Source organism: Dolichospermum sp. UHCC 0260, from assembly GCF_009711985.1.
Classification (GTDB): domain Bacteria; phylum Cyanobacteriota; class Cyanobacteriia; order Cyanobacteriales; family Nostocaceae; genus Dolichospermum; species Dolichospermum lemmermannii.
The window spans coordinates 1-55,261 of record NZ_VIKZ01000027.1 but is presented as its reverse complement, the minus strand read 5'-3'; the positions used below and the strand labels follow the sequence as shown (position 1 = coordinate 55,261).

Genomic DNA, 55,261 nt, shown 5'->3' with positions numbered 1-55,261 from the left:
GGGTTACACCCCAAAAGGGATTGGGACTGGTGCTACGCCAAAAGGGGGATTGTGAGCCTACAAATAGGTCTGTAGAGTCTTTTTGGAGAGTATAGCTGGCTGAACCCAATCTCCAACTGTTGTCATTTTCGGTTTGAGTTTCATTGAGACTGAGAAGCCATGCTCCTCCCAATAAGCTACCGCTACTAGTAACTGTTCGATTTTGAGTGGCACGGGAACGGAAACTTTGGGCAGATTGTTGATTATTTATGGTGGTGACAGTGAATGAAGGGGCAAAAATATAGGGAATATTAGTGAGGTCAATGGGTGGCTCAACGGTGGCCTTGCTGAGGACTGATTGGTTGGTGCGAGGATATTTGATTTGGATAGCATAATTATCGATGTCAAATTCTGGAGTAATGCCAAACCAGTCTTTAACATCACGGATAGATAGAACAGCGCCTATTTCGGGGTCGAGTCTGAGACGACTAAGATCAAGGTCGAATACGACTGTCGGCGATCGCAATTGTACCTGACCATTAGGCAAATTAGTCACCCGAATATTCAATGCCTTAATTATTACCTCATAAGGAACAAGCCAATCATCAAATTGAATTGCCTGAGAACCATCTTCAGTCCCCCGTACCAAGGCACTTTTGACAACCCCACGGCCATCTACTAAAATCCCAATTGGCAAAATGCCCCATTGAGCAGTAACACTTTTAGGGTCAATGGGAGGAATTAATGAGTTGGCAGACGGGGGAGACTGAGTAATATTTAGTGGTTTATTAGAGGTTTTTGGTGGAATCGGCTTTTCTATATCTGTTACCGGTAAAAACTCAATTTTTTGCTCATTAATGGGGAATTGATCATCAAATTTTCTTGAGACTGGTTTTGCTTGTTCTAAATCCACCGCCTGGATAAAGTTTATAGTAGGTTGAGATTGGGTTGATTTTTCTATATCTGTAATCCGTAAAAACTCTACCGTTTCACTGAACTTTTTAACCTCTTCCGTTGTAGGAGACTGACCTGGAGTTTTTCCAAATACGGCAGGAGCAGAAATTAATACTAAGGCGAAAACAGATGTACAAGCCGAGTAAAATCTAAAAACTTTTAACCCAATGTCCATCTAAAACTGGATGAAAACCGCTTTTTACATTCAACATTATTGAGAGATGGACTTTCACGAGGTCATGGAAAATCTAAACTTCGGAAGAATCAAGGGTTTTGCCTGTGTAGACGCAGTTTCTAACCGCCCATTTTGAATTTACACCCCAGGGATTATTTACCAGGTACCGTCAAGGAAAAATTAAAAGGAACAACATTTTGATTGGTCTCGGAATTTAGCGCCCAACCTTTATTTACCCAAACAAGTTTTCCAGACAGATTATAGGTACCAGCCGACAAAGGTTTTTCATTCTTGGCTGGATAATTAATCGGGAATTTACGACTACTTTCCGATACTATTGAAGCAGGTCCATTGACTCGGCTCACAACTTCCTTATCTCCCTGTTTCAGTGTCCATTCAATATGGGGACGAGTCGAGCCGTTACCAGTATTTTCTACATTCAGCAATATTTGTCTTTGTTTAGGATCATAGTTAGCCCCCATAACCTTTAGACTAGGAGCAACCTTACCTTGACGAGCATAAACCGTTGCCCCAATTCTAGTAACAAGTCCCATTTGGGAAACCGCGACATTCTTAGGTACATTGGGATTAGTAGGGGACTCAGTCAAGGATTCAACATACACAACTGCCCGATACTCTTTATCAGTTATCTTTTCGGGAATACGAGTCACAAGTCGCACCTGTCTGGATTGTCCTGGATTAAGTGTTAACTCACGAGGAGAAAACACCAGATAGGGTGTCAGGTCGGCTTTGCTGTTAGGTTCTGGACGTAATCCTAAATCCGTATAGGAAAAGGGTTCGGCATAGAGTCGAGCGCGCACAGGGGAAGTGGTGCTAACATTTCTGATGGTAAATACACCTTTTCCCTGACCACGTTCGGTCTCCAGTTCCACAATACCAGGAATCAAATTTAAGGATTGTGCTTGAGCAGCTTGTCCAGATAGCACTAGAGGAACTCCGATAAAACTTCCCCAAGCCAGGACACGGATACCAACATTTAGGAGACTTTGCAAGTAGGAAGGTTGAATAGTAAACATAGTCTTATTATTTAAATCAGAGGGTGTTTGAAAAGTTATGGTTGATGTATCAAATATTTTTTACCCCACCCTAACCCTCCCCTTGTAAAGGGGAGGGAACTGGATTTTTATTGTTTCCCCCCTTTACAAGGGGGACTAAGGGGGGTAGCAATGTGATGAAAATTACGGAATACCACTTTTCAAACATCCTCTCAGATGGTCTTTTATCATTTCAGCAGTACGAAGACCGTGCCAAGTATAATTGACAAATATATTTAAGCAAGGCGACATCTTTTTAAGATATCGGATCAGGGATTTCTAAAATCTCTTAAATAAGCATTTTTAACCAGATAGAGACGTTCTATGGAGCATCTCTATCTGGCTTTCGGATAACGCCCAGTTAATTTTCAGTAGATATCTGTTACCTATTTCTGATGCTGGAAATCAACTCCAATATCACTATTGAGCAACAGCGCTTACTAGAATTGTATATTTGTAGATACCTACAGGAACACCAGAAGCAGATTGAACATTCATATCAACCGTCATGTCTGTAGATGCAGCGGCGGCAACGGGAAGGAATTGGTCACTTGTTACAGAACCACCAGCAGGCGATGCTGTGTAAGCTTCAATTGTGGCACCACCAGCACCAGCATCAGCTAGAACTGATTTTGTACTAACTGCTTGAAAAGCAGGGTTAGAAGCAGCAGCAACAGGTGTATCTACAAAGAAGGCCGTCTGGGAGTTACACTCAGCAGTAAAACCCGCTTTTTGGGGAGTAACACCAGCAACAGCAGCTAGTGCCGCGTTGCTATTAGAACCAATGGTTCCAATATCTACACCCTTAGCAACAATTAGACCTGATTCGATGTTGGTGAACAAGCAGTTAGCCTGAGCAACACCAGTGAAGTCTAGATTCAAGGTTTGTTCAGCCTTGGCCACAGGTGCGAATAAGAAAGAACCGCTAAGTAAGTCGGCCCAATAAAATCGATATATGTTTAGTTTTGTAAAAACCGTGAAACACCCTATTTATAAGGTATTCGTTAATTTATATTTCGTTACATAGATTGATTCTTTAACGCCGGCCTACTTACTAAAAGAGCAGAGATTAAAGAAATACGTTTCATAGGGATACCTTAATTAAATTCCAAAGGGAACATAGGTGAACATTACCAACAGACCCTCATTTTTTGGGTCTATTTCTTGAGGGGTGCTTAAAATAGTCTTAAAATAGTCTTTAAAAAGTCTTTAAGAAGTCTTTAAAAAGTCTTTAAGAAGTCTTTAAAATCAATCTATATTAAAATAAGGTTGTTAAACAACGTTAGATTTACTGATCTTTTCTGAGTCTCAATATGTTTAGGAATTAGTGAAGCACAAATTTTAGATGATTATCCTCATTTAACTGCTGCTGATTTAGTGAATGCTTGGGCTTATGCAAATGCACATCTAGAAGAAATTGAAACAGCAATTCAAAAAAATGAGGCGGCTTAAATTGTGGTACGTCTTTATGCAGATGAACAATTTCCTCGCATAGTCAGCGAATTATGATTAGTTCACCCTTCTCTATAAGCCCTTATTTTCCTTCTTTGCGTCTTTGATCCTTAGCGTCTTTGCGCGAAACAAAGATAGCACCCTTAGCAATAAAGCCCACCTGAGTGGGCTAGTGAGGCTAATTTGTGTAGACAAATGCTATTAATAAGGATCGGAGTCAAACCTTCCGCGCTTCACACTTCTGAGATAATAACCCCGTGACGGTAATTTATTTAAATCGAAAGTGTCACCTCTAGGAACTCGCCAAATTTTGTAGTCGTGATATGTGAGAGGAGTTCCCTTTTTACAAGTTTCTGGAGGATGATCTCCTAAGACAAAATATGCTGAACCTTTACCCGTAACTTTAGCAATACCATATTTATCAACTAGTAAAGATGTTTGTTCACTAATTGCTATCCCTAACGCTTTTGCAGATACACCATCTTGAATTTGCCTAGCAATAAAAACCATAATTCTCCCCATTCTTTTGCGTTCATCGAAATGGGTATCAATGATAGTTCCTCGCAGATATTTCCACTGGAAAAAGTTATAGGTAAAGGTAATATTCCCGTAGGGATCATCAAGGGCTTCGTGAGTTTCAATACTATCTTCACAAGCACAAGAATCATAAACATATTCACTTTGAATCATCGCTCCGGCACTTGTACCACCAATAGCACCACCTTGATCATAAACCGACTTAATAGCAACTTCTAGCTTAGTGTTTTTCCAGTGGCGAATATATTCACATTGATCACCACCAGCAAAGAAAATTACGCCAGCATTTCTGACTTTATCAAAAATATCGGTTCGGTTTGCTTCTTGACGATTACGAATGATGAGAGTTTCTACATATTTGACACCTCTCATACTATAAATTAGCTGATTATAATCATCGTTACCAGCAGCACGAATTACTAAAACATTAACTTTAGTATTGCTGTTACTACCACCCCTGACTTGATTAATCATCCACTGAATAGCGTCATCAACATCAGGACCGCCACCACCTAAATTATGAACAGGTCCAGCTAATTTAGGGAGTTTATAAGCTGGTTCAGAGGTGGGAATCTGGCTATCGGCAATGATATCCTCAAAGAACCGTTTTAACTTGGCTGTTAAACGATCTAGGATGCGGTTTACCATCTTCAACAAGCTGTTTTTTGCATTCTGCAAACGCCTGGATGTACTTAGGAATGCCTTTATCATATTATAATCTTGTCAAGCAAACAGCAATCATTTCTAACTTTCGCATTTCTCAGGGCTAAATTCCTAGCGTACAGGGTTTGTACTGTTTTTTTACGGACAATAATCAGAGTAATCTTTAATTCTCTTTACCAGACAATTTCTGCTCGTTCTTCTACTACTCTTTCATAAACCATTTCTGTTTGTTTACCTAATTTTGGCCAGCTAAATCTTTTCTCTAAATCTGCATAAGCATTATTTACCAACCATTGACAATAATCTGGGTTTTTCAGCACTTCTAATATTCCCCAAGCCACAGAGTCCGAGTTGTTTACCCAGGTGGTAATTCCCGTTTTTGTATGTTGAACTACTTCAGGAAAACCACCAGTATCGGAAACTATGACTGGTACGCGGGAGGCAAAACTTTCTAAAGCAACTATCCCAAAGGGTTCATAAAGACTGGGAAAAACTGCACAGTCAGCGATGGTTTGAAATTTATCTAAGTATTCATCAGCCAGGAATCCAGTAAAGTAACACTTGTGCCAAATTCCCAAATCCCAAGCTTGACGTTTAAGATGGTCAGTATTACCACCACCAATTATGACAAATTTAACATTATTTCCCATTTCCCACAGCACCTTGGGAGCGGCATTAAGTAATATAGGTACGCCTTTTTCATAGGTCATGCGACCAAGATAATAGACAATTTTTTCATCATCTGCGGCAAATCGTCGCCGAAAATCTTGAGCATGAAAATCTTTGTGATGTATTTTCTTTTCTGCGCGAATACCGTTATGAATTACGTCAATTTTATCACTAGGAATATATAGTGTTCCGATCATTTCCCGACGCATATATTCACTACAAACGATGACCCGCCAAGCATTATCAGCTAGTGTATATTCTTTATCATGAATATAGTTTTGGGTATCATTGTGAATACCGTTATAGCGTCCATGTTCTGTGGCGTGAATTGTGGCAATTAGGGGAATTTTAAAGGTATGCTTGAGAGCGATCGCTGCATCCCCAACTAACCAATCATGGGCATGAATCAGATCAAATGGACCTTTTTCCCTTAATAACCTGCCGCCATGTTCTCCCATACTCTCATTTAAGTTCACCACCCAGTGGAAAAAATCGTTACTAGGAGCTACTGGGACACGGTGGATATGAATGCCTTCCACGACTTCATACAAGGATGCTGGACCAAATTCTGGCGTAATTAGGTGGATGTCATGGCCTAACTTTATTAGTTCCGGGTACAACTCAGCAACGTGACGAGCAATTCCCCCAACTATCCTCGGTGGAAATTCCCAACTCAGCACTAATATCTTCATTGACTTGACTCCCCGATGATTGACAAAAAATTAAAATATATAAAAACTATATTTATAGCAGGGAAAAGGGCATTAGAAATTAAAAATTCTCGAAAACTCTTAGGAATACTGCTCGCGGCTTATTTGCGAGAGAGTACAGTATAGTAGTTAGTGACGGAATGTAGCGATAGCAAAGCGCGACCTAGGAATCGCTCTCTTAAAATCCTGTTAGTAATATTTGTGTAAGATCAATATACAAGTAAAATCTATGAGTATATCATTGCTGTTTAAGCATATCTAGATTAGAATTGGTAAAGATTTGATAGGGGTAAAGCAAGAGCTTTATTGGTGTCAAATTAGGCGAGGGATACTTTGGTAAGCTCAGTACAAGTAGCTTGTTTGTTTGGCTGCAACATTCCCGCCCGGAACTTAAGTTCCGGTCTAAAAGCTCAAGTGCGTTAAAACGCACTCTGGTTAACTCAAAATCAAAAATTATCCTATTTATGCTGAAATAGTCGGTTTTAACCGACTTTAGCTTTTAGACAGGGAATTTATTCCCTGGCTGGCTTGAAGGGACATCAATTTACGTTAAGTTGACACCAATGAGCATTGCTAAACCCTTACTTAATGCAATAGGAAACTACACTTCGTTATCAGGTGCGGAAATAAAAAATATGTTAAAAGAATGCAGAATTTAGAATTTAGAATTTAGAATTACGTTTTGCAACGGGGATTTTACCCCGACGCAAAACCCGCTGCTTGTAGAAGCAGGGGACTTTAACCCCCAAAGGTATGTTAAACAATTCTTTTCTCAGTCAAACTGCGACAACTGTTGTCTTTATTGATTCTTCTGTTTCCGACTACCAAACCCTACAGACAGGAGTTATAGCAGGAGTAAAAACGGTTATTCTTTCCCCAAATCAAAACGGAATTGAGGAAATTACGGAATTTTTACGACAGCATACTCAAATAACCACTATTCACATCCTTTCCCACGGTTCTCCAGGATGTTTGTATTTAGGAAATAGTCAACTGAATTTAGAAAATATCAGTAAATATGCTGAATTGTTGCAGCATTGGCAAAGCGAGAACATTTTACTCTATGGTTGTAACGTCGCTGCGGGGGATGCTGGGGAAGAATTTATTAGAAAGTTACATGAGATTACTAACGCAACCATTAGTGCGTCAGCAACAAAAACGGGAAATGCAGCATTAGGGGGAAATTGGGAGTTAGAGGTTAATATTCCCGTTACAGATTTAAAGACGTTCCATGGAACGTCTCTACATTATTTGTCGGAGATTGTTTTTCATGCAGACACCCTCAACACCTATCAGGGAGTATTTGCACCCACATTAGTGGGCAATTATGATACATCTGGCTATGCTATAGGTGTGCAAGTAGTACTCCTGCTTACTCTATTAACTTAGTTAATTTAAACACCTTTAGCTCCATTGGAGATGTTAGTAGTAACAACACAGTTATTCAATCAGGTACAACAAATACCGTTGATACTGGTGGTGGTGCTGGTAGTTTAGAGCAATTTTTGGGTATCAATGCGACCAATTTTGCAACTGCTATTCCAGACAATCAATATGGTTCAGCCATTAAAAGTACCTTTAATAATATCAATGCTGGAGATGTGTTTAGCTTCAACTGGAATTTCACAAGTGCAGATACAGATCAAGCTTTTGTAACGATTAACAATAATGTTCAAACCTTAACGGATAATAGTCTTTATAGCTATACCTTCACTTCTGCGGGAAATTATAACATCGGTATTGGAGTTGTTGATACTGGGGATTCAACAGGTCCATCAACTCTCACCCTAAGTAATGCCACAATTCAGTCCGTTCCTTGGGAAACTGATGCTTTACCAGTATTAAGTAGTACAGTTCTTTTTGGTATTGGTGTTTGGACAAAACGTAAATTCAATAGACATCTCCAATAATTTTTGAACCCCCCAGTCGGTTTTAACCGACTTTAGCTATATCCCTGGCTTCTCTCCCTGGCTTCCTCCTTCCTCCTTCCTTACATCATCACCCCATAATGTTTCGCTAAAAAACGCAAAAACGCCAACGGGAAAAAAGTGATTTTATTGTATTGACAAACAATTTTAAAAATGTTATCATGAGATTGATAAGGAAGAACTATCTTGCTATTAGTTAATTAGTGACGAGAAGATCCTCTGCTTACCTACAGTAGCGGGCAAGATGCCCGCACTACAAGGGTTTCATAATTCAAGTTTGTACCTCATTAGAGCGAAATCTGCTGTATTACCCATTTTTTGCCTGATTTTCACAATAAACTCGCCTGTAATTTCCCTCACGATTGCATACAGACGAGTTTTTAGCAATAAACCAAAAATCTGGGAATTAGCTCTTATCTAACCGCAACACAGCCATAAAAGCCTCCTGGGGTACATCCACCGTACCTATAGACTTCATCCGTTTTTTACCTTTGGCTTGCTTTTTCAACAGTTTCTTCTTCCGGCTGATGTCGCCACCATAGCATTTAGCCAAGACATCTTTCCGCATCGCTGATATACTTTCACTGGCAATAACTTTTGAGCCAATAGAAGCTTGAATGGGGACTTTGAATTGATGACGGGGAATTAGTTCTTTGAGTTTTTCCGCCATAGCTCTACCGACATTGTAGGCTTTATCTCTGTGGACAATCATCGCTAAGGAATCCACTGGATCACCATTAATCAGAATATCCAATTTCACCAAAGGATTTTCCCGGTAGCCAATCAGATGATATTCCATACTGGCGTAACCGCGAGAACGGGATTTCATTTGATCAAAAAAGTCAGTAACAACTTCCGCTAGGGGTAACTCATAAGTTAGTGTAGTCCGTCCTTGGGTGAGATATTTCATATCTTTGAAAATCCCCCGGCGATTTTGCGACAACTCCATTAAAGAACCGACGTAGGTTTCTGGAGTAATCATTTCGACTTTGACATAGGGTTCTTCGATTCTGTCCCGTTCATTCGGTTCAGGTAAGCGACTAGGATTATCAATGTACAGTTCTTCACCTTTGTTGGTGACAACTTTGTAAACTACCGATGGTGCGGTAATGATTAAATCTAGGTTATACTCGCGTTCTAAACGTTCTTGGACGATTTCCATGTGCAGTAATCCCAAAAACCCGCAACGGAAACCAAAACCCATAGCACTAGAGGTTTCTGGCTCATATTTTAATGCAGCATCATTGAGTTCCAGTTTTTCTAAAGCTTCTCGCAGGTCTTCAAACTGATCTGCGTCTATGGGGAACATCCCACAAAATACCATGGGATTTGCTTCTGCGTAACCAGGCAAGGCTTCAGTGGCTTTGTTTTTGCATAGGGTAATGGTATCTCCTACTCTGGCATCAGCTACGGCTCTAATTGATGCTCCTAAATATCCTACTTCCCCAGCATGAAGTTCTTCCACTTGCTTTTGTGTTGGCACGAGAATGCCTAATTCATCAATGATAAATTCTTTACCAGATGCCATTAAGTAGATGCGATCGCCTCTTTTCACAGTTCCATCCATGACCCGGAAGTAAACAATTACACCCCGGTAACTATCATAGTAACTATCAAAAATTAACGCCCGCAGCTTCTCATTTACAGTATCAGCAGGTGGGGGAACTCGTTCGACAATTGTTTCTAAGATCTCCGCAATGCCAATTCCCTCCTTCGCTGAAGCCAAAATTGCGCCACTGCAATCTAAACCAATAATTTCTTCAATTTCGCCAATTACTCGTTCTGGTTCTGCCCCTGGTAAATCAATTTTATTTAAAACTGGGATAATTTCTAGATTATTCTCTAGGGCTAAATAGACATTTGCGAGAGTTTGCGCCTCTACACCTTGGGACGCATCCACAACTAATAATGCCCCTTCACAAGCCACTAGAGAGCGCGACACTTCATAGGAAAAGTCTACGTGTCCAGGAGTATCAATTAAATTAAGAACATACTGCTGACCATCCTTGGCAGTATAATTCATCCGGGCAGCTTGCAGCTTAATTGTAATGCCGCGCTCCCGTTCCAAATCCATGTTATCAAGAAACTGCTCTTTCATCTGTCGATCTTCTACAGTCCCAGTCGCCTGTAGTAAACGATCCGCGAGAGTAGATTTCCCGTGATCAATGTGAGCAATAATACAGAAATTACGAATGCGAGCAGCGGGAACGTCAGTCATATACCATTTTTGCTTAAAGCAAACCAAAGTGAAAGCTATTTACTTCATGTATTTTAATGCTTTCTGAGAGAATAAGGGAAGAGGTAGGGAGCAACGCGAGGGAAAGAATTTTTTGATTTCTGCTCCTGACTCCTGTACGGCAGTTACACTATAGATTACCACAAATTTCCCAGCCATATTTTCAGGACAAAACCTATAACTAAGTTGAGAAAATTAAAAGTGTGAGAAATCATCTGCCCTTAAAAGAGCAACAGCATCTTTCTTTAGTATTAATGGTCGGTAATTCCCGCCTGCATTGGGCATTGTTCATAGATAAGATATTATACTCAACTGGGGACACATTTCATCTATCTGCATCTGTTATTCAAAAATTAGCTGAATCTCCAACCTTAGATAATTGGTTGACAGCGATTTCTCTACCTACCAATCTTCCCATTATCCCAGATGATCCTATCCCTCTGATTCTCGCTTCTGTCGTTCCCAGTCAAACCGCACTTTGGCAAATTTACCCCCATTTGCGTCTGATTACTTTGGAAGATGTACCATTAGGGGGAATGTATCCCACGCTAGGAATTGATCGGGCTTTAGCGGTATGGGGTGCGGGAATAACTTGGGGATTTCCCGCATTAGTAATTGATGCGGGTACAGCATTGACTTTTACAGGTGCAGACAATCATCAATGTTTGGTTGGTGGGGCAATTTTGCCGGGTTTAGGGTTACAATTTGCCAGTTTAGGACAAAAAACCGGACAATTACCATTATTAAAACCTGGTTTAATTACATCTTTGCCACTACATTTTGCCATGAATACATCCGATGCAATTCAAAGTGGAGTAATTTACACTTTATTAAGTGGGATAAAGGATTTTATTGAGGCTTGGTGGGAATTATTTCCTAATAGTCAGGTTGTGATGACTGGTGGTGATAGTAATTTATTGAAAAACTATCTTTATCAACAGTTTCCAGATATAGCAAACCGATTAATTGTAGATAATAAATTGATATTTGAGGGAGTTGGAAATATAGTAATTGCGGCTTAGAATTGGTGTACCACTTCTCCATAATTCTTATTTTGATGTTTTCTTTATCCTGCATCTTGATCATAATCCCTATTAAACAGTGTATCAGCTAACCATGTTTGAAAATCAGGATCATCTGTAAATTGTCGGTAAACTTCTGTATGATCAAAAATAAACTCCTGAAACTTATCAACTAGCTTTTTCTTAAAAGTAATTCTCGCATTTTGACGATCTGAATATTTCTTAGCATTTTGATATTCTTCATCTTTGCTAACTGCTGCGGGTAAATCTTCAAATATGAATTTACGCACTTGATCTTTTTCTGTCCATGAAATATTCCCAAAGCGGTTATTAAAGTCTTCAATAATATTAATTAAATAATCTAATTTAGGTTGATATGTGCTTCCAGGAGGTTCGGGAGGTGCAGGTTTTATTTCTCCACTACCTTCTAATTGGATAGCTAATGTATTTTGTCTCTCTATGCGGTAACTGTCAATATCCACACTTTCTAAAATACCTTGAGATAAATCTGTATCATTGAGGTTAGGAAGTTTGGTTAATAGGAACTTGAGAAAAGTTTTCAGACTTTCCCAATAGGGGTTACGAAAAGGATGTATCTGTACTAAAAATTGATAGTTTCTCACAAAAGATTTAGCTTTGGTTTTAAATTGTATTTGTGATTCTATATCTAATTCTTTGATAAAAGTTTGTTTACATTCATCCAAAATGGGATCTAATTGATCACGTTCTGCACCATTGATAAAAATTGTCATTAATACATTAACTTGAGTTTCTGAATAAACCTGAAAACCATCAAGACTATCTTGCAAATCATTTAATCTATCTATATCAGTTTCTTCACTGAGAATAGTTGTTTTATAAAAAGGATCAAAAGCTGTTTGAATTGCATCTGCTGAGTTAACAAAATCTAAAATAAAAGTATCTTTTTTATCGGGTTTATAGGCACGATTTAAGCGGGATAGAGTTTGCACAGCTTTAATATCAGCCAAGGGTTTATCTACATACATGGTATGTAATAAAGGTTGATCAAATCCCGTTTGATATTTGTCAGCTACGATTAAAAATCTATATTCACATTTGTTAAATTCATCGGGAATATCTTGACTAGGAAAACCATTTAAGGAAGATTCATCTTCTACTTTTCCATCAACTTCTTTACTCCCAGAAAAAGCGACAATTGTTTGATAAGGGGCGTTAATTTCTTTTAAATAGGCATCAAAAGCCAGTTTATAACGAATCGCGCTGATAATACCATTAGTGACTACCATTGCTTTGGCTTGTCCATTAATTTTATTTGTATTTATGACATCTGCTAAAAAATGATCAATCATGATTTCGGCTTTTTGGCGGATAATTTGCGGATGTCCTTCTACATATTTTTTCAGCTTTTTCTGAGCGCGTTTAGTATCAAATTGGGGATTATCTGCAATAATTTGTTGAATTTTATAATAACTTTGATATGTGGTATAATTTTCTAAGACATCTAAAATAAATTCTTCTTCTATTGCCTGTTTCATGGCATAATTATGAAAAGGATGATATTTACCATCTTCATGATTTTTAATGCCAAAAGTTTCTAAAGTTTTATTTTTGGGTGTGGCTGTAAAAGCGAAGTAACTCGCATTCGGTGAAAGTTTTTGTTCGGCAATAATTCTGAGAATTTTATCTTCTGTGGTTTCTTCTTCTTCTCCTGTTTCTTTATTTAAAGCCGCGCTCATTTTTGCCGCACTACTACCACTTTGGCTAGAGTGGGCTTCGTCAATGATAATGGCAAATTTTTGATTATTTAATGACTGAATTTCTTTAACAATATAGGCAAATTTAAACACGGTGGTAATAATAATCTTTTTACCGTTTTCTAAGGCTTTTTGTAATTGTTTACTACCTTCGGTAATGGCTTCGACTACGCCGTTAACTTGGGCAAATTGTTTAATATTATTGCGGATTTGTCTATCTAATATTTTGCGGTCGGTAACAACAATAATAGAATCAAAAATGGTGTTAGTTTCGCTGGTGTCTGTGAGTTCTACGAGTTGATGACTCAGCCAACTAATGGAGTTACTTTTACCTGAACCTGCGGAATGTTGAATTAAATAATGTTGTCCTACTCCTTGGTTTTTAGCAGCTTCTAAAAGTTTTTGCACTAAATCAAGTTGGTGATAACGAGGAAATATTAATTTACGTTTTTTCTGACCTCTCTCCAAACCTCTCTCCTGCGAGGAGAGAGGCTTTAAATTCTCCCCCTTCCCTCGTAGGGAAGGGGGTTGGGGGGTTAGGTTTTCTTCTACCAATTGGGCGTATTTTTCAATAATATTACTCAAGGTTTTTTTACTAAAAATCTCTTTCCATAAATAATCGGTTTTGATTCCATTAGGGTTAATTGGATTACCTGCACTATCAGGAAATATTAACTGTAGTTCTGATTTTTGACCTTTGTTAAATGGCAGAAATATAGTTTGTTGTCCCTTTAATTCTGTAGTCATGTAGACTAATTCATCATCAACGGCAAAATGGACTAAACAACGGGTAAAGTTAAATAAGGTTTCTTTGGGGTTACGGTTATTTTGATATTGTTTTATCGCATCTTGCACATTTTGGTTAGTGAGGTTGTTTTTTAGTTCTAAGGTAATGAGAGGTAAACCGTTTATAAAAATTACTATATCTAAAGATTGCTGTTTTTTATCATTACTAAAATGGAGTTGACGAGTAACAGAAAAAATATTTTGATTGTAGAGTTGGATAGCTTGGGGGTTAAGTTGGGATGGTGGTAATTTATAATATAAATTCAGGGTGATTTCTTGGGCTTTGATACCGTTGCGGAGAACTTCTATAATACCTTTGTCTTTGATTTGCTTGGATATGCGTTCAAATAGTTTTTGTTCAAATTTTTGACCAAATTTGGTTTTTAGTTTGTCTATTTGGGTGGGTTGGGTTTGATTGAGGAATTGTAATAATAGAGTTTTATCTATGCAGTAGTTAGGTTCATAATTATTTGATTGTCCTTTTATATATCCTGCTTGGTTGAGTAGGCTTGTTTCTATGAGAGTTTCTAAGCCTTTTTCGCTGGTATCCATGGGAATTTAGAATTTAGAATTTAGAATTTGGAATTTGGAAGAATTTAGAATGTAGGAAAATTTGGAATAATTTAGAAGAACTTGGAATAATTGGTGGGTTAATTTTGAGATTTAGTGTTTTTAATTATAGCATGAATAATACAAATTAGTTCATTGGATTCATTTAATAAAGGGAGTAATCTTGATTCTAGGTTATTCTCGGTTGCCATTAATATTTTTAACCAATAATTTGTTTCTCTAGCTTCTTTCAGGGAAATGGACATTTTATGAATGAAGTCAGCTTTACTTTCTGCGTTTTGTGCTTCTTCGACGTTTGCTCCTATGCTTGTACCTGAGCGTATTAATTGTTTACTCAGATCATATCCTGTTCCGCCATTTTCTCGCAGAAATTTACAAAGTTTAACTATTCTGATACTAAAGTTTAGGGTTCTTTCTTGTATATCTTTCTTAATCATCTTAATTTTACTCCTCAATTCTCAATTTTGCATTCTTCTAAATTCTAAATTCTAAATTCTAAATTCTCACATCTATTTTGCCGGTTACTGCGTCGGAAATTAAGGTGGTGCGGTATTCTTTGATTAGTTCGATTTCTTTTTCAATTTTGGTAATTGCAAGATCAATTTTTTCGGATTTTTCATCAATAAAAGATACTATTGCTTTTTGTTCTTCTATAGGAGGAAAAAAGACTATCAATTCTCTAACGATTTCCTGACTTATATTAGGGTCTTTTCTTGAACCTGTGGCATCAAACATCCAATGAGGTCTATAAAATTGAACATATTTATGTAAAAATTCAGGTACAAAATTACTATTAGGTAATATACAACATACAGCTTGATTAGTAGCTGCAAAAACTCTCAAAATGGCATTTTTACCAATTGTTCCATCACCACCATACATGGCAATCATAACTGTACCTGGTGGTACAATTTTACAAGATGTATCTACAATTGCTTTTTCAGTAATTTTTATTTCTGTATTCCATATTTCATCATTGTTTAAATCTAAAGTTCTTACCCAATTTATATTTCCATTCTCGTAATATTTTTTTTGCTGACCTGAATTGGGAGTTGAACCACTTTCTGTTTTAGTAAACCATTTTAATTTTTTGAGTTTCCAATGTTCCGGTATTTCTCCTAACCACTCAATACCAGAAGGTTTCATTGGTGCATGGGGGTTAATTCCCTTGGTAACAGCACGGTTAATAATGGCGGTTTTCTGTTCTTTGAGTAATTCTATCAGCCGTTGTTTGTTGCTGATAAAGTGGTTTATCTGTTCTAGTTTGTGGTCAAGGAAATATACAATTTGTTTTTGTTCGGATATGGTAGGGAGTCTTAAATAAAGATTTTCAATTACCCCCATACCAATATTTGGTTGTGTTCCAAACGACCAAGATAACTGAACTTGCGCTTGAAAACTTTGCTCAAGCATTGAATAAAATAAAAATTTAGGTATTATAATTTTTTGATTAGAACGAATTAAAGCTAAAGGAGACCATATACTAAATTCAATATCTGTATCTACAATTGCAACTTTTCCAGTTGTAGAACCAGATTTACACATTAAAACATCATCTTGCTTAGGCTTGCACTTTTTACAATAAAATGTATGTAATTCTTCCTTAATATTTCCCCTTCGACGGTTAAAATCTATTTTATTATTTTGAATTGCTTCAGCAGAGATAAAAGGATAACCTGTATCTGAAAATATTGGTGTTTCATGAGGACCATCTGCAATTTTGATGGAAACTAACCTTTTGATCTTTGTAATATCCCAATGTTCAGGAATTTCCCCCAACCACTGTACACCTGAATCTTTATACTTTAAATAACCTTTCATTCTCCCACCTCCCCTGTAACAATCTGACGTAAAACCCCTTCTGTTTCCCCTTCCAAAGCCAAAATATCCGCCGCTATTTCCTCCAAACTCCGCAACGGTTTAAACTTATAAAAATACTTGGTAAAAGAAATTTCATAACCCCTCACCGTCTTATCATCATCTATCCAAGCATCAGATACATGAGGTAAAACTTCCCTCTGAAAATACTCCTCAATATCTTCCTTTAACGGCACATTTTCAGTATCACGTAACTCAGAATCAGACTCATAAATGATCACCTCTTTGGTTTTTTTCTTAATTACCGGTGCTGCGGTTTCGTCTTTTTCTGTAAATGTGTCATAAATCAATTTTAAATCCTTAGCAGAAAGTTTCATAGATGCTGCTTTTAGGGCTTTTTCTAAATCCTGTTTAACCACATTAAAATCTTGATGAGGTTCAGAACCAAACAATTTTTTTAATATTCCCAAAATTAAACCATGTTTAGTATCAGCACTAATATTTAACGGTATTTCCTGTTGGTTTCCACTATCTTTTTGAAGAAAAGAATTACCACCATTTGCAACTATAAACTTTTCTACCCGTTCCGGTGTAATTTCAAATTTCAACCTTAAAGGACGGTCAACAGTGATTTTATGATAACCCAAATCCGCATTATCAAAAATCTTAGATTCTTCAGTTTCCGCAAAAGCTAAAAACGTTTCTGTAATTTTCTGAATATTGGCTTGAGTTAATTCACAATTTTTCTTACCCAAATTCTTTCTTAACTTTCCATACCATTCCGTAGCGTCAATTAATTGCACTTTACCTTGACGTTTTTCGGGTTTACGGTTAGAAAGTACCCAAATATAAGTAGCAATACCCGTGTTATAAAACATATTCAAAGGTAAGCCAATAATACATTCTAACCAATCATTTTCAATAATCCAGCGTCTAATATTACTTTCCCCTTGACCAGCATCTCCAGTAAACAAAGCCGAACCATTATGAACAATAGCTATGCGACTACCTAACGCGCTGGAATGCTTCATTTTAGAAAGCATATTTACCAAAAATAACAATTGTCCGTCACTGGTACGAGGTAAAAGATTCAGCTTTTCTCCTGGTTTTAAACCGGGATGTTCGACAGCAAAACGGGGGTCTTTAACTTCCTTTTTTTTACCATCAAATATCGCATCCTGGTCAACAGTCCAAGATTTTCCGTATGGAGGATTAGCTAACATAAAATCAAACTGTATATCGCTAAAATTATCATTAGCAATTGTTGAACCATAATGAATTTTATCCGGGTCACGACCCTTAATTAACATATCAGATTGACAGATAGCGTAGGTTTCCGGGTTGACTTCCTGACCATATAATTCAATCGCAACTTTTTTACCAGATTTTTCTACCAAAGATTGCATAAAGGCTTCTGATTCTGTTAACATTCCCCCAGAACCGCAAGCATCATCATATACTAAATAAGTTCCTCCTTGAATTTGATTTTCAATGGGTAAAAATATCAAATTGACCATTAATTGAATAATGTCACGGGGGGTAAAGTGTTCTCCTGCTTCTTCGTTGTTTTCTTCGTTAAATTTGCGAATTAATTCTTCAAATACCGAACCCATTCCCAGGTTAGTTAATCCTTCATGGACAATTTCACCTTGTTCATTTTTCACAGGTTCGGAACTGAGGTTAATACCTTTATCAACAAACTTTTCAATTAGTGAATAAAGCCGATTACTTTCTGTTAATGTTTCTATCTGATTTCGCAGTTTAAATTTAGCAATTATTTCTTGAACATTGTCGCTAAAACCATTCAGATAGTTTTCAAAATTGGCTTTAATATCGCTGGGGAATTTGAGTAAGGTTTTAAAGGTAAATTCAGAAGTATTATAAAAAACATAACCTGATATTCTTGGAAGTTGTTGCGCTACAGCATTTTGTCCAAAATTACCCGTTTCCAATTTCTGATAAAGCTCAATAACCTGATCTTTACTAGGTTCTAATAAACAATCTAAACGCCGCAGTACCGTCATGGGCAAAATAACATCTCTGTATTTTCCGCGTACATAGACATCTCTTAATACATCGTCGGCAATATTCCAGATAAAGTTAACAATACTGTTGTGTGTCGTGTGATTCATGTTGTCAATAAAGTAGGCAGTATAATAATTATTTGTATTAGTTTAAACTAAAGTTGCATTTGCTTTAGTAAAATGAGTTTTAATTTCTCCAACTAGACTATAATTTATACAAAGTACGGCTGGGACATAGATTTTTGCAAGATTGCGAAAAACCTAAATGTGTAGTAGGGGTTTAGCATTGCTCATAAGTGTCAACTTAACGTAAAAATCATAGCCCGACTGGGAATGAATTCCCAGTCTAATAGCCAAAGTCATCTAAAGATGACTAAATAATTGTCTAAATCTTCAGTTTACTTTAGTAAACTTTGGCTATTAGCCTGGAACTTAAGTTCCAGGCGGGCGTGTCAGCCAAACAAATAAGCCATTTATAGCTTAAATTGACACCAGCACTGCTAAACCCCTACCTATAGAATCGAATGACAAAGCCGTTTAGAGTATATATTACTTAAAGCCGATGATGAGATTTGAACTCACGACCTACTGATTACGAATCAGTTGCTCTACCCCTGAGCCACATCGGCGTACACAGTCACACATTATAACATAATTTATTGATGATGGAACAAAATTCTCCAAAAAATCTCAACCCCCAACAATATGAACGTCTCAAAGCCGAAGTAGCCGCACCCTATCGGGGGTTAAGACAATTTATTTATATTGGTGTCGGTGCTTCCGGCTTTATTGGTGCATTCGTTTTCTTTTTTCAACTCCTAGCAGGACGCGATATAGAACAAGCAGCGTCTAATTTCGCTATCCAACTAGGAGTAATTGGGTTAATGGTGTTTCTTTGGAAATGGGAAAACAGTAGGAATAAATGACAGACAAGAGGCAACTGGGAAGATAAATATTCCCCTGCCCCCTGCCTACTTGTCAGTTACCAGATATGGAGAATTAATTGCTTGAACACGACCAGCATTAACCAAGGCTTGATATACAAAAGCCGCAATTTCCGCTCTAGTTGCTTGACGCTTAGGTGCAAGCTCTTTAACAGTGGGATAATTAATAACTAATTGCCGTGAAGTTGCTGCTGCTACTGGACCAACTGCATAACTGGGAATTTGACTAGCATCAGTATAGAAGTTAATCACAGTCTGACCATTCGCAGTTAAACCCAAACCATTAGCTAAAGCTACCAAGGCTTGCACTCTAGGAATTTGTTGTTCTGGTTTAAAAGTTAAATCAGGATAACCAGATAGAAACGGACTACTAGAAGCAGTTTGAATGGCGCTATAAGCCCAATAATTGCTTTTAACATCTTTAAAAGTAATCCCTTGGCGTGTTGCTGAAGGTTTAAAAGCCTTATTTATGATAGCAGCAAATTGAGCGCGAGTTACAGGTTCATTGGGTTTAAAACTACCATCTGGAAAACCAGCGATAATATTTTTGGCAGCTAAAGCTTCAATGTAAGCTTTTGCCCAGTAACCTGTTTGCACATCTTTAAAAGCAGTGTTTCCAGTATTTCCAGTATTTCCAGTATTGTTATCGGGAGGTGTAGTCACTTTAGCCGCGACAAAATCAACAGCACCAAAAATCCGCTTCTCGTTAATATCGTTACCAATAGCGACAATTTTGCCGGCTTTAGTAGCATTGTTCAAATCATAGCGAGCATTATCACGGATGAGATTGCCACCAGGATTTTCACTTGTACCCAGGTCAGGAACTGCACTAATAGTAGCGACAATACCATCCCGTTTATTACCGCGAATGGAATTTTTACGGAGGATAGGTTTGGCAGTTTCCGAGATAAAAAGACCGTCTGTGTTTTGGGTAATGTTGTTACTTTCTAATAAAGGTGTAGAACTACCACCAATTGCTACACCAAAACCAGTATCCTGAAATAAATTGCCACGAATCACACCTTGGGCAGATTTAGTTACAGAAATTCCATTGCCCTTATTTTTCAAAAAGATGTTATTTTCGATTTGGGGATTTCCCGTACCTGTCACAAAAATTCCTTCTCTGACACTGTTAATAAATGTGCTATTTTTGATCACAGGGTTACTGGATTCTACCCATACAGCCGTTCCCCGGGAATTCGGGTTGGTAAAAGTTAAACCTGTAATAATAGTGCTATTATTCGCTAACAGTGTAATATCCTGTCTGGCAAAAGTGCGACTAGTGTAATAACCACCACCGCTAATTAAGATTCCCTCACCCTTGTTAGACTCATTACCTTGAAGCGTCACTCCAGAATTGAGGACAAGAGGGAATGTTTCACCACTATCTTTACTATAGTTCCCAGGGGCAACCTGAACAACTGTCCCGGCTGTAGCTTTAGAAAGGGCAAAGGTGATGGTTTTATAGGGGGCTGCTATAGTTCCATTAGCGGCAGTATCTTTTCCAGTGGCAGAGTTAACGTAAATGACAGTGCCATTGGCTGGCACTTGGGCTGTTAAAGTTGGAGCAGCGCCAGCTTTAAGTTGACTAAGTATGGGGGTAGAACTACCAGCAACTAATAACAAAGCTGTCAGGCTGGTTTGTAAAGATAAACGAGAAATATGAAAACCCTGATTTTTCATTTTTTTAGTGAATAATGTGTTTAATGATGGTACTTTCACAAGAATGTAAGGTAACAGATGTACATCTGTAAAACCCATGACAAACTATACCGGATCATTATCACTTATTCCGCTAAAATTGTGATTAAAAAAAACAAAGTAACTTAACAGTTCAGTAACTTTTATCCTCTAACATACCTCTAAGATACAAGGTTGGGTTGACGCAAGGAAACCCAAGAAATACACAAGGTATTGCTCCTACATAAAAATTGAGGATAAGAAATCTTATCCTCAACTTCCCTGCTGAAAGCAAGGAGTAAATATTTTTGACATACTCACCGACCTGAAGGTGCGGGGAAACACTTGACACTTCGCCAGAACAAGCCACAAGTGGTCTTATCGTCCTTCCATGTCCGTTTAAAGTCTCCCAATGCCCTATGGCGACTATGACCAAATTTTAACATAAAGCCGTCCCGGAAGGACGGGGCTTGTGTCCCGTCTTTTCGGTCAAAGGGTTAATAAGGTGAACTACCTACACTTCCCTTGCGGGTAAGTATAGGCTTCCTACCCAGTTAACAGCTTTTTGGTCTTCGAGAACAACAAGACTGATGTTAAGGCGATAGGCTGACCCCTCGTTCCAAAGGCAAAATCAAGGTTAATCAACAAAAATGATCATGTATCTAGCTTGGTTATCGCTATTCTCTCGCCTTGCCGAGATATTCAATTCATAACACAAATTTTGGGAATTGTCTCCATGTTTTCCTTCCTTGCTGTCGCGTTGGTCGGAAAACCGTCGTCAATTCACGCGCCATTCATCCCCCGCTGCCCTATCGGGTCAGACGTGGGGCTTCTGTCGGTTAAGCTAAAGTTTCTAAAGTCTCTCGTAAATACATTTGTACTTGTTGATCTAGACGTAAACTTTGTAATTTGGCGTTACATTCTAATTGCCATCTTTGAAAACCGGAACTAGCAGAAATCACGTATTTCAGGTTATGCCAAAATTGAGTATTAGCAGATAATTGGTGATCTTTACGCTCACCGTTGACAGAGACTGTACTGTCAGTAGTATGCGCGTAATCGCTAGAAGTTGGAAATTGAGCCATAATTCCTCATTCCTTATTTTTCACTTCCAGAATTAGACAATTTGGGATTTTAGATTTCAGATTGATAATTGATTTCACACACCAGGGGAACACGTAAATCTAGTCACCCAAACCTAAAATTGAAAATTTTTGTTTAATCTTCTTTCAAGATAATGGTTTTACACCTGAAAATTCTGTCTCATTCATCACTAAATGCGGAATTTTATGCGAGAAATTTCTAAAACAACTTGTTTTTAATTAAACAGAGAATTTTCTTAAAATTTATAGCAACCCAAGGGGGTAAGACATGAATTGATAATAAAACTCGGACTAGAACAGGTTTTTACTTCTTCCTTCTTCTTTTTCCTTCTTCTTTTTCCTTCTTCTTTTTCATTTCTTCCTTCTTCTTCATTCTTCTTCTGACTCCTGACTCCTGACTCCTGACTCCTGACTCCTTTTAAACGGAGTGCTGAGTTTACATTATTTGAGTGTTGAACTCGGAACAGTCTCAATTCAACACTCATTAACTCAGCACTCAACGCTGGATGCACGTCACTACTTAGTCATAGTCAGAGTCCGACGTTTAGTTACCAATTGGTAGGATTCAATGATATCATTTTCCACCCAGTCATGGAACTTATCAATGCCGATACCACATTCATAACCTGCGTTGACTTCACGGGCATCTTCTTTCATCCGTTTGAGGGAATCGAGAACACCTTCGTAAACTACCTTGTTATAGCGACGGACGCGCACCTTACAGTTGCGAACGAGCTTACCAGATTGAACATAACAACCGGCAACAGCACCACGACCAACTGGGAAGACAGCACGGACTTCTGTTTGTCCCAAGGGTTCTTCCACCAACTCTGGTTCGAGTAAACCTTCCAAAGCACCTTGGATATCTTCCAAGAGTTTGTAGATGATGTTATATTCTCGAACATCTACACCTGCTTCATCCGCAGCCTGTCTAGCTCCACTGGCGTAGGTGGTGTTGAAACCAATGATCACAGCGTTACTGGCAGCAGCTAAGTCTATGTCTGTTTCGGTGATTTCTCCAGCGGTAGCTAGGAGCATCCGAATTTGGACTTCGTTTTGCGGAATTTGGCGCAGAGAGCCGATAATGGCTTCCACAGAACCTTGTACGTCGCCTTTGAGGATGAGGTTGAGTTCTTTTAACTCGCCTTCTTGTGCTTGTGCTGACAGGGTAGTGAGAGTGACACGACCTTGCAACAAGCGGGATTGACGTTGTTTGTCGGCGCGATCGCTGGCTACAGAACGAGCTTCTTTCTCGTTTTCATAGACCTCGAAATCATCACCAGCAGCAGGGACATCACTTAAACCCAATACTTCCACAGCAAAGGATGGACTAGCAACATCTACACGCTTGCCTCGGTCACTTACCATAGCCCGGACTTTACCGAAGGCTGAACCAGCGACCAGCATATCTCCAACGTGGAGAGTACCGTTTTGAATCAGCAAGGTAGCAACGGCACCTTTCGCCTTATCCAAATGAGCCTCAATGACTGTTCCTTTTGCGACCCGATCTGGATTAGCGGATAGTTCGGCTACTTCCGACACCAACATAATCATTTCTAGGAGGGTGTCGAGGTTTTCGCCCTTAATGGCACTAACGGGAACCATGATTGTTTCACCACCCCAATCTTCAGCGGTGAGACCGTAATTGGTAAGTTCCTGTTTAACCCGTTCTGGCTGTGCGCCTTCTTTATCAATCTTGTTGATAGCAACAACAATGGGAACGTTTGCAGCTTTAGCGTGGCTAATAGCTTCAATTGTTTGGGGACGAACACCGTCATCAGCAGCTACGACTAGCACGGCAATATCTGTCACCCTAGCTCCTCTAGCACGCATCGCTGTGAAAGCCTCGTGACCAGGAGTATCGAGGAAAACAATCTGCTGTGGTTTACCTTCATGGACGATATCAACATGATATGCGCCGATATGCTGGGTAATACCGCCCGCTTCCCCAGACGCAACTTTGGTTTTGCGAATAGAGTCGAGGAGAGTGGTTTTACCGTGGTCTACGTGACCCATGATGGTGACAACTGGGGGACGACGAATGAGGTGAGCCAAATCAGCCACGTCAATCATTTCCGTGACTTTCCGGGCTTCAGCTTCTCGTTCGACAATTTGGACTTCTACTTCTAGTTCTTTGGCGACTAGGGTAATCGTCGGAATATCCAGATTTTGGGTGATGCTGACAGCCATCCCCTTCATAAACAGGATTTTGACAATCTCTGTATCGGCAATTACGAGGGACTCAGCTAACTCCTGGACTGTTAATGGACCAGTAACATCTAGTGTGGCTGGACGATCTGGTTTTTGCTCTACATTTTCTTGGCGACGATTGTTGTGGTCACGGGAAGAACTAGATTTTTTACCTCTAGTGGTAGGAGCAGCCACAACCGCTACAGTTGGCATACCGGAGCGAGTCCCTTTGGGTTTGGGAGGACGGGCAATGGAGAGACTAACTTGAGTGGCTGCGGAATTTTCTAGACCGTCTTCATCTAAATCATCTTCATCTAAATCATCTTCTACGATTTGTTTGACCCGTTTGCCTTTGGGTCCAACCTTCGCTTTTTCTTTGATTTCGTCAATGATTTCTTCTTCTTGCCATTTTTTCCCACCCTTGTTCAAACGAGGGGGTGTAGGGCGTTTTAAATCCAAAAGATCGGGTGCTACTGGTATTTCATCCAATCCTTCTTTTTTCGCGCCACCTGCATTATGTCTGGGTGGAGTCGCCGTGGGAATGGCTGCTGGTTCACTGGGACGGGCAGGTCTAGGCCGTTGGATATCACCGCCAACGGATGGTCTACCACTGCGTTGTTCTGGTCTTGTCGGCGCTCCTGAATTAGCCCGACTAGGTCTAGGTGGTGCAGATGGTGAACCTTGATCAGATGAAGGTCTATTAACCTTACTTCTCACTGGCTGAGGATCTTCTTCAACAGGCTGTGAGCGATCGCGTTTGAGAAGAGGTTTTTCTGATGTTGCTAAAACTGGTGTTTCTGCCGCTTTTGCGCCATCTACTCTAGCAGGAGGAGAAACCAACTGGGGTTTTTGCGGTTTCTCTGGTTTGGCTCTGGGAGTAGATATTTTCTCTGATTTTTCCGCTCTCACCTTTTCTGTAACCGATTCAGGATTAGATACCTGTTCTGGTTGGGTAGGATTAGGTTTAAGTGGAGTCTCAGATTGATTCCGGGGTACTGGTCGAGTTGGTGCCGCCGGCTTTATATTCATAGATGAAACTGGTGTAGCAAAAGGCCTTGGAGGTGCCGGAGGATTAGCATCAGTAGCGTCAGTAGCAACTGAGATATCGGTTGAGTTGGTGGTAGTGTTTATCAATATTTTCGGTTTGCGAATTTCTAGAATTTGCTGTTTGTGATGGGCGTTGGTACGGTTTTGAGATGAATTTGGTTTATGGCCATTTGTACTTTGTTCCTTTTTTGAGGCTAAATTCGTAGCAGCGACTTTTTCGGCTGCGCTACGAATTTGTTCAGCTTCCGCTTCGGAAATCGTACTGCTATGGCTTTTAACCGCAATATCGAGCTGGTCGCAAATTGCTAGTAGCTCTTTATTATCCAAATTCAATTCTTTTGATAAGTCATAGATTCTCACTTTTCCGTTGTTCATCCACTCTTTCCCCTTTAATTTACAGTTTTAGCGGATGGTTGCCTGGTTTGTGACATCTCCACCCTTTGATCACTGTTTTTTCGGTTGCCTTTGGTGATATTGCCGGTGACTCCAGTTAGGAAAGAGAGATGTTTCGGGTTAATACTGACATCTCCACCAGGAATGATGGTTGATGCAGAACTGCGATTTGACGCTACCAGGTCGCCATTTTTGGTTTTTTTGTTTTGCTGATTTGTGAGTCTTCCACAATACAATCAAAAAAAAACTTGTTGGGAGTAATGCCTTGCGTCTTGTCCAAAAAAGGAGATCGAGAAAGCTGGTTACATCCATTTACTATTTTGGCATTAACTTGAACGATACTAAAGGTTATGATCAGATACCGAATAGTTCGGCTTTTGTCATAATATCTTGAGAGACTATCGCAATTTTAGTTGTTACCATTAAATGCGATCTTGGCGATCGCCGTGATTTAGACGTTGCCACAATGTTTGATACACTGTATCTGGCACTGCTCCATGCAGCGATCTCCCTAGTCTATTTTTCTTCTGAGCTGCTTGTAGGCAACTCTCTTGCGGACAGATATAGGCAGAACGCCCCATGCCCTGATCTAATTGTACCTTTCCAGATGGAAAGACGCGGACAATCCGCCAAAACTCTTGTTTCAAGTTGACTTGACGACAACTAATACAACGCCGATAGTTCGGTTTCATCAGTCTTCTGCCAGATTTAAGTTAGATATCTTGGGGATACTAAACAATGTATTTTTTAATGCCTGTTGTTAGTTGTCAGTTGTCAGTTGTCAGTTGTCAGTTGTTAGTTGTTAGTTGTTAGTTGTTAGTTGTCAGTTGTCATTGGGAAGAAATATTCCCCCTGCTCCCTGCTCCCTGCTTCCCTTCCTTTTTCAAATTATTGCAGATAAATTTGGGGAATTAATCTTCCTCGCTATTGTCAAATCTATCCTCATCCAATTCTAATTCTTCTGCCATTGCATCTTCTCGGTCAGACCTGTCATCCCTATCATTTTGGGATTGATATTGCGCTCTCACCGCTGCAAATTTAGTATTTTCGGCTTCCTCATCATATTTAGCCTGATCTTTAATATCAATTTTCCAACCAGTGAGACGGGCAGCTAACCGCACATTTTGCCCTTCTTTACCAATAGCTAAACTCAGTTGATCTTCAGCCACTAAAACGTGAGTTTGGCGACTTTCGGGGTCCATGAGTCTGACTTCATCTACCTTTGCTGGACTCAACGCATTGGCAATATAGGTAGCTGGATCTGGAGACCAGCGAATCACATCAATTTTTTCACCGCGTAATTCATTAACTACCACCTGAATTCGTGATCCCCGCGCCCCAATACAAGCACCAACGGGGTCTACATCGCGGTCTAGGGTATCAACAGCAATTTTTGTGCGGGGTCCTACATAACGAGAGGGAGGGTTAGCTTCTCGCGCTACAGCCACAATTCGCACTACCTCATCTTCAATTTCTGGGACTTCGTTGGCGAATAAATAAACTACCAAACCTGCATCAGCACGAGATACCATCAATTGTGGCCCTCGTTGCTGCCCTTGGGAAACTTTTTTTAGATATACCTTAAAGGTAGCATTAGCCCGATAATTATCGTTGGGTAGCTGTTCTCGCTTGGGTAATTCGGCTTCTACTTCTGATTGTCCAAATCCGCTACTAACTGCCAAAACTACAGATTGACGTTCAAATCGCAATACTCTAGCTTGTAAAACCGTGCCTTCCAAGTCTTGAAACTCTTCTTGCACCATTTGGCGTTGTTGATCTCGCAGTTTTTGCGCCAATACTTGTTTCGTTTGCATGGCTGCCATGCGCCCAAATTCTCCTTGATCTGGGGTGACATCCAATACTACAGAATCTCCCAGTTGGGCTTCTGGGGCTACTTGCTGGACTTCATCTAAGGAAATTTGATGATCAGTGTTAGCAACTGCTTCAACAATGGTTTTGGTGGAAAGAACCCGAAATCCTTCACCCTCAATATCCAGTTCTACTTCAAAATTATTAAAATACTCTTCATCAAATTGTCTGCGTTCTAAATTTTGGGCGCGACGATAACGTTCGTAACCCTTAATTAAGGCTTCTCTAATAGCTGCTTGTACAGCTAAACGCGGTAAGTTTCGTTCTTGGCTAATACTTTCGATTAGCTCTTTTAATCCCGATAAAGTCACCATTGACATACGCAGTCTCCTAAAATTTTATAAGAAAGTAGGCTTAAAACCGTTCTATAAAACTTACCCAAAATTACCAAAGTCTAGACACATCTGGACAGCGATAACCTTAGTGTTTACTTCCTGCTTCATCACGGTCTTAGAATGGCTTCTAAGAGGTTTTTCCGCTCCACAGGCAATCTCGGTAGAACTTACCGTTTCTGACCCTAGACTTAAAATCTAAAACCTTTTTGGGTTTTTATGTTTGGGTGTTTTTTAAGCGAGAGAGGGGATAAATCTCTCAGTGACTTATGGTGTTACAATGTCTTTAACAGGTAAGGGTAATTAACCTGTACAAACACCCGATGTTGCCTAACGGCTCAACACTATACATTGACAATCTCTTTAGAGCGGAGAGTGTCAAGTCAGCAGTCAGCAAAATTAGATAACTGTTAAGAAATAATTGTTTTCTTTTCCCCAATTACTTCTTCTCAATTACCACTTACCAGTCCCTAATCCAACGTCTAAAATCTAAAATTGATTAGCTACGCTCATCTATTTGGACTTTGGTAATGAGGTTACGGGGAATTTTTACTACACGACCCTTTTGATTAAGGTAAACTGTAGTTTCATCCCGGCTAATCAATAGACCTATCCACTCTTGCTGTTGTTCGGAGGGTGGGGAAGTAGAAATAACTACAGGAAATCCTTTGAAGGAAATAAACTCCCTGTCTGTTACCAGTTGCCGCGAAATACCAGGACTAGATACTTCCAATATGTAACCGTCTGGAATGATATCGGCCGCATCTAATGAGGCTTCAACGGCACGGCTCATCCTTTCACAATCATCCAGGCCAATGTCCTGTAGAGGATTAAAGATATCTACTCGCAAGACTGGGGGGTTTTGGTTCGTATGAAAAACTATACTAACAACTTCCAATCCTAGTTCTGCGGCTACTGGTGTCGCCAAATCAATAATTTGTGGTATTAAAGGATGAGTCATGGGAGAATTCAATAAAAAAAGTGGGCTTCAACCCACTTCCTGCGATAGGGATATCTTCCAAGAAGTATTGTGACGAACTGTATGAGTTCGCCCCTAAAATGAGTGTAGCTTATTTCTTCAGTTAGTCATGACAGACTTGAAGAAATGGTCATTGGTCAGTTGTCATTTGTCATTGGTCATTGGTCAGTTGTCAGTTGTCAGTTGTCATTGGTCAGTTGTCATTGGTCAGTTGTCATTGGGAAAATCTTTTTCTTTCCGTATTTTGCTTTTTACCTCTAAATTTAAGGTATATATCGTGAACTACCTACACTGACCTGACGGTACAGTGTAGGCTTCCCAATTCCATGGGGACTGCCTCGGACTTCATGGATTTTTTACGTCCCGAAGACTTTGGTCTTACATCCCCTCCAAGGGCAGAAGCGCTAGTTCCTAACGCCCAAAGTCGCAAACCTTCATTTCTAATATTTATTGCGGCATTGATATCTCTATCATGCTGTTTTTGGCAGTGAGGGCAATCTACAAACCTAACTCCTAACGAATCATATCCTTTTTGCAATACCGGAATTGGTAGTAGAGTTTCACTACAAAGTTGAGAAGACGGGAAGAAACGACCTATTTCTTGATAAGTATGACCAAATCTTTCAGCTTTGTATTTGAGCATGGTTTGAAACATTCCCCAACAAGAGTCACTAATAGCTTTTGCCAAGTTGGGATTTTTAACCATATTCTTAACTGCCAAATCTTCTACACAAATAACTTGGTTTTCGGATGCTATTTTGCGAGATAGCTTGTGTAGAAAGTCTTCACGGACTCTAGCTATTTTGCTAGAAACTTTTGCGACTAAACGTTTGGCTTTACGACGTTTATTAGATGTTTTATCGGTCTTCTTAGCTAGTTTTTTCTGCTTGCGCTTTTTATTCTTTTCAAGAAGAGCTAATTGCTTCTTAGGAAGGTCATATTTTGAGCCTTCGGAAGTTATAGCAAAGTTTTTCAATCCCAAATCAACACCAATAGCTTTTCTAATTGCAACTACCGGATTGTCATTTTGGTTAAAAAGAATAGATGCATAATACTTACCGTCTGCATTTCTTGATATTGTTACAGCCGTGAATTTTGCATCGGGCAATTCTTTATGGAACACGGTTTTCATCATCCCTAAATTGCCAGGAAACTTAATCACAGAATCCTCTGGCATCAGTTTCACATTTTGGGGATATTGAATTGATTGTTTACCATGTTTAGATTTAAAGTTAGGAAATTTAGCACGGCCTTCAAAAAAGTTGACAAACGCACTAGAAAGATTGAATGTGACTCGTTGCAACACTTGACTGTATGCAAGTCCTAACCATTCATATTCCTTTTTTAATCCTGGAAGCAACTTATCCATAGCCGCTTTAGAAAGCCCAATGCTTATTTCTTTATACGCGACAGTAGTGGCATTAAGCATATAATTCCACAACCATCGAGTATTACCAAAACATTGAGCTAAATATGATTCTTGCTCATCAGTGGGATAAATCCTAACTTTAATTGCTCTATACATGGTATCGACCTTACCGCGTTCGTATATTCATGGTAACACAAATAATCAAAACATACCGAATAAAAAACGAATATTTTGCTCGTTTCGTCGTTGTAGTCTTTCCGGTTTTCGCTGCGCACCCTGCGGGAAGCAAGCTACAAATATGGTCAGACTACACCCGGATTTCTCACGCGCAATTCATCTCAACACTGACCTGAGTACAGGTACAGTGTGAGCCTTCTTGCTGTTTAAGGTAAAGCTCCCCAGTTTTATCAACCGGGGAGCTAAAATTTTTTAGTTCACCACAACGCCGTTTTACCTAAGTTTATGACCTGGTTAAACCAGGTGGGAACTGAGGGTTCTCATTTAAAGTTTCTGGGTACGAGCCCAGTATACTGCCACGAGAATTGTTTAGCTCCCTTGTTGTTAAAGACATAGATCAAAAAACTTGACGGCAGTCACCAATCGTCGTAGTGCAACTAACTCATTATAGCTTTGAAAAATAGTTTGTGTGTGTATTTTGGGAAAATTTTGGCAAATTTCTACTGGGGATACCAGATAGATTCAATTTTGTGTATAATGTCTTCTACTCCATTAGTTTGATCTTGATCTAATAAAACGGTGATATGTCCTAGCTTACGCCCTGGACGAGCTTCTGTTTTTCCGTACCAATGAACAGTAGCCTGGGGAATATTTGCTAATTGTTGACGTTGTTTTTGGTAGTCACAATGGCTGTTTTCATATCCTAGCAAATTAACCATCACGGCACTAGCACAATGTAATCTAGTATTGCCTAATGGTAAACCACACACTGCTCTCAGGTGTTGTTCAAATTGGGAAGTTTCACAAGCATCCAGGGAAAAATGCCCAGAGTTATGGGTACGTGGTGCTATTTCATTAATTAAGATTTTACCTTGGGCGGTGAGAAATAATTCAATGCCACAGACTCCTATATATTGGAGGCTAGTTAATAGTTTATGGGCGATCGCTTCAATTTGCAAACTTTGCTCTTGGGTGATTTGAGCGGGGGCAATTACCCACCGACAAACCTGTTCTTTCTGGAGAGTTTCTACCGCTGGATAGATGACAATTTCCCCATTTACAGAACGGGCGGCAATTATAGCCAGTTCTTTGGTAAAAGGCACAAATTCTTCGACTAAAAACTGGCTATGAGTTTGATTAACTATTTTTGATAAAGTTGCAAAATCGGGAATGATAAAAGTTCCTTGACCATCATATCCATGTCTTCTGGCTTTGAGAACCACAGGAAAACCCAAATTTTCAATTTGAGATTCTAGCTTTTTTTCCCCTGATAATGCCAAAAACTGGGGAACTGGTAAACCTAAATCCCGTAAATAGCACCGTTGCTCATATTTATCTAACAGGGGTGCTAAAGCTGCTAATTGAGGATGAAAACAAACACCCTGTTTTTCTAGCAGTGATAAAGCCGCAAGGTTAACAAATTCATTTTCAAAGGTAACGATATCACACTTTGTCGCTAAAATTTCTGTGGCAGCGGCATCATCAACTGCGGCAAAAATGCTATGTTGGGCAATAGATACGGCTGGATCATTGGGACTAGGAGTTTGGACTATTAATTCTACTCCCAGCTTATCTGCTGCATCTTTCATCATCCAAGCCAGTTGTCCACCACCAATTATACCAAGTTTCATTGACATCCTAAGGACTCACGAGTTTCTACACCAGTTTGAGAATTTACACCACTGGCTTTTTGACATAGCTCTTTAATTTGCGCTTTATCTAAAATTGCGTCTGTAAAATCTGCACCTGTGATATTAACATCTGTAAAGACGGTGCGGAGTAAAAGAGCTTCGATTAAAACGGCATTACTTAAATCAGCACCTGCTAATTTTACCTCATTCACCATCGCATTGGTTAAATCTGCTCCATGTAAATTTGCTTTTGTCATGACTGAAGCACTGAAAACTGTTCCTCGTAAGTCCGCACCTGTAAAGTTAGCCATTTCTAAGTTAGCGTTAGAAAATTCCGCAGCTTGTAAACTTTGTCCCGAAAAATCTTGTCTCGACAATTCGGCATTGCTATATGATAAAGGATGAGTCCAATCTGCTGATGCTGGCTGTGCAACGCACCAAACCATAATTCCTAAAATCCATCCTAAGCTTTTTTGCCAAAACATAGTTGATGAGTCCAAATTGATACTGGATAAGTTAAGTTTTGCATAAACGTTAATATTTTGTAATAACGCTTTTGGTAATTACTCCCTTTTTTAAATTTTAACTGTTGCTGATTCTGGAAAAAAATGGCATTATTGCTCCAGCAGGATTTTACTATTTACAATAATTCATTAAGTTTGATTACAAGTAAAGTTTGTTATCTTTTAAAGTCTAGTAGTCAGGACAACTGATAATCTGTTAGTTATGGTGATGGCTGTGGAAACAGGATTGTTAATATGTATAAAATAATTTGATAAACCTTTAAAACAATGAACTAAAAGTTATAGCGATATGTACTTGAATAAGGGAAAAAAGTCCCTAAAAAAGCCAGATAACACAAGATTTTTCCTGCTGACTGCTGCTATATCTGACTAAGATCTTTAAGTTATTAAAATTGACAAACTGCACACATTAACAAAGGAAATTGGTATTTATATGATAAATCATTACTCTATTCAATGGATTGAAGCATGGTGCTTAGAAAATGGCTGGACAGATTTATTTGTTGAGAGACGTGGTAACTATTGGGCGTTTCCTCCTGGTGGAGTCATGCCAGAACCAATCCCAATGAATGTGTTGAGAGTAATTAAAGAGAAAAATGGTTTAACTAATCAGGAAATGTATTGGGCTTGTGCTGCCATCTCTACCACTATCCTAGCAGTGATTTACACTTTTTGGTTTAAATGTCCGATTCCCTTAGTTTTATCTTTTGCATTTAATGCTGTAACTGTGGCACAATTTGAACCAGAGGATGTCTAGATTTTTAAAAGCTGTCGCGCACTTAAATTGTATAATTTGGAGGCAGAAACCCGCCTATAGCCTAGATCAGGTTCAAAAACTAGATGCGTGACAGCTTACTTGCCACAAGAGAAGCGATCGCCTAAAATTAGATACAGGGGTAATCTAATTTCCAAAAAATTCAGTGATTAAAAAACATTGGCTATTATTAAGTTTACTTTTCATCTTCCTATTAACCTTTCAGCAAGCATTAGCCCAAAATAATTTACATTTAAGAGTTAACCGCTACTTAGAAGTACGTAGCATTTTTGGTAATGTTATTTATGGAAATCAACAAACTTCCCAACCTGCCAATGTCGGCACAAAGTTGCAAAAGGTTGGTGATAGCATTAGTACAGGAAAGAATTCTCGGACGATGTTAGCATTAGATACAGAAATTGCTTTTGTGGAAGTGGCAGAAAATACAAAACTGCAAATTCAAAAACTGCACAGCACTAGTAATAATGGAAAAGTCACAGAGTTGCTGCTAACTGGTGGACAGGTGCGTTTAAAAGTACGTCCTTTGAACAATCGAGAATCTAGACTAGAAATTAAAACTCCAGCAGGGATTACAGGAGTCAGAGGTACAGAATTTGGTGTTAGTGTCCAACCTAGTGGGAAAACAGGGGTAGCAACTTTAAAAGGCCAGGTGGTAACATCTGCTCAAGGTAAAACTGTATCTGTAAATAAAGGTTTTCAAAGCTTTGTAATTCCAGGAAAACCACCTTCACCTCCAGTGCGTTTACGAGATGATACTAGTTTGCAAATAAAAATCCTGGCAGATATGGGCAATCAACAGGCAAAAATTGCAGGTAAAGTAGATCCTGTGAATTTAGTTATTTTAGCGAATGAATCATTAATAACCAATCAGAATGGAGAGTTTGAGGTGATAACAGCCCTTCCTAATAATCGAAAAATTGCAGTTAGTATCACAACACCTTTAGGAAAAAAGCAAAAGTATGAATTAGCTGTTCCTTAATAAAAGTAAGAACTGAAAATGTATGATCATGTTCACAGAAATCCAGCGGTTATTTGGGAAATTGTTTCCTGGTTTTATAGCCATGTTGATAGTTATTTGTTTCCTGTTACTGGGAATTTTTCAACCTTTAGAATGGATAACATATAACACCCTATTCCGACTAAGGGGAAATATTGACTGGAATCAGCAGATAGTAGTAGTGACAATAGATAACAAAAGTTTGGCAGAGTTTAAACAATTTCCCTGGCCACGGACAAGATATATAGAGCTATTAAATGTACTCGATACAGCCCAGCCAAATGTAGTTGTCTTCGATATTATTTTTTCTGAGTCTAGCCCCGATGATACGGCTCTGGCAAAGGCTATGAAACAACATGGTAAAGTGGTATTGGCAGAGGCTTGGGATACTCAAGGAGAACCTTGGTTTCCTGTCCCTGAACTAGAACAGGCCGCAATAACTACAGGACATATATTCAGTCAGAAAGATGGAGATGGTATAATCCGTAATGTACAGCCACTAAAAAATGGTATTTCTTCCTTAGGAATTGCGGCTATCCAGGCTTATGGAACTTTTATGGAAATACCTCCTTTGCCTAATTTAAAGCAGCCATTATGGATTAACTGGCCTAGTCAGGTTCAGCAAATGCCTCACTATTCCTTTATTGATGTAGTGCAGGGGAAAGTATCAGCCGATTTATTTAAAAATAAAATTGTTTTAGTAGGAGTTACTGCTCCAGGTATTGATGTTTTAGTCACGCCCTTTAATTATGATCCACCCACGGGCGGAGTTTACTTACAAGCAACTTTTATTAATAATGTATTTCAAAATAATTTTCTCGATCTTTTTCCTTCTGGGGCATGGATAATATTATTACTATTGGCAGGTCCAGTCTGGGGTTTAGTAATTGTTCGTTGGCATTCTAGGAAAAAATTAGGATTCTGTATAGGGCTATGTGTACTCTGGGAAATTTTCAGTTTGCTCATGCTAAAAATCAATTATTGGCTACCTGTGGCTGCACCAATAACTTTATTAGGAATGACAACTGGAATTGTAATTTGGCAAGATGATCTGAACCTTAAAGCCGAAAATCAAACTCTCTACCGTCTGGCTAATTACGACAGCCTCACGCAAATTCCTAATCGTCGCCGATTTGATGAATATTTGCAGCAAGAGTGGGGACGCATGGCCAGGGACAAATCTGCACTCTCCCTGATTTTGTGTGATGTAGATTTTTTTAAACGATATAACGATACTTACGGACATCAAGCGGGAGATAGTTGTTTACAAAAAGTGGCTTTTGCCATGAGTCAAGCTATTAAAAGACCTAGTGATTTAGTAGCGCGATATGGAGGAGAAGAATTTGTAGTAATTTTACCAAATACAAATGCAGAAGGTGCAATAATTGTCGCTGAAAAAATCCGTGATCAAGTGAAAATATTGGCAATTTTGCATTCAGCTTCTGAGGTAAGTCAATATGTTACGGTCAGTTTAGGAATTGCTACTTTAATTCCTACTGCTGATATTCCGGCTGCATTCTTCATTAAAACAGCAGACGAAGCACTTTATCGTGCCAAAAAAGAAGGACGCGATCGCTTTCGGATCATTACTTCTAAAGATTTAGGTATAAATTAATAGTAATTTTGATATTACTGGTGAATCATCAAGTAATCAGATGGCTCATCTGGATAATACAGAAAGAAGTATTTGAGTCTTAAGTAATAACAAATTTTGATTTTATTAATATAAATACGACATAAGATTAACCAATTTTTAACCATTTCCTAGTTGTTTATTAATGTTGCTGGGATAAGTTGATAATTCTTTATTTGGACAAGTCTAATGGTTTATGCTGCCTTTAATGCGGACATAATCACAGCAGCCAATTTTTATAAATTCTCACGCAATCCCATGGCTATTTTACTGTGTTTTTCGATTTGTCCCATCACCTGTTTTGCCCGTTGAATTACCACTGTGGGTAAACCTGCTAACCTTCCTGCTTCTATTCCATAGGATTTATCAGCACCACCGGGTTGAACTTGATGTAAAAAGATAATTTGGTCTGGTAATTCTTTAACTGTAACTTGATAATTTGCCACATTTGAAATAATAGTAGCCAATTCATTTAACTCATGATAATGAGTAGCAAAAATCGTGCGAGATTTAATCTCAACTGCTAAATATTCTGCTACAGCCCAAGCAATTGAAAGACCATCAAAAGTTGCTGTCCCGCGACCAATTTCATCTAACAAAACCAAAGATCTCAAAGTTGCATGATTGAGAATATTGGCAGTTTCATTCATTTCCACCATAAACGTAGATTGACCTGTGGCTAAATCATCTACAGCCCCAACACGGGTAAAAATGCGATCGCACACTCCCAATTTAGCAGACCGCGCCGGCACAAAACTACCCACCTGCGCCATTAACTGAATTAAACCAACTTGACGCAAATAACAACTCTTACCACTCGCATTTGGACCGGTTAAAATCACTAAATCAGGGGAAGATAAATTCTTCTTTTCCTCTTCCTTCGCTTCCTTCGCTCCTTCGTGGTTCATTTCCTTCCCCCCTAAGCAAGTCGAATTAGGGACAAAAAATCCAGCAGGTAAAGACTGTTCCACCACCGGGTGACGACCATCAATCACGTTAATCTCGCGTCCTGTAAGCATCTCAGGACGACAGTAACCTTGATGGACAGCTAATTCCGCCAAACCACATAATACATCTGACGCAGCTACGGCACGGGCAATATTACGGATGATTTCGGCATGAGAACCCACTTCATCCCGTAATGCTTCAAAAATCTGATATTCCAACTGATTTAAATCATCTCGCGCTGTGAGAATTCGGGCTTCTCGTTCTTTCAAATCAGGAGTAATGTAACGTTCCTCATTTGTCAGAGTTTGCTTACGAATGTAATTATCGGGAACTTGGTCAGATTTATTGCGGGAAATACTGATATAATAACCAAAAGTTTTATTAAATCCTACCTTCAAAGTGGGGATTCCCGTTCTTGCTCTTTCGTCAACTTCTAAGTTGGCAATCCATTGTTGATCACTCTCTACTGTAGCCTTTCTTTCATCTAAAAGGGGATTGATTCCCGCCCGAATTAAACCGCCTTCTTTTAGATGAGTCGGTGGTGATTCTACGATGTGAGCGTGTAATTTTTCGGCTAGTTCTTCCAGGCTGGGCGGGACTTTTTGCAAAGCTTTTAAGAAAGGTGATCTCGCATCTTCTACTAAGCGAGATAATTCTGGTAAACGGGAGAAAGAATCAGCTAAGGCGACTAAATCCCGTGCATTTGCTCTACCAGAAGCGGCTCTGACTGTTAAACGTTCTAAATCATAAATTTGCTTGAGTAAATGGCGTAGATCTTGGCGTAAAGGTGTATTTTCTACTAATTCTTGAATGGTATCTTGGCGGGATTTAATCCCTTTGATCTCCAGTAGCGGTTGTAACAACCATCTTCTTAAAGCCCGGCTGCCCATGGCGGTGCTAGTTCGATCTAAAGCCCATAATAGAGAACCGTGAAATGTGCCGTCGCGGACGGTTTGGGTAATTTCTAGGTTACGGCGGGTTTGATGATCTACTATTAAATAATCATTTAATGTATATGTGCGTAATAATTGCAGGGAGACGGGATTGGCTTTTTGTGTGTCTTCGATGTATTCTAAAAGACCACCAGCGGCGCGAACTGCCAGAGGGAGGTGTTCGCAACCCAAACCTTCGAGCGATCGCACTTTGAATTTCTGCAATAATTTACTTCTAGCTTCTGCTTGGGAAAAGGGGACTTGCGATCGCAAACTATAACAAAATGTAGGTGGTAGACATTGGGGCAAAGAGGGTGAAGTTTCCCCTGGACGCAGTAAACTACCTAAATCGGGGGCGTTAGTGGGAAACAGGACTTCGGAAGGTTGTAAACGCATTAACTCTTGAGTTAAGTGTTCTAAATCACTACCTTGAGATGTGAGAAATTCCCCTGTTGATATATCTGCGTAGGCTAACCCCCAATGATTGACAGCAATTACCACAGCCGCTATGTAATTATTCCGACTGGCTTTGAGCATTCCCTCTTCTAGCAAAGTCCCTGGTGTAAGAATGCGTGTTACTTCTCGCTTTACCAAACCAATGGCATCCGCCGAATCTTCTACTTGGTCGCAAATTACCACAGCATAACCTTTTTCTACCAGTTGGGTTGTGTAGCGTTCCCAAGCGTGATGAGGTACACCTGTCATGGCAACACGACCGACTTCCCCACCGTGTTTACTGGTTAAGACTAATTCTAATTCTCTGGAGACGGTTACAGCGTCTTGGAAAAAAGTTTCAAAAAAATCGCCTACTCTGTACAGCAGCAACGCATGAGGATACTTATCCTTGACTTCTACATAATGCTGATACATCTTACTCAGCTTGCTGCGGTCTTCTACCAGATTTGTATCAGTAAGTGATTTGTTGGGTTGATTGGGTTCTGGTGTGGAAGTCGTCATAAGACCTTGCGGTAAGTGGGAAACGAGCGAGTTTTTAGACCTGAGAGGGAAGCGACACGGGCGGTTTTAACCGCTTTGAATATTTTTTCATTACCGCCTTGGAGTTGAGAAATTCGGGGTACTTTTGTGATGTACTTTCAACGGGACAATTACCGATTCAAATTTTCCAACTCTGTACGCATAATGTTTTGCTCCAAAGAGCCTCCCATTTCTGGGGTAATGTTAGCTAGATGCCTCCGGCACGCTGCGCGAACGACCAGTTATAAGAGCTTGTTAGACTTGCAACACTGTTTCAGTGACCTTAAAACTGTTTAATTGCAAATGACAGAGCAGGGAACTAGTGAAGCAGCGCGGTCTTGGGGGTTTCCCCCATGAGCGACTGCTGAACCCCGAAGGGGCTACGCATTCCGGGGTGTCGTGGCTCAAATAACGGCTACCCTTCGACTCCCTTCGACACCGCTCAGGGCAGGTCACTCAGGGTGGTCTGGTCAGCACGGCTTGCTTGATTACTCTTGCAAGCCCAGTCCCTTTAGGGCTGGGTTACTGACGGTAGATGCTGAGAATTTATTGGCACAGATTATTGTGATTCCTTCTGATCATAACGTGATGTGGGGGATTGGGAGCGATCGCTTCAGGTTTATTTATTTTTATTAAACTACCCTTGGTCTGGGAATGATTTTTTCCTTTGGGAGGAAATCTGGGTTAGAGTTTCTTGTTTGTAACAATTAATTGATATTTGTTGCCAAAATCACTGTTTTAGTTAGACTCTAAGAAGACAACAAAGCAATTATTTTTATGAACACTCTTTCTAGTCTGGAATTTAAACGGTCAACTTGGCAAACAGCGATTATGTTAACTCTGGGCTTCTGGCTCAGTGCTAGTCTGGTTTTAGATTGGGTAATTATGCCTAGTCTTTACTTTGCTGGCATGATGAATGAGGCTAATTTTTCTACAGCAGGTTATCTGGTTTTTTGGAATTTTAATCGCCTAGAATTATTGTCTGCTACTGTGGTTTTAACTGCTGTACTGGCTATTAGCAAGACTAAATCTAATTGGCCTTTAGGTAGTATTGCTTTATCTGGAATTCTGTTAACAGTAGCATTACTAGATACTTATTTCTTAACTCCCCAAATGTGCGCTCTAGGTGCTAATTTCAGCTTACTTACTAGTAATCTAGTTCCACCACAAATGAACTTATTACACAGCGGTTATTTTCTATTAGAAGCATTAAAGCTAGTAGCAGGTGGTATTCTGTTAAATTTGTACTGGCGCGAAGCTTAATGTTTAAAAAGTAAAAAATATCACACTATCAAGCATAAACACTGGCATTGTCCGGGATTTTGAAGATTGCTATCTAGCTAAACATTAACCCAATATTTGTCATACTAGATATAGTATAAAATAGCGTGCAGAATCTGGGTTAATGAATCGCCAAAAACCTCAATTTTTGGTGAGCTTATGACAAAGTAATTCCCAGCCAACATCACCGGACTGTTAGTAAAGATAGTGGTCAAACTAATCATAATGATTAAAAAATCAGATTTTGTCTTAGCTCCCTACATGAAGAGCAACGACTTACGCGCAACTTATCAAGTCCTTAATACAGTTGTTCCCTATATTTTGTTATGGATTTTAGCAGCAAAAGCAGCAGAATTTTCCTTTTGGTTGCTGCCACCAATCATGATTTTGATCATACTATTTTCACTGCGTTGTTTTTCTTTAATGCACGATTGTGGACATTATTCACTCTTTAGATCAAAACGGGTAAATAGAGTGGTAGGGTTTATTTTGGGAGTGATGAATGCCATCCCTCAATATCCTTGGTCAAGAGGTCATGCTTATCATCATAAAACAAATGGTGATTGGGAAAAATATCGAGGACCAGCTTCATTAATCTCCACAGAGCAGTTTAGTAAACTTAGTCCTTTTGCCCAAAAGCGGTATGAATTACTTAGGCATCCATTAATGCTGCTTCCCGGCGGTTTTTTCTATCTAGCAATTAAGCCCAGACTGGCACTAATCGCTGGTTTGTATGGTTTTATAGGTCATTTGCTGACTTGCATACAGAAAGAACCGACTATGGATATCAAGGAAATCATTTACTCTTATAAATCCAGAAATTGGTACACAACAGGAGAGTTTTTTGATATCCTTTTCAACAATATTTGCGTAGTTAGTAGTTGGATTTATTTGGGTTATTTACTAGGATTTGGATTCTTCTTTGGGGTTTACTCAATCACTCTCACCTTTTCAGCAGCAATTTTCATTTGTATCTTCTTTGTACAGCACAACTTTGATGGCTCTTACGCCCATAAAACTGAAGGTTGGGATTATACTCTAGGAGCATTAGAAGGCAGTAGTTACTTAGAATTACCCAGAGTTCTTAAATGGTTTGGGGCAGACATAGGTTATCACAATATCCACCATCTTTCTGAAAGAATACCTAATTACAATCTGGAAGCTTGCCATAATCAAAATATTCATTTACTGACCCATGTAAAAAAGCTAAAAATAGCGGATATTCCTGATTGCTTCCAATTTATTTTGTGGGACGCATCGGAGGATCGTCTTGTATCTATCGCCTCATTTCATCAATCAACCGCTTACGGTAGTAACTTTATGTTACAATAGCGGATCTGCTTAATTTCCGATCATTTATAAGAGCATCCGGTAAGCGTAAAACTCAGCGGCTAAAGCCGCTGAAATATAAGCGACACGAGGGATTTTAATCCCTGTGGTATGTTAGAATCAAATTGTGAGTAAGAACAAAAAACATCTATGTGTTGAAGCATCCTAGTACGGAGAAATCCCGGCTCCTATGAAACAACGGTTAGGTTCAAGTCCTAACGGCAGTATTGACAAGAAAGAGCGAGTAATGGCAGGGTGTGGAGCGTACCGAGTCTTGGCTTAGTGATGGATTCTGAAAACACTGAAAACAATAAAAGTAAGCGCAATTTCGACACCTTGATTGGCAGTTGTTTTGAGCGTCTAGGCGGCGTTTGGCGGTCGCAGCGAGATTGGATTGGGCTAAACCCTTAATCTAATTCTGTCAGTAGAATCTCAGTGGCTTGGCTCCCTGAGAGTGTCAATCCTCTTCACTGTTGGGTAATAAGAGACGGATAGCAAGAATGGCAAATCCCACAGCAGCGATCGCTTTTAAAATCCGTGTAGGCAAAAATTGGGACACTGCACCACCCGCTAATGCTCCCAGGAGACTGGTTAATACTAAAGCGCCTGCTGTACCAAAAAATATAGCTTTTCGAGATTGTCCTTGTCCAGAAAGAGCGATCGCTGCTAACTGACTTTTATCACCCAATTCTGACAAAAATACCGTGACAAAGCTTAGTCCTAAAAGATGCCAGTTCATAATTTCCCCAGTTCACAATATTTACAAGTATTAACCCTGAATTACATCCCATACCAACATGACGGAAATCAGTAATAACATCACCCCGGCTGATTTCTCAACGGTTTTAGGGCTAAGTTTTGTAGATATCCAACCACCTAATAATACTCCCAGTAAGCTAGTAGTAATTAATGCTACTGCCGAACCCAGAAAAACCACCCAAGGGGCATGAGATTCTGCACTCATTAACAGGGTAGAAAGTTGGGTTTTATCACCAATTTCCGCGAGAAAAATGGTGATGAAGGTTGTCCCAAATACCATAAATACAGATTCTTTCGGTTGGGGATGATCCTTAACTATGGATTGATGTAATTGGCTTTCAGTTTCTGATAAGTGGGAAATGCTGACAGGTGGAGTATCAAGTTTCACAGGCGCTAATCTTGTCTCTAAGTTGTTTTCATATTCTCTTTATTTTCTCATATTGTTGTCATAAATTGCAACTGGATTTGTTAAAAACCGACAGCTTGATCAAAACGGATTTGTTCCAAACTGCGATCGCTCTGCTTATACTCGTCAAGATGTAATATCAAGCAAATAGCAGTATTTATTTTTTATATAAAGATTATTGATGAGAATACACGCTTAGAGGGTGTTTGAAAAGTTATGGTTGATGTATCAAATATTTTTTACCCCACCCTAACCCTCCCCTTGTAAAGGGGAGGGAACTGGATTTTTATTGTTTCCCCCCTTTACAAGGGGGGACTAAGGGGGGTAGCAATGTGATGAAAATTACGGAATACCACTTTTCAAACATCCTCTTAATTAATGATATTAAAAAGTAATCTAAAACAAAATCTCTGATCATAACTTTGAGTGCTAAAATACCGGATATAGAGCGAATTGAAGATATTCATCTCAGAAGTTATTTGAGATTCTCTATATAATTGCTTGTTAAGAAAAGTAAGAAATATGAAAATACAGAGTTTTAAATTCAGTAACAATAAAGAAAATTGGCACATTGAGGAAGTTAAATTTGAGAATCTAAATTTACTTGTCGGTGGTTCTGGAGTTGGAAAGACAAGAATTTTAAGAGCGCTTCATTTGATTTGTAATGTTGCAAAAGGTAGAAATCGCAATATAGATGATTTAGAATGGAGTATCAATTTCTCTCATTTAGAACAAGATTATAGATGGGAGTTAAAAAGTTCTTCAACTAAGAAAGAAGAAATATTTTCAGATGTAAATGAGTCAAAACAGACTGAAATTGTGTATGAAAAATTAGTTCGATATGATGGTGATTCTGAATTGGAGATACTTCTCCGCACTCACTTAGAATCAAAATTCAATAACGAAAAATTGCCTAAGTTGAAAAGAACTGAAAGTGCAATTAATCTTCTTTCAGAAGAAGATTTGATTATTCCAGTCCGTAAAGCATTTAAAAGATTAATATTCAACTTTGAAACGGCTGAAAGCCAGAGATTTACGTTTGCGAATGACTATGATGATATGACTACAATTATTAACGGACTAAAAGAAATTACTACTATTAATAACTTAAAAAAAATTACTGCTAATTCCAGTTTTAAAGAAGTTTTTGCTGGTGCTTTACCAGTCATAAAGGCTTTTTGGTTGCAGGAAACTTTTCCAGATGATTTCAAGGAAATTAAAGAATATTATATTAATATTTTTCCACAAGTAAATAATGTCAGAGTTACTAGTGAGAAATGCTTAAATGGTGATAATGTTTTGATATTCTTTGAAATTGAAGAAGTTGGTTTAGAGTGGATTCCTCAAAAGCAAATTTCATCAGGTATGTTTCGTACTTTAATTTTTTTAGTTCAAGTAATTTCCGCTCCTAAAGAATCAGTAATTTTAATTGATGAATTTGAAAATAGTTTAGGAATTAATTGTATGCCAGATTTAACAGACTTCATCCTTGATAAATCCTCAGATATACAGTTTATACTTACTAGCCATCATCCATATATTATCAATAATATTCCTTGGAAAACTTGGCAAATAGTTAGTAAATCTGGAAATAAAGTCAAAGTTAGAAAAGCTTCTGATATTCCAGCACTTGATACAGCTTCTAGCTTAGATAAGTTTACTCAATTAATTAATTTACTTGATAGTGAGGAATTTTCTGCGTGAATCTTTTATTTTTAGTAGAGGGGGGCAAGACTGAACCAAAAGTATATAAAGCATGGTTACAACATTTATTTCCTAGCTTAACTTTTGTTGTTAGACCTGAAGATATGACAATGAATACTTGTCGAATTATTGCAGGTAATGGCTATCCGAGTATGGTTGATAGACAGAATAACAATTCAGAAGTTTCTCGACTGGAAGCTTGTCTAATTGATATAGAAAAATTCGGTAATGTCAACCATTTTTTTATATGTATTGACTCTGAAGAACATTCTTATACTGCTCGTTTTCATGAACTTAAATCTAAACTTGATGCACTCAAATCTGGCTACAATATAGATAGTTCAAAAACAGAGATTCATATAATAATTCAGCATTGCTGTTTTGAAACATGGGCATTAGGTAATGCAGAAATTCCTAACGAATATCCTTTAATTAAAAGTTCCACAATTTTATCAGATTTTAAAACATATTACGATGTTTTAGTCAATGATCCTGAAGAAATGTCCTGCTGTCCAACTGGACGTACTTTTAGCACGAAAGCGCGATTTCATAAACACTATCTACAAGAATATCTCGGACAGTTTGGTTTGTTTTATAGCAAGAAAAATCCAAAAGTTGTAGCGGATAAAAAGTATCTAGATGCGTTAAAAAAGCGATGTGAATCAATGAATCATTTATCTAGCTTGAAATTATTGTTAGATATATGGGATAGCATAGAAACTTTGTAAGCAGTAGCAAAACTTAGGTACATGAAGGTGAATCTCCCATTGATTACTGCGCTCAAAAACACAATGAGAGAATAATTATATGAATTAAATCAAAAACCGACGGCTTGATCAAAACGGATTTGTTCCAAACTGCGACCGCCATAAACCCCCTCAATTTGCTGATGACAGCAATCAATGGCAAAATCGTTCACATCCTCCGCTTCAATCCCATACATCTCCTCAAAAGTCTCTGCTTCCACACGACAGAACCAAGGACGGGTAGAATAGATTTTACATTCTCGCGTACCATGATCATAATTTACGCACCATCCTCCCTCACCGACCATACTGAGATAAAGTTCTAAATCTGGTGGTGAAAGATACTCTTCTATATCTGGACGATCCGCTGGTGTCAGGTTACAACAAGCCCCACACTGAGCTATACATTGCCAAGTAGCCATATTTTTAACCTTCTAGTATTCCTGCTATTCTACTTTTTTATGACTTTTCTTATAATTTTGTGAAGTAAATTAAATTTTAGATCCCCTAAACAGATATGATAAGTTGCGGGTTTTGTCATGGAATTATTAAATCTTTTTAAACCATTAAAATCATTGGGAGGAAAAAATGGACATTTTAGCTAACATCAATTGGGAAGTCGTCTTGCAGTTAACTTGCGTGGGACTAATTGTGATTTCAGGACCCATAGTCATCTTCGTTCTAGCATTTCGCAACGGCAACCTGTAAATTGGGTAATTGGTAATTGGTAATTGGTAATTGGTAATGCTTTGTCTAATCACCAATTACCCGTTGGAGATAATAGAATCTTAAATTACCCATTTAAGAGAGTTTTTAATCTTTAATTCTGCACAGAGGTAGACAAAGCCTGAATTGCATTTTGCACAATTCCCTCATATATGGGTTGAGATAAATTTACCTGTTCAGCATTTTCGCGCTTGAAACCCAACAAACCAAATTTATCTTCTGGTCGCATGACTAAAACTTTACCTTCAGAATTTTTAACTCTTAATTCTCTACTTATACCATTTTCATAGATTCCGCAGGTATATTGACGCTGTTTATATTCAAAACTAGCCCGTGATAGATTTGGTGAATTAGTGAAAAGTTCAACAACGTGATTTGGGAGTTTTGCACCTACTAACTCCATTTCAATGGTAGTTTTGCCATTAAAGTTATTTTCACGCAGTTTGTAAGCAATATCCAATCTTGATGGTAAGGGAAAATAATCACCCCAACGCCATGCTATGCCTTTAATTTCTTGACGCTGATTGTCTATAGTTTGGGATACAGTTAATTTAATGTGACCTTTCCCAACTATTTTCTGTTCAATCACTTGGACATTAGCAGTCCAAAAAATTGGATCTGAGTTATCAATACCGCAGGGGTGAAGAATATTTAACTGCTGAAAAATATCCTGGTTAATTTCGTGAATATTAACTTGAGTATCTATTTTCAACAGCGGTTTCAGGTGTTGAAGTTCCAAACACTGATTTGCAAATGCAGATAAACGCAACCGCAATTCTGGTAAATTCTCCGCTGGTAAAGAAAATCCTCCCGCAGCTTTGTGTCCCCCAAATTTACCTAATAAATCTCGACAAGTATCTAAAGCTGCAAATACATGAAATTCAGGAATTCCTCGCGCTGAACCCCGAATTATGGTTTCATTTTCGTAAGTTCCAATAAATACAGGAACACCATAACGTTCTAGTAAGCGAGAAGCAACAATCCCAATAACACCATGATGCCAATTATCTTTGATAACAACTAATACGCGGTCTTTTTGTAAAGAGTTTATATATAAATCTTCAACAATAGCAATGGCTTCTTTTTCAATTTCCTCGCACATTTGTTGACGTTGAGTATTAGTTTGTTCACATTGGATAGCTTTGGCTAGTGCAATACCAAAATCATCAGTTGTGAGCAAATCAATAACAATTTGTGGATCACCAATTCTGCCGATAGCATTAATTCTTGGTCCCAATCTAAAACCAATATCTTCGGGTTTTAAAGATTTAGAAGTTTGATTTTTTTCTCCTTCGCTGGCTTGAACTCCGGCAATTTGAATTAATGCTTGTATCCCTGGTAAATTAGATTTTGGTAATAACTTTAAACCCCGTTTTACCCAGCGACGATTCACACCGGTTAAAGGGGCTAAATCGGCAATAGTTCCCAAGGTAAATAAAGCTAACAGTGGCTGCACTAAACCTTTGATTTCTCCTAATTGTTGGGCTAAACAAACGGCTAAAATGTAAGCCACACCCACACCAGCTACACCCCGATAGGGAGAAGATTCAGCTATTAGTTTCGGGTTGAGAATCGCGTTAGCTGGAGGTAATATTTGGGGAACATCATGATGATCTGTGATAATAACTTTTAAACCCAGTTCTCTGGCTCTAGTAATTGGTTCAACCGCAGAAATTCCATTATCCACCGTCAGAATTAGTTTCACCCCTTCATCATGAAACTCTTCGACAATCCGGTTATTAATCCCATAACCATCGTGCATTCGACTAGGAATAGCATAATCAACATCAGCGCCCAAAGCCCTAAGACTTCTCAGCAGTACTGCAGTACTGGTCATACCATCAGCATCATAGTCTCCACAGATAGCTATCTTCTCTTTATTGGCGATCGCTAATTCCAATAATTCCACACTCGCAGCTAAATCAGGGAATTCTTCGAGAGGAGAAGGTAAAATCAGAGATTCGGGATCTAAAAATATCTTGGCATCTTCTGGGGTTTCCATGCCCCGATTAATTAATAATTGGCTGATAATTGGCGAGATATTTGTTAAATTCGCTAATATTAAACTAGCTTCTGGATTTTTTGCTGCAATTTGCCAACGTTGATTGGGTAAGCGTTTGGAAGATTTGTCATTGGTCATAGAAGAGTTAAAAGTCTATTTAATAGACTATTCTAAGTTACGTATTGTCAGATATCAAATCGGTTCTATATGACTATAATTTTAACCAATGACGACGGTATTGATGCACCGGGTATTGCAGCTTTATTTAAAGCAGTAAATGGTAAGTCGGTAATTATTGCTGCACCGCAATCACATCAATCTGGCTGCGGACATCAAGTTACTACCCATCAACCGATTAATCTTCAACGGCGTTCAGATTGTGAATATGCTATTGGTGGCACTCCTGCTGATTGTATCAGAGTTGCCATTTCACATATTGCTGAAGATATCAAATATGTAATCTCAGGTATTAATGCTGGTGGAAACTTGGGAGTTGATGCTTATATTTCTGGGACTGTGGCTGCTGTTAGAGAGGCTGCAATGCACGGAATTCCCGGAATTGCTGTTTCTCAATATCGTCACGGTAAACGCGATTATGATTGGGATGCGGCTATGAGATGGACATCTGCATTGTTAGAATATTTGATGGAACTTCCCCTCGAACCTGGATGTTTTTGGAATGTTAATTTACCACACCTGTTACCGCAACAAGCAGATCCAGAAGTAGTATTTTGTCAACCTTGTTCCAAACCTTTACCTGTTAATTACCGAATAGAAGGTGATGATTTTTACTACACAGGAGAATATAGTAAACGAGAACGGACTCCTAATGGTGATGTTGATATATGTTTTTCTGGAAAAATCGCGGTGACTAAGTTAAGGGTTTAAGGTAATTAGGGCTTACTAATTCAGGTTCTAAATTCTTCTTCCTTCTTTCTTCTTCCTGATAGCGTAGCGTGGCGTTAGCCATACTCCATACTCCTGACTCCTGACTCGGTGACTCCTGACTCCTCCTATAATTATTCATCTTGCAACAAGGATACAAGTCCATCTAAGGTTTGTGACAATTGAGTGATTTGTTCCATAGAATCCTTCTGCGAGTCAGCCAAACTTTGCACAGCGTCACATAAAGCAAAAATCTGATATCCTTGCTGCTGTACTTGTTTTCCTTGAGCCTCTATTTGTAGACTCAGAGCATCTACTCTGTGAGCAAGACGTTCAATTGTCTCAGTTGTCGAGAGTACAGCGTCTCCAATCTGTTCAACAATAGATTCTAGACGACTGATTCTTGTTTCTATTCCAGTTGCAATCATTTCTGGCCTGCTCCAATCTTGAGAAAAAATCATCACAGTAATATTCCTAAATATTCATCCAATAGTTTCCTCATCAGCACTGTTAACAAATCAAGTAATTTGTCATCATTCCTCTTACTTTTAACTTCGAGCTTGCGGTATTAGTCCCAATTCCTATTCCCCAATCCATAAGTTAAATTACTGAGTAACCCAAAAATACGATACCAATTGCACAGAATACTAAACCAGCAAAACGGATGATTTTTGGGAAGATTTGGTTAATTTCATTGATGCCAAAATTTACACCTATTTTTCTGGCACTCATGATAATTACTGTTTGGGTGAAGGCAACACTAATGACAAAGTTAATTATAGTAAATGTTTCCGCACCGAGGATGGATGTAGCATCAGAGTAACCTTGAAATATACCAGCAGTAGCACTTAATAAAGCTATTGCCAACCAATGAATAGGAATTGGTGTAACTAACATGATTCCTAATGCAATGGTACAAATAGCGATCGCTATTGCTGGTGCAGGTAAGATCACTGGAGATAAATTAATCAATTGTCCACAGATAGCAGCAATGACAAAGGTGATATTTAGGCAATTACCACGGGTAAATCTAGCGGAAAATAAACCTAATGCTACAATCCCTGCAAAACGGTCTAAACTAATCACTGGATCGGCTATACCCCAAATAAACCCTTCCCAGATGGTGGAAACATTATGTTCAATGGGTGATCCACCGGCTGAAGTCAGTAAACTAATGACGACTAAAAGAGCTATCGCTCCTAAAAGACGCTGCTGTTTAGATGTTAATAAGTTACTGGACTCAGAAGCTACTAACTGTGAATTTTTAAACATCTTTAGATTATGCTGGTTAGTGATTAATACTACTGCTAATTATTACAAAAATTAATCCATTTTGGTTCAATGTAATAGTTCTTCTACTTGGTGTTGATGCCACAAATTTTGATAAAGTCCAGGCTGTTCTACCAGTTCTGAGTGATGACCAGTCTGGACGATTTTCCCCTGTTCCATGACCAAAATTCGGTCAGATGTGGCAGCAGCAGCAAGTTGGTGGGTAATGAAAATTACGGTTTTTCTTTTTGTCCCTGTAGCCAGATTGGTGAGGATTTGTGTAGCAGTTTGATTGTCTACACTGGATAGGGCATCATCCAACAGCAAGATGGGGGCATCAATTAACATTGCTCTTGCTAAAGCTGTGCGTTGTCTTTGTCCACCAGAAAGGGTAATTCCTCGCTCACCCACTAGGGTTTCATACTGTTGGGGGAAATTCTGAATTTCTGCGTCAATTTGCGCCATTTTGGCGGCGTAAACTACGTCTTCTGCGGCGGAGACGGGATCACCATAACGGATATTATTTTTGACGGTGGTACTGAATAAAAAGCTATCTTGTGGTACGTAGGCGATCGCTCCGCGTAAATCACTCACCGCTAGTTTTGTCACATCCAACCCATCTAAAAACAACTGTCCTGGCTGAATATCCAATAATCTGGGGAAAGCATTCGCTAAGGTTGATTTTCCTGAACCAACCGGACCGACAATAGCGACTACTTCCCCAGGAGCAATCCTAAAATTAAGATGTTCTAGAACTGGGGTATTTACGCCGGGGTAGGTGTAACTAAAGTTTACTGCTGTCAGTTCCCCTTTGAGTTTGTTAACCTCCAGATGAATACTATCTGGTGTGTCTTGAATTTTGGGAGTCACACTGAGAATAGTTTCTAAACGGTCAATACTGACTTCACCCCGTTGGTAAGCAGTAATGGTGAATCCTAATAAAGCGGTAGGGAAAATTAATCGCTCTACATAAATTAGCAAAGCCAGAAAGTCACCAATGGCAAGAGTTCCAGAGGATATTCTGGCTGTACCTAACCAAATAATAATCAAAGAACTGAGACTTGCTAACCCACCAATGAGCGGAAATAGGGTGTTGCGCGTTTTAGCTAGTTTGAGGTTAGCGGTTAATAGCTGTTCATTTTTCTGACTAAATGCTTGACGCTCATTGTCTTCTTGGGCGTAAATTTTAATCAGTGCCATACCGCTCATATCTTCCCGTACCAGTTCACTGATTTCTGCAAGTTGTTCTTGGACGGCGGTTTGTTCATTACGCAAGCGATCGCTAAAAAAATGCACCATCATAAACATGAACGGGTACACTGCTAATGATGCCAATGTCAGTTCCGCACTCAGAGACAACATCACTGGTAATGTCAGAGTATAGGCAAAAAAAGTATTTGCCAAACTTAATACAGCAAAACCTACCAACCGTCGAATATTATCTACATCACTGGTAGCGCGACTAATTAAATCCCCTGGAGTATTAACTGTAAAATAAGCAGGTTCTAATTGCAGCAGGTGTTGAAAAATCCGCTGTTTGAGGTCAAATTCCACCTGTCTTCCCACACCAAATATCCAAATCCGAGAAGCCATTCGCATCATCCACATAGCGGAACTAAGTAGGGCGATAAGGACTACATAATGGATGATTTGGCGAAAACTAAAACTCTTAGATAGAGTATCTACCCCTGAACGGATTAACAAAGGAATATATACACCCAGCCCATTGACAACTAATAAAGCAATAATACCGAAAACGGTTTCGCGCCAATGGGGGCGTAAATAAGCAGCGATTTTATCAAGTCTGTGAGATTTGGCCATGCCAACAATTATCTAACTTTTTGGTATTGTGGGGGAAGGAGTCAGGAGTCAGGAGTCAGGAGTCAGGAGGAATGAAGAAGAAGAAGAAGAAGGAAGAAGAAGGAGAAAGAAAAAAGAGGAAGAAAGAAATTTCTCCCCTGCCTCCTGCTCCCTGCCTCTTTTACGTCCGGCCACGTAGGAAAACATAAATCTGATTGAGATAACTTTCCCATACTTGGGTAGTAAGTTGCAGTGTTTCTGCATTAGGAACAAAGTCTTCTACCCGTAACCCGCGGGTGCTGATTGCTTGAGGATTTTGGAGGAGATAGGAAGGGATATTCGCAGTCAGACTATTGAAGGCTATAGTTGGAGAATTTATCTCTACCATTGGTGGGATGATATTTTGCTGAATATCTGAGATTGTGAAATTAGGATTTGCTGAACCAAAGGCGACTAGGGCGGATGGGGAAGTTTGGTGATTTATGTTCGTCCCCTCAACTGTGGCAACTGGTGATCTAACGAGGAAGTAAGCGATCGCTGGCGTGCTGGACAAAAGCAAAACCGTCAAAGCCCATCCTAATAAAAAACCGCCCGGTTTATCAATGCCACCGCCTTTGATTTTTTGAGCAGCTAGAAACAACATTAAAACCGAAGCGCCCAAAGGCTTGAGCGGGAAGGAGATAAATCGCCACAATGAAGCCAATGCTGGTTCATTGGGATTGAGAAATGCTAAAGCTAAAACAACAATGACTAACCCTAAAACAAATCTGCCGACAAAAGTTACTGATGGATAGAATCTTTGAAACAAAGAAAAGGCTACAACACCAATTAAGAGCCATAGCAAAACCCGGCTTAACAACTGAAACATAAATTAACTCTCTAATTTTTTAGCGCAGTAAGCCTAAAGACCGCGGGAAGTGGATTAATTTTATCGTCAAGCTGACTTAAAAATACCTCAAACTCACACCCAAAGATTACCGCCGTAGTGATTTTAATGCAATTTTTTGACACCGAGTGTATTATTTGCGATTTTCCCCAAGGGAAATTTTTAGATTATTTGGCTATAAACGAATTTATACACTTTTAAACCCACCCAGATCCCGGACTTCTTGGAGAAGTCGGGGATCTGAACTTTTCTGCACATTTACTTGGTTGAGAATCTCTGTCTATTGACATACAAGCATAATCAACCCTTTGATGGACGGTCTTAATCATAAAAATAACTAATGTATACATATTAGAACTAACAGAGCAGAAAAACTAATAACCCAATTGTACCAGGTTCTAATGTTGAGAATAATTGGTATTTGATGACATCAACTGATAGTGAAACTGGAACAGGAGCAAAATTATCAACCTGTTCCACATCCGTAAAAAGTGGAGATGGAAATAGTATGCCTCTTTTGAAAATTAAAGAATTTGATCCGAATTATCGAGAAAGTTTTGAAGGCAAAGATATCAAAGGTATGGGTGTCTATGCAACCGCAGATGAAAAAATTGGCACAGTCAGCGATATTTTAGTAGATGACCAAGGACATTTTCGCTATTTTGTTGTTGATTTAGGTTTGTGGATTTTTGGGAAAAAAGTTTTATTGCCAGTTGGTCGTTCGCGCATTGATCATACCTCTGAACGGATTTATACAGTGGGAATGACCAAACAACAAGCGGAGAATTTACCCGAATTTAACGAACACAAAGAAATTGATTATAACTATGAAGAACAAGTCAGAGGAGTGTATCGTTCCGAAGCATTCTTAGAAAGTTCCGGTTCTGTAGATACAGCCAGTTCTCGACCTGCGGGAGGTACTATGGTAGCCCCTCCCATAGTCCCACCGAGAAAGTCCGGTAACGGCAGTGCTGCCTATGACTATAAAGCAGATCCGGCTCTATATGCTTTGAATGATCAGGATCATCAAACTTTCAAACTATATCAAGAACGATTAATTGCCAACAAAGTCCGCGCCAAAACGGGAGAAGTGATTGTTGGGAAACATACAGAAACAGAAAAGGCGCGGGTTTCAGTCCCCATAGATAAAGAAAGAATTGTCATTGAACGAGTCACTCCTACAACTGCGGGAGAAACGGTAGCTTTAGGTAGCGATAGCTTTGGGACGACAGAAGTGAGTCGAATAGAACTTTATGAAGAAACTGCGGACATTCATAAAGAAGCTTTCTTGCGAGAAGAAGTCAGAGTTAATAAAGTTGTAGATCACGAAACCATTGAAGCAGAAGAAACTCTGCGTCGAGAAGAATTGGATGTTAACACCCAAGAACATCCGAATGTGGAAAGAAGATAAAACCCAGATTTCGCGTTAGTAAATTTTCCATTAGGAGCAGATTATGAGTGTGAAAAATAGAGCTAAGGCAACTGCCAAAAACATTGAAGGTAAGGTTCAAGAAGCCGTAGGTGATTTAACAGGAGATCCAAAAACTCAAGCAGAAGGCAAGGCAAAACAAGCAGAAGCCAAAGTTCGCCACGGAGTTGAAGATGTGAAGGATCAAGCCAAAGAAATTATTGAGTAGATTAACCAGGCAGGGGCGGGGGAAATAAGGCTTTTTTTGATCTTACAAACTAATTCTTAATTACCTTGTTACCTGCCACTTTTTCCCTTGTGAAAGGATAAAAAAATGACCTTGATTAATAATAAACGAGCAGTGGGAGTATTTTCTAGTCACGAAGAAGTAGAAGATGCTCTAAATGAACTGCGAGATAATGGATTTGACATGAATCAGGTATCTGTGATTGCTAAACATGATGAAGATCTAAATCAGCGATACCAAATTGGTGAAACACGAGTTCAAGAACCAACAGAAACCCGTGAAATCGGCCATGAAACCACTCATGAAACCACTCGTGTAGAGGAAGGTGCGAAAACTGGAGTCGAGGCAGGAGGAGCGGTTGGGGGGTTGACAGGGTTACTAATTGGGTTAGGAACTCTAGCAATTCCGGGGATTGGTCCAGTTATGTTAGCAGGAGCAGTAGCTACAGCGATCGCTACAACTCTAGCAGGTGGAGCTATCGGAGCAGCAGTTGGTGGTTTAATTGGTAGTTTAGTAGGTTTAGGAATTCCCGAACATCGGGCGCAAATCTACCATGATTATGTAGTTGATGGAGATTATCTAGTAATTGTAGATGGCACAGAGGCGGAAATCCTGAGAGCAGAAACAATTTTCAAGCACAAGGGAATGCGGGAATGGGAAGTTTACAATAGTCCAACCATTGGCCGTTCTGCTAATCCTGTTGTCTCGCGTGTGTAAAAGGGATTGGAAATATGAGAAAAATTACGCTTTTAGTCCTCAGTAGCATTTTACTTCTGGGAACAGTTGCTTGTGACAATAAAGCCAAAACCAGCAGCAGTGCGCCCGATTCTGCTGAGAAAACTGGTGAAGTTCCCACAGATAAAACCATTTTAGCCAATCAAAAAGACGCAACTAGCCAACTTCGTCGAGATCAACTCAACGCAGATATTCGCGCCCGTGAACAACGCAATAATGTCACTGGAGGGAATGCAACTCGCGCTAATAGTGATCTTGCCAGTGAG

General features: G+C 39.1%; 45 protein-coding genes, 1 tRNA gene, 1 other RNA gene and 5 pseudogenes. 18 read left to right on the top strand and 34 right to left on the bottom strand.

Going from position 1 to position 55,261, the window contains the following annotated elements:
* The 3 genes and pseudogenes from FJR08_RS12530 to FJR08_RS12520 form a co-directional block, all read right to left on the bottom strand.
* A pseudogene (locus FJR08_RS12530) lies at positions 1–1,108 on the bottom strand (hypothetical protein); the annotation flags it as partial.
* Between the two features lie 152 nt (positions 1,109–1,260).
* Positions 1,261–2,145, bottom strand: a complete 885-nt coding sequence (locus tag FJR08_RS12525) for a P pilus assembly protein, chaperone PapD (protein ID WP_168633378.1) — start codon at positions 2,143–2,145, stop codon at positions 1,261–1,263.
* A gap of 438 nt (positions 2,146–2,583) precedes the next feature.
* Positions 2,584–3,066, bottom strand: coding sequence for a hypothetical protein (locus FJR08_RS12520; protein ID WP_217357514.1), 483 nt, complete (start codon positions 3,064–3,066; stop codon positions 2,584–2,586).
* 414 nt (positions 3,067–3,480) lie between these two features.
* On the opposite strand from FJR08_RS12520, the pseudogene FJR08_RS12515 reads away from it, so the two are divergent.
* A pseudogene (locus FJR08_RS12515) lies at positions 3,481–3,615 on the top strand (DUF433 domain-containing protein); the annotation flags it as partial.
* Between the two features lie 201 nt (positions 3,616–3,816).
* Here the strand turns inward: FJR08_RS12515 and FJR08_RS12510 are convergent.
* Positions 3,817–4,863, bottom strand: a complete 1,047-nt coding sequence (locus FJR08_RS12510) for a cyanophycinase (RefSeq protein WP_015083461.1) — start codon at positions 4,861–4,863, stop codon at positions 3,817–3,819.
* A 125-nt stretch (positions 4,864–4,988) separates the two neighbouring features.
* Positions 4,989–6,176 (bottom strand): glycosyltransferase family 4 protein, encoded by a 1,188-nt coding sequence (locus FJR08_RS12505; protein WP_168633376.1) that lies wholly within the window; start codon positions 6,174–6,176, stop codon positions 4,989–4,991.
* Positions 6,177–6,947: 771 nt separating this feature from the next.
* On the opposite strand from FJR08_RS12505, the gene FJR08_RS12500 reads away from it, so the two are divergent.
* Positions 6,948–7,583, top strand: a complete 636-nt coding sequence (locus tag FJR08_RS12500; RefSeq protein ID WP_015083459.1) for a DUF4347 domain-containing protein — start codon at positions 6,948–6,950, stop codon at positions 7,581–7,583.
* Positions 7,584–7,699: 116 nt separating this feature from the next.
* Positions 7,700–8,104 (top strand): hypothetical protein, encoded by a 405-nt coding sequence (locus tag FJR08_RS12495; protein WP_168633375.1) that lies wholly within the window; start codon positions 7,700–7,702, stop codon positions 8,102–8,104.
* 424 nt (positions 8,105–8,528) lie between these two features.
* Here the strand turns inward: FJR08_RS12495 and lepA are convergent, their stop codons facing one another.
* Positions 8,529–10,340 carry a translation elongation factor 4 gene (gene lepA / locus FJR08_RS12490; protein ID WP_168633374.1) on the bottom strand — a complete coding sequence of 604 codons (1,812 nt, stop codon included), beginning with the start codon at positions 10,338–10,340 and terminating at the stop codon, positions 8,529–8,531.
* A gap of 221 nt (positions 10,341–10,561) precedes the next feature.
* On the opposite strand from lepA, the gene FJR08_RS12485 reads away from it, so the two are divergent.
* Positions 10,562–11,380 carry a pantothenate kinase gene (locus tag FJR08_RS12485; RefSeq protein ID WP_168633373.1) on the top strand — a complete coding sequence of 273 codons (819 nt, stop codon included), beginning with the start codon at positions 10,562–10,564 and terminating at the stop codon, positions 11,378–11,380.
* A 44-nt stretch (positions 11,381–11,424) separates the two neighbouring features.
* Here the strand turns inward: FJR08_RS12485 and FJR08_RS24255 are convergent, their stop codons facing one another.
* The 7 genes and pseudogenes from FJR08_RS24255 to FJR08_RS12460 all read right to left on the bottom strand — a co-directional run bounded on the left by FJR08_RS24255 (position 11,425) and on the right by FJR08_RS12460 (position 18,943).
* Positions 11,425–12,648, bottom strand: coding sequence for a hypothetical protein (locus FJR08_RS24255; protein WP_371415556.1), 1,224 nt, complete (start codon positions 12,646–12,648; stop codon positions 11,425–11,427).
* 177 nt (positions 12,649–12,825) lie between these two features.
* Positions 12,826–13,536 (bottom strand): annotated as a pseudogene (locus FJR08_RS24250) (DEAD/DEAH box helicase family protein); the annotation flags it as partial.
* Between the two features lie 312 nt (positions 13,537–13,848).
* Positions 13,849–14,454, bottom strand: a pseudogene (locus tag FJR08_RS24245) (type I restriction endonuclease); the annotation flags it as partial.
* A 98-nt stretch (positions 14,455–14,552) separates the two neighbouring features.
* A complete protein-coding gene (locus FJR08_RS12475) occupies positions 14,553–14,909 on the bottom strand; it encodes a four helix bundle protein (RefSeq protein ID WP_168633371.1) in 357 nt (118 codons plus the stop codon).
* Positions 14,910–14,967: 58 nt separating this feature from the next.
* The gene (locus FJR08_RS12470; protein ID WP_168633370.1) at positions 14,968–16,293 is read right to left on the bottom strand and encodes a restriction endonuclease subunit S; all 1,326 of its coding nucleotides are present in this window, start codon (positions 16,291–16,293) and stop codon (positions 14,968–14,970) included.
* The gene (locus FJR08_RS12465; protein ID WP_168633369.1) at positions 16,290–18,422 is read right to left on the bottom strand and encodes a class I SAM-dependent DNA methyltransferase; all 2,133 of its coding nucleotides are present in this window, start codon (positions 18,420–18,422) and stop codon (positions 16,290–16,292) included. The genes FJR08_RS12470 and FJR08_RS12465 overlap by 4 nt, the downstream gene beginning before the upstream one ends.
* 449 nt (positions 18,423–18,871) lie before the next feature.
* Positions 18,872–18,943 (bottom strand) — tRNA-Thr (locus FJR08_RS12460).
* Positions 18,944–18,976: 33 nt separating this feature from the next.
* Between FJR08_RS12460 and FJR08_RS12455 the strand changes: the two genes are divergently transcribed.
* Positions 18,977–19,240: a DUF3493 domain-containing protein gene (locus FJR08_RS12455; protein WP_168633368.1), complete on the top strand. Its 264-nt coding sequence runs from the start codon at positions 18,977–18,979 to the stop codon at positions 19,238–19,240.
* Positions 19,241–19,285: 45 nt separating this feature from the next.
* Here FJR08_RS12455 and FJR08_RS12450 read toward each other — a convergent pair whose 3' ends face one another.
* The 11 genes from FJR08_RS12450 to FJR08_RS12395 form a co-directional block, all read right to left on the bottom strand.
* Positions 19,286–20,941 carry a DUF1565 domain-containing protein gene (locus FJR08_RS12450; protein ID WP_168633382.1) on the bottom strand — a complete coding sequence of 552 codons (1,656 nt, stop codon included), beginning with the start codon at positions 20,939–20,941 and terminating at the stop codon, positions 19,286–19,288.
* 836 nt (positions 20,942–21,777) lie between these two features.
* Entirely contained in the window at positions 21,778–22,023 is a 246-nt protein-coding gene (locus tag FJR08_RS12445; RefSeq protein WP_148761133.1) for a hypothetical protein, read from the bottom strand.
* A gap of 254 nt (positions 22,024–22,277) precedes the next feature.
* Positions 22,278–22,526 carry a hypothetical protein gene (locus FJR08_RS12440; RefSeq protein WP_168633367.1) on the bottom strand — a complete coding sequence of 83 codons (249 nt, stop codon included), beginning with the start codon at positions 22,524–22,526 and terminating at the stop codon, positions 22,278–22,280.
* Between the two features lie 31 nt (positions 22,527–22,557).
* Positions 22,558–25,653 (bottom strand): translation initiation factor IF-2, encoded by a 3,096-nt coding sequence (gene infB / locus FJR08_RS12435; protein ID WP_168633381.1) that lies wholly within the window; start codon positions 25,651–25,653, stop codon positions 22,558–22,560.
* A gap of 440 nt (positions 25,654–26,093) precedes the next feature.
* Positions 26,094–26,363: a YlxR family protein gene (locus FJR08_RS12425; RefSeq protein WP_015083448.1), complete on the bottom strand. Its 270-nt coding sequence runs from the start codon at positions 26,361–26,363 to the stop codon at positions 26,094–26,096.
* A 219-nt stretch (positions 26,364–26,582) separates the two neighbouring features.
* The gene (gene nusA, locus FJR08_RS12420; RefSeq protein ID WP_015083447.1) at positions 26,583–27,860 is read right to left on the bottom strand and encodes a transcription termination factor NusA; all 1,278 of its coding nucleotides are present in this window, start codon (positions 27,858–27,860) and stop codon (positions 26,583–26,585) included.
* A 511-nt stretch (positions 27,861–28,371) separates the two neighbouring features.
* Positions 28,372–28,833: a ribosome maturation factor RimP gene (gene rimP, locus FJR08_RS12415; protein ID WP_015083446.1), complete on the bottom strand. Its 462-nt coding sequence runs from the start codon at positions 28,831–28,833 to the stop codon at positions 28,372–28,374.
* Positions 28,834–29,137: 304 nt separating this feature from the next.
* The gene (locus FJR08_RS12410) at positions 29,138–30,376 is read right to left on the bottom strand and encodes an RNA-guided endonuclease TnpB family protein (RefSeq protein ID WP_168633366.1); all 1,239 of its coding nucleotides are present in this window, start codon (positions 30,374–30,376) and stop codon (positions 29,138–29,140) included.
* A 274-nt stretch (positions 30,377–30,650) separates the two neighbouring features.
* Positions 30,651–30,835: non-coding RNA, 6S RNA (gene ssrS / locus FJR08_RS12405), on the bottom strand.
* A 62-nt stretch (positions 30,836–30,897) separates the two neighbouring features.
* Positions 30,898–32,034: a 5-(carboxyamino)imidazole ribonucleotide synthase gene (locus tag FJR08_RS12400; protein ID WP_168633365.1), complete on the bottom strand. Its 1,137-nt coding sequence runs from the start codon at positions 32,032–32,034 to the stop codon at positions 30,898–30,900.
* Positions 32,025–32,513: a pentapeptide repeat-containing protein gene (locus FJR08_RS12395; protein ID WP_015083443.1), complete on the bottom strand. Its 489-nt coding sequence runs from the start codon at positions 32,511–32,513 to the stop codon at positions 32,025–32,027. The genes FJR08_RS12400 and FJR08_RS12395 overlap by 10 nt, the downstream gene beginning before the upstream one ends.
* A 472-nt stretch (positions 32,514–32,985) precedes the next feature.
* Between FJR08_RS12395 and FJR08_RS12390 the strand changes: the two genes are divergently transcribed.
* From FJR08_RS12390 to FJR08_RS12380, 3 genes are all read left to right on the top strand, one after another.
* Positions 32,986–33,309: a hypothetical protein gene (locus FJR08_RS12390; protein WP_015083442.1), complete on the top strand. Its 324-nt coding sequence runs from the start codon at positions 32,986–32,988 to the stop codon at positions 33,307–33,309.
* A gap of 163 nt (positions 33,310–33,472) precedes the next feature.
* Positions 33,473–34,306, top strand: a complete 834-nt coding sequence (locus FJR08_RS12385; RefSeq protein ID WP_168633364.1) for a FecR domain-containing protein — start codon at positions 33,473–33,475, stop codon at positions 34,304–34,306.
* A 28-nt stretch (positions 34,307–34,334) separates the two neighbouring features.
* Complete coding sequence (locus FJR08_RS12380; RefSeq protein WP_254435746.1) at positions 34,335–35,939, top strand: diguanylate cyclase domain-containing protein; 1,605 nt, start codon at positions 34,335–34,337, stop codon at positions 35,937–35,939.
* A 254-nt stretch (positions 35,940–36,193) separates the two neighbouring features.
* Here the strand turns inward: FJR08_RS12380 and mutS are convergent, their stop codons facing one another.
* On the bottom strand, positions 36,194–38,794 hold the full coding sequence (gene mutS / locus FJR08_RS12375; protein WP_168633362.1) for a DNA mismatch repair protein MutS: 2,601 nt from the start codon (positions 38,792–38,794) through the stop codon (positions 36,194–36,196).
* A 795-nt stretch (positions 38,795–39,589) separates the two neighbouring features.
* Between mutS and FJR08_RS12370 the strand changes: the two genes are divergently transcribed.
* Together FJR08_RS12370 and FJR08_RS12365 are read left to right on the top strand one after the other, a co-directional pair.
* Positions 39,590–40,075, top strand: coding sequence for a hypothetical protein (locus FJR08_RS12370; RefSeq protein WP_015083438.1), 486 nt, complete (start codon positions 39,590–39,592; stop codon positions 40,073–40,075).
* 243 nt (positions 40,076–40,318) lie between these two features.
* Positions 40,319–41,425 carry a fatty acid desaturase gene (locus FJR08_RS12365; RefSeq protein WP_168633361.1) on the top strand — a complete coding sequence of 369 codons (1,107 nt, stop codon included), beginning with the start codon at positions 40,319–40,321 and terminating at the stop codon, positions 41,423–41,425.
* A 454-nt stretch (positions 41,426–41,879) separates the two neighbouring features.
* Here the strand turns inward: FJR08_RS12365 and FJR08_RS12360 are convergent, their stop codons facing one another.
* Together FJR08_RS12360 and FJR08_RS12355 are read right to left on the bottom strand one after the other, a co-directional pair.
* Positions 41,880–42,161 carry a TMEM165/GDT1 family protein gene (locus FJR08_RS12360; protein ID WP_015083436.1) on the bottom strand — a complete coding sequence of 94 codons (282 nt, stop codon included), beginning with the start codon at positions 42,159–42,161 and terminating at the stop codon, positions 41,880–41,882.
* Between the two features lie 30 nt (positions 42,162–42,191).
* On the bottom strand, positions 42,192–42,569 hold the full coding sequence (locus tag FJR08_RS12355) for a TMEM165/GDT1 family protein (RefSeq protein WP_015083435.1): 378 nt from the start codon (positions 42,567–42,569) through the stop codon (positions 42,192–42,194).
* 540 nt (positions 42,570–43,109) lie between these two features.
* Here FJR08_RS12355 and FJR08_RS12350 point away from each other — a divergent pair.
* Positions 43,110–44,291, top strand: a complete 1,182-nt coding sequence (locus tag FJR08_RS12350) for an AAA family ATPase (RefSeq protein WP_168633360.1) — start codon at positions 43,110–43,112, stop codon at positions 44,289–44,291.
* Positions 44,288–45,019: a hypothetical protein gene (locus tag FJR08_RS12345; protein ID WP_148761108.1), complete on the top strand. Its 732-nt coding sequence runs from the start codon at positions 44,288–44,290 to the stop codon at positions 45,017–45,019. The genes FJR08_RS12350 and FJR08_RS12345 overlap by 4 nt, the downstream gene beginning before the upstream one ends.
* 89 nt (positions 45,020–45,108) lie before the next feature.
* Here FJR08_RS12345 and FJR08_RS12340 read toward each other — a convergent pair whose 3' ends face one another.
* Positions 45,109–45,459 (bottom strand): YkgJ family cysteine cluster protein, encoded by a 351-nt coding sequence (locus tag FJR08_RS12340; protein ID WP_168633359.1) that lies wholly within the window; start codon positions 45,457–45,459, stop codon positions 45,109–45,111.
* 166 nt (positions 45,460–45,625) lie between these two features.
* Here FJR08_RS12340 and psb30 point away from each other — a divergent pair, with 166 nt between their 5' ends.
* Positions 45,626–45,745 (top strand): photosystem II reaction center protein Ycf12/Psb30, encoded by a 120-nt coding sequence (gene psb30, locus FJR08_RS12335; RefSeq protein ID WP_028084264.1) that lies wholly within the window; start codon positions 45,626–45,628, stop codon positions 45,743–45,745.
* Between the two features lie 112 nt (positions 45,746–45,857).
* Here psb30 and recJ read toward each other — a convergent pair whose 3' ends face one another.
* Positions 45,858–47,903, bottom strand: coding sequence for a single-stranded-DNA-specific exonuclease RecJ (recJ, locus tag FJR08_RS12330; RefSeq protein WP_168633358.1), 2,046 nt, complete (start codon positions 47,901–47,903; stop codon positions 45,858–45,860).
* 69 nt (positions 47,904–47,972) lie between these two features.
* Here recJ and surE point away from each other — a divergent pair, with 69 nt between their 5' ends.
* Positions 47,973–48,653, top strand: coding sequence for a 5'/3'-nucleotidase SurE (gene surE, locus FJR08_RS12325; RefSeq protein ID WP_168633357.1), 681 nt, complete (start codon positions 47,973–47,975; stop codon positions 48,651–48,653).
* Here the strand turns inward: surE and FJR08_RS23245 are convergent.
* The 5 genes from FJR08_RS23245 to FJR08_RS12305 all read right to left on the bottom strand — a co-directional run bounded on the left by FJR08_RS23245 (position 48,637) and on the right by FJR08_RS12305 (position 52,587).
* Positions 48,637–48,792 (bottom strand): hypothetical protein, encoded by a 156-nt coding sequence (locus FJR08_RS23245; RefSeq protein ID WP_217357513.1) that lies wholly within the window; start codon positions 48,790–48,792, stop codon positions 48,637–48,639. The two genes, surE and FJR08_RS23245, sit on opposite strands and share 17 nt — an antisense overlap.
* Positions 48,785–49,078, bottom strand: coding sequence for a hypothetical protein (locus tag FJR08_RS12320; RefSeq protein WP_015083427.1), 294 nt, complete (start codon positions 49,076–49,078; stop codon positions 48,785–48,787). The genes FJR08_RS23245 and FJR08_RS12320 overlap by 8 nt, the downstream gene beginning before the upstream one ends.
* A 172-nt stretch (positions 49,079–49,250) precedes the next feature.
* Entirely contained in the window at positions 49,251–49,922 is a 672-nt protein-coding gene (locus tag FJR08_RS12315) for a HupE/UreJ family protein (protein ID WP_168633356.1), read from the bottom strand.
* A gap of 66 nt (positions 49,923–49,988) precedes the next feature.
* The gene (locus FJR08_RS12310) at positions 49,989–51,740 is read right to left on the bottom strand and encodes an ABC transporter ATP-binding protein (RefSeq protein ID WP_168633355.1); all 1,752 of its coding nucleotides are present in this window, start codon (positions 51,738–51,740) and stop codon (positions 49,989–49,991) included.
* A 160-nt stretch (positions 51,741–51,900) separates the two neighbouring features.
* Complete coding sequence (locus FJR08_RS12305; RefSeq protein WP_015083424.1) at positions 51,901–52,587, bottom strand: hypothetical protein; 687 nt, start codon at positions 52,585–52,587, stop codon at positions 51,901–51,903.
* Positions 52,588–53,113: 526 nt separating this feature from the next.
* Between FJR08_RS12305 and FJR08_RS12300 the strand changes: the two genes are divergently transcribed.
* From FJR08_RS12300 to FJR08_RS12285, 4 genes and pseudogenes are all read left to right on the top strand, one after another.
* Positions 53,114–54,016 carry a DUF2382 domain-containing protein gene (locus FJR08_RS12300; RefSeq protein WP_168633379.1) on the top strand — a complete coding sequence of 301 codons (903 nt, stop codon included), beginning with the start codon at positions 53,114–53,116 and terminating at the stop codon, positions 54,014–54,016.
* A 43-nt stretch (positions 54,017–54,059) separates the two neighbouring features.
* Entirely contained in the window at positions 54,060–54,242 is a 183-nt protein-coding gene (locus FJR08_RS12295) for a CsbD family protein (RefSeq protein ID WP_168633354.1), read from the top strand.
* 105 nt (positions 54,243–54,347) lie between these two features.
* Positions 54,348–54,977 carry a general stress protein gene (locus FJR08_RS12290; RefSeq protein WP_168633353.1) on the top strand — a complete coding sequence of 210 codons (630 nt, stop codon included), beginning with the start codon at positions 54,348–54,350 and terminating at the stop codon, positions 54,975–54,977.
* A 14-nt stretch (positions 54,978–54,991) separates the two neighbouring features.
* Positions 54,992–55,261, top strand: a pseudogene (locus FJR08_RS12285) (transporter); the annotation flags it as partial.

Coding starts and splice junctions, on each gene's coding strand:
- FJR08_RS12295 (WP_168633354.1), top strand. CDS start 54,060: ATGAGTGTGAAAAATAGAGCTAAGGCAACTGCCAAAAACATTGAAGGT.
- lepA (WP_168633374.1), bottom strand. CDS start 10,340: ATGACTGACGTTCCCGCTGCTCGCATTCGTAATTTCTGTATTATTGCT.
- rimP (WP_015083446.1), bottom strand. CDS start 28,833: ATGACTCATCCTTTAATACCACAAATTATTGATTTGGCGACACCAGTA.
- FJR08_RS12440 (WP_168633367.1), bottom strand. CDS start 22,526: ATGAGTGTTGAATTGAGACTGTTCCGAGTTCAACACTCAAATAATGTA.
- FJR08_RS12455 (WP_168633368.1), top strand. CDS start 18,977: ATGATGGAACAAAATTCTCCAAAAAATCTCAACCCCCAACAATATGAA.
- FJR08_RS12465 (WP_168633369.1), bottom strand. CDS start 18,422: ATGAATCACACGACACACAACAGTATTGTTAACTTTATCTGGAATATT.
- FJR08_RS12505 (WP_168633376.1), bottom strand. CDS start 6,176: ATGAAGATATTAGTGCTGAGTTGGGAATTTCCACCGAGGATAGTTGGG.
- FJR08_RS12400 (WP_168633365.1), bottom strand. CDS start 32,034: ATGTCAATGAAACTTGGTATAATTGGTGGTGGACAACTGGCTTGGATG.
- FJR08_RS12315 (WP_168633356.1), bottom strand. CDS start 49,922: ATGTTTAAAAATTCACAGTTAGTAGCTTCTGAGTCCAGTAACTTATTA.
- infB (WP_168633381.1), bottom strand. CDS start 25,653: ATGAACAACGGAAAAGTGAGAATCTATGACTTATCAAAAGAATTGAAT.
- FJR08_RS12410 (WP_168633366.1), bottom strand. CDS start 30,376: ATGTATAGAGCAATTAAAGTTAGGATTTATCCCACTGATGAGCAAGAA.
- FJR08_RS12475 (WP_168633371.1), bottom strand. CDS start 14,909: ATGATTAAGAAAGATATACAAGAAAGAACCCTAAACTTTAGTATCAGA.
- nusA (WP_015083447.1), bottom strand. CDS start 27,860: ATGTCAATGGTGACTTTATCGGGATTAAAAGAGCTAATCGAAAGTATT.
- recJ (WP_168633358.1), bottom strand. CDS start 47,903: ATGACCAATGACAAATCTTCCAAACGCTTACCCAATCAACGTTGGCAA.
- FJR08_RS24255 (WP_371415556.1), bottom strand. CDS start 12,648: ATGGTAGTCACTAATGGTATTATCAGCGCGATTCGTTATAAACTGGCT.
- surE (WP_168633357.1), top strand. CDS start 47,973: ATGACTATAATTTTAACCAATGACGACGGTATTGATGCACCGGGTATT.
- FJR08_RS12380 (WP_254435746.1), top strand. CDS start 34,335: ATGTTCACAGAAATCCAGCGGTTATTTGGGAAATTGTTTCCTGGTTTT.
- FJR08_RS12350 (WP_168633360.1), top strand. CDS start 43,110: ATGAAAATACAGAGTTTTAAATTCAGTAACAATAAAGAAAATTGGCAC.
- FJR08_RS12290 (WP_168633353.1), top strand. CDS start 54,348: ATGACCTTGATTAATAATAAACGAGCAGTGGGAGTATTTTCTAGTCAC.
- FJR08_RS12390 (WP_015083442.1), top strand. CDS start 32,986: ATGATAAATCATTACTCTATTCAATGGATTGAAGCATGGTGCTTAGAA.
- FJR08_RS12365 (WP_168633361.1), top strand. CDS start 40,319: ATGATTAAAAAATCAGATTTTGTCTTAGCTCCCTACATGAAGAGCAAC.
- FJR08_RS12425 (WP_015083448.1), bottom strand. CDS start 26,363: ATGAAACCGAACTATCGGCGTTGTATTAGTTGTCGTCAAGTCAACTTG.
- FJR08_RS12305 (WP_015083424.1), bottom strand. CDS start 52,587: ATGTTTCAGTTGTTAAGCCGGGTTTTGCTATGGCTCTTAATTGGTGTT.
- FJR08_RS12510 (WP_015083461.1), bottom strand. CDS start 4,863: ATGATAAAGGCATTCCTAAGTACATCCAGGCGTTTGCAGAATGCAAAA.
- FJR08_RS12500 (WP_015083459.1), top strand. CDS start 6,948: ATGTTAAACAATTCTTTTCTCAGTCAAACTGCGACAACTGTTGTCTTT.
- FJR08_RS12445 (WP_148761133.1), bottom strand. CDS start 22,023: ATGGCTCAATTTCCAACTTCTAGCGATTACGCGCATACTACTGACAGT.
- psb30 (WP_028084264.1), top strand. CDS start 45,626: ATGGACATTTTAGCTAACATCAATTGGGAAGTCGTCTTGCAGTTAACT.
- FJR08_RS23245 (WP_217357513.1), bottom strand. CDS start 48,792: ATGAATAATTATAGGAGGAGTCAGGAGTCACCGAGTCAGGAGTCAGGA.
- FJR08_RS12320 (WP_015083427.1), bottom strand. CDS start 49,078: ATGATTGCAACTGGAATAGAAACAAGAATCAGTCGTCTAGAATCTATT.
- FJR08_RS12300 (WP_168633379.1), top strand. CDS start 53,114: ATGCCTCTTTTGAAAATTAAAGAATTTGATCCGAATTATCGAGAAAGT.
- FJR08_RS12360 (WP_015083436.1), bottom strand. CDS start 42,161: ATGAACTGGCATCTTTTAGGACTAAGCTTTGTCACGGTATTTTTGTCA.
- FJR08_RS12340 (WP_168633359.1), bottom strand. CDS start 45,459: ATGGCTACTTGGCAATGTATAGCTCAGTGTGGGGCTTGTTGTAACCTG.
- FJR08_RS12525 (WP_168633378.1), bottom strand. CDS start 2,145: ATGTTTACTATTCAACCTTCCTACTTGCAAAGTCTCCTAAATGTTGGT.
- FJR08_RS12370 (WP_015083438.1), top strand. CDS start 39,590: ATGAACACTCTTTCTAGTCTGGAATTTAAACGGTCAACTTGGCAAACA.
- FJR08_RS12470 (WP_168633370.1), bottom strand. CDS start 16,293: ATGAAAGGTTATTTAAAGTATAAAGATTCAGGTGTACAGTGGTTGGGG.
- FJR08_RS12395 (WP_015083443.1), bottom strand. CDS start 32,513: ATGTTTTGGCAAAAAAGCTTAGGATGGATTTTAGGAATTATGGTTTGG.
- FJR08_RS12450 (WP_168633382.1), bottom strand. CDS start 20,941: ATGAAAAATCAGGGTTTTCATATTTCTCGTTTATCTTTACAAACCAGC.
- mutS (WP_168633362.1), bottom strand. CDS start 38,794: ATGACGACTTCCACACCAGAACCCAATCAACCCAACAAATCACTTACT.
- FJR08_RS12310 (WP_168633355.1), bottom strand. CDS start 51,740: ATGGCCAAATCTCACAGACTTGATAAAATCGCTGCTTATTTACGCCCC.